At 59.2% G+C, this 56203-nt stretch carries 53 protein-coding genes, 7 tRNA genes and 2 pseudogenes (1 of these 62 cut by a window edge); 30 read left to right on the top strand and 32 right to left on the bottom strand.

Annotated features, from left to right (window positions below; all coding sequences use genetic code 11):
- Positions 1-443: 443 nt before the first annotated feature.
- The 5 genes from ACTG19_RS08500 to ACTG19_RS08520 all read left to right on the top strand — a co-directional run bounded on the left by ACTG19_RS08500 (position 444) and on the right by ACTG19_RS08520 (position 6722).
- On the top strand, positions 444-1469 hold the full coding sequence (locus tag ACTG19_RS08500) for an ABC transporter permease subunit (protein ID WP_439988974.1): 1026 nt from the start codon (positions 444-446) through the stop codon (positions 1467-1469).
- A 109-nt stretch (positions 1470-1578) separates the two neighbouring features.
- Positions 1579-2622: an ABC transporter permease gene (locus ACTG19_RS08505; RefSeq protein ID WP_013724081.1), complete on the top strand. Its 1044-nt coding sequence runs from the start codon at positions 1579-1581 to the stop codon at positions 2620-2622.
- Positions 2623-2771: 149 nt separating this feature from the next.
- Positions 2772-4589 (top strand): extracellular solute-binding protein, encoded by a 1818-nt coding sequence (locus ACTG19_RS08510; RefSeq protein ID WP_113739074.1) that lies wholly within the window; start codon positions 2772-2774, stop codon positions 4587-4589.
- Between the two features lie 31 nt (positions 4590-4620).
- Positions 4621-5679, top strand: coding sequence for an ABC transporter ATP-binding protein (locus ACTG19_RS08515; RefSeq protein ID WP_108542579.1), 1059 nt, complete (start codon positions 4621-4623; stop codon positions 5677-5679).
- Complete coding sequence (locus tag ACTG19_RS08520) at positions 5676-6722, top strand: ABC transporter ATP-binding protein (protein WP_439988975.1); 1047 nt, start codon at positions 5676-5678, stop codon at positions 6720-6722. The genes ACTG19_RS08515 and ACTG19_RS08520 overlap by 4 nt, the downstream gene beginning before the upstream one ends.
- A gap of 101 nt (positions 6723-6823) precedes the next feature.
- Here ACTG19_RS08520 and ACTG19_RS08525 read toward each other — a convergent pair whose 3' ends face one another.
- Complete coding sequence (locus tag ACTG19_RS08525) at positions 6824-7435, bottom strand: YitT family protein (protein ID WP_005349421.1); 612 nt, start codon at positions 7433-7435, stop codon at positions 6824-6826.
- A 243-nt stretch (positions 7436-7678) separates the two neighbouring features.
- On the opposite strand from ACTG19_RS08525, the gene ACTG19_RS08530 reads away from it, so the two are divergent.
- The 5 genes from ACTG19_RS08530 to ACTG19_RS08550 all read left to right on the top strand — a co-directional run bounded on the left by ACTG19_RS08530 (position 7679) and on the right by ACTG19_RS08550 (position 12185).
- Positions 7679-9058: a UDP-glucose dehydrogenase family protein gene (locus ACTG19_RS08530; RefSeq protein WP_113739077.1), complete on the top strand. Its 1380-nt coding sequence runs from the start codon at positions 7679-7681 to the stop codon at positions 9056-9058.
- Positions 9059-9097: 39 nt separating this feature from the next.
- The gene (locus ACTG19_RS08535) at positions 9098-10066 is read left to right on the top strand and encodes an NAD-dependent epimerase/dehydratase family protein (RefSeq protein WP_439988976.1); all 969 of its coding nucleotides are present in this window, start codon (positions 9098-9100) and stop codon (positions 10064-10066) included.
- Between the two features lie 110 nt (positions 10067-10176).
- Entirely contained in the window at positions 10177-10782 is a 606-nt protein-coding gene (locus tag ACTG19_RS08540) for a DUF2076 domain-containing protein (protein WP_113739079.1), read from the top strand.
- Positions 10783-10986: 204 nt separating this feature from the next.
- A complete protein-coding gene (locus tag ACTG19_RS08545) occupies positions 10987-11175 on the top strand; it encodes a hypothetical protein (RefSeq protein ID WP_113739080.1) in 189 nt (62 codons plus the stop codon).
- A gap of 155 nt (positions 11176-11330) precedes the next feature.
- Positions 11331-12185 (top strand): lytic transglycosylase domain-containing protein, encoded by an 855-nt coding sequence (locus ACTG19_RS08550; RefSeq protein ID WP_113739081.1) that lies wholly within the window; start codon positions 11331-11333, stop codon positions 12183-12185.
- 8 nt (positions 12186-12193) lie between these two features.
- Here the strand turns inward: ACTG19_RS08550 and ACTG19_RS08555 are convergent, their stop codons facing one another.
- Together ACTG19_RS08555 and ACTG19_RS08560 are read right to left on the bottom strand one after the other, a co-directional pair.
- Positions 12194-12757, bottom strand: a complete 564-nt coding sequence (locus ACTG19_RS08555) for a YgjV family protein (RefSeq protein WP_421295288.1) — start codon at positions 12755-12757, stop codon at positions 12194-12196.
- 57 nt (positions 12758-12814) lie between these two features.
- Positions 12815-13390, bottom strand: a complete 576-nt coding sequence (locus tag ACTG19_RS08560) for a Crp/Fnr family transcriptional regulator (RefSeq protein ID WP_227095873.1) — start codon at positions 13388-13390, stop codon at positions 12815-12817.
- A 242-nt stretch (positions 13391-13632) separates the two neighbouring features.
- Between ACTG19_RS08560 and ettA the strand changes: the two genes are divergently transcribed.
- The 3 genes from ettA to ACTG19_RS08575 all read left to right on the top strand — a co-directional run bounded on the left by ettA (position 13633) and on the right by ACTG19_RS08575 (position 17331).
- The gene (gene ettA / locus ACTG19_RS08565; protein WP_005358378.1) at positions 13633-15300 is read left to right on the top strand and encodes an energy-dependent translational throttle protein EttA; all 1668 of its coding nucleotides are present in this window, start codon (positions 13633-13635) and stop codon (positions 15298-15300) included.
- Positions 15301-15393: 93 nt separating this feature from the next.
- Positions 15394-15723, top strand: a complete 330-nt coding sequence (locus ACTG19_RS08570; protein ID WP_439988977.1) for a hypothetical protein — start codon at positions 15394-15396, stop codon at positions 15721-15723.
- Between the two features lie 264 nt (positions 15724-15987).
- Entirely contained in the window at positions 15988-17331 is a 1344-nt protein-coding gene (locus ACTG19_RS08575; protein ID WP_113739084.1) for an NCS2 family permease, read from the top strand.
- Positions 17332-17503: 172 nt separating this feature from the next.
- Here ACTG19_RS08575 and gltX read toward each other — a convergent pair whose 3' ends face one another.
- The gene (gltX, locus tag ACTG19_RS08580) at positions 17504-18919 is read right to left on the bottom strand and encodes a glutamate--tRNA ligase (RefSeq protein WP_439988978.1); all 1416 of its coding nucleotides are present in this window, start codon (positions 18917-18919) and stop codon (positions 17504-17506) included.
- Positions 18920-19170: 251 nt separating this feature from the next.
- Between gltX and ACTG19_RS08585 the strand changes: the two genes are divergently transcribed.
- From ACTG19_RS08585 to ACTG19_RS08595, 3 genes are all read left to right on the top strand, one after another.
- A complete protein-coding gene (locus tag ACTG19_RS08585) occupies positions 19171-21273 on the top strand; it encodes a methyl-accepting chemotaxis protein (protein WP_439988979.1) in 2103 nt (700 codons plus the stop codon).
- A 99-nt stretch (positions 21274-21372) separates the two neighbouring features.
- Entirely contained in the window at positions 21373-22041 is a 669-nt protein-coding gene (locus ACTG19_RS08590) for a LysM-like peptidoglycan-binding domain-containing protein (protein ID WP_005338970.1), read from the top strand.
- 274 nt (positions 22042-22315) lie between these two features.
- On the top strand, positions 22316-22525 hold the full coding sequence (locus tag ACTG19_RS08595; protein ID WP_005338972.1) for a cold-shock protein: 210 nt from the start codon (positions 22316-22318) through the stop codon (positions 22523-22525).
- 228 nt (positions 22526-22753) lie between these two features.
- Here ACTG19_RS08595 and ACTG19_RS08600 read toward each other — a convergent pair.
- The 8 genes from ACTG19_RS08600 to orn all read right to left on the bottom strand — a co-directional run bounded on the left by ACTG19_RS08600 (position 22754) and on the right by orn (position 24176).
- A tRNA-Gly gene (locus ACTG19_RS08600) sits at positions 22754-22829 on the bottom strand.
- Between the two features lie 24 nt (positions 22830-22853).
- Positions 22854-22929, bottom strand: a tRNA-Gly gene (locus ACTG19_RS08605).
- A 24-nt stretch (positions 22930-22953) separates the two neighbouring features.
- A tRNA-Gly gene (locus ACTG19_RS08610) sits at positions 22954-23029 on the bottom strand.
- Between the two features lie 24 nt (positions 23030-23053).
- A tRNA-Gly gene (locus ACTG19_RS08615) sits at positions 23054-23129 on the bottom strand.
- Between the two features lie 25 nt (positions 23130-23154).
- Positions 23155-23230: transfer RNA gene (locus tag ACTG19_RS08620), tRNA-Gly, on the bottom strand.
- A gap of 33 nt (positions 23231-23263) precedes the next feature.
- A tRNA-Gly gene (locus tag ACTG19_RS08625) sits at positions 23264-23339 on the bottom strand.
- 37 nt (positions 23340-23376) lie between these two features.
- Positions 23377-23452 (bottom strand) — tRNA-Gly (locus ACTG19_RS08630).
- A 178-nt stretch (positions 23453-23630) separates the two neighbouring features.
- Entirely contained in the window at positions 23631-24176 is a 546-nt protein-coding gene (orn, locus tag ACTG19_RS08635; RefSeq protein WP_064341069.1) for an oligoribonuclease, read from the bottom strand.
- Between the two features lie 91 nt (positions 24177-24267).
- On the opposite strand from orn, the gene rsgA reads away from it, so the two are divergent.
- Genes rsgA through ACTG19_RS08660 form a run of 5 tightly spaced genes read left to right on the top strand, consistent with a single transcriptional unit; the run spans position 24268 to position 27102 of the window.
- Positions 24268-25302 carry a small ribosomal subunit biogenesis GTPase RsgA gene (rsgA, locus tag ACTG19_RS08640; RefSeq protein WP_041202348.1) on the top strand — a complete coding sequence of 345 codons (1035 nt, stop codon included), beginning with the start codon at positions 24268-24270 and terminating at the stop codon, positions 25300-25302.
- Positions 25303-25330: 28 nt separating this feature from the next.
- The gene (gene asd / locus ACTG19_RS08645) at positions 25331-26203 is read left to right on the top strand and encodes an archaetidylserine decarboxylase (protein ID WP_201989641.1); all 873 of its coding nucleotides are present in this window, start codon (positions 25331-25333) and stop codon (positions 26201-26203) included.
- The gene (locus ACTG19_RS08650; protein WP_005349372.1) at positions 26200-26469 is read left to right on the top strand and encodes a VF530 family DNA-binding protein; all 270 of its coding nucleotides are present in this window, start codon (positions 26200-26202) and stop codon (positions 26467-26469) included. The genes asd and ACTG19_RS08650 overlap by 4 nt, the downstream gene beginning before the upstream one ends.
- The gene (locus tag ACTG19_RS08655; protein ID WP_005338984.1) at positions 26459-26710 is read left to right on the top strand and encodes a DUF2960 domain-containing protein; all 252 of its coding nucleotides are present in this window, start codon (positions 26459-26461) and stop codon (positions 26708-26710) included. The genes ACTG19_RS08650 and ACTG19_RS08655 overlap by 11 nt, the downstream gene beginning before the upstream one ends.
- A 2-nt stretch (positions 26711-26712) precedes the next feature.
- Entirely contained in the window at positions 26713-27102 is a 390-nt protein-coding gene (locus ACTG19_RS08660) for a hypothetical protein (protein ID WP_421293435.1), read from the top strand.
- Between the two features lie 96 nt (positions 27103-27198).
- Here the strand turns inward: ACTG19_RS08660 and ACTG19_RS08665 are convergent, their stop codons facing one another.
- From ACTG19_RS08665 to gpt, 5 genes and pseudogenes are all read right to left on the bottom strand, one after another.
- On the bottom strand, positions 27199-28488 hold the full coding sequence (locus tag ACTG19_RS08665) for a glutamate-5-semialdehyde dehydrogenase (protein ID WP_439989596.1): 1290 nt from the start codon (positions 28486-28488) through the stop codon (positions 27199-27201).
- A pseudogene (proB, locus tag ACTG19_RS08670) lies at positions 28488-29590 on the bottom strand (glutamate 5-kinase). Before proB ends, ACTG19_RS08665 begins: the two are co-directional and overlap by 1 nt.
- Positions 29591-29770: 180 nt before the next feature.
- Complete coding sequence (gene crl, locus ACTG19_RS08675) at positions 29771-30163, bottom strand: sigma factor-binding protein Crl (RefSeq protein ID WP_005339003.1); 393 nt, start codon at positions 30161-30163, stop codon at positions 29771-29773.
- A gap of 62 nt (positions 30164-30225) precedes the next feature.
- Complete coding sequence (gene frsA / locus ACTG19_RS08680; protein ID WP_064338704.1) at positions 30226-31494, bottom strand: esterase FrsA; 1269 nt, start codon at positions 31492-31494, stop codon at positions 30226-30228.
- Between the two features lie 172 nt (positions 31495-31666).
- Positions 31667-32134: a xanthine phosphoribosyltransferase gene (gpt, locus tag ACTG19_RS08685; protein ID WP_005339007.1), complete on the bottom strand. Its 468-nt coding sequence runs from the start codon at positions 32132-32134 to the stop codon at positions 31667-31669.
- Positions 32135-33080: 946 nt separating this feature from the next.
- Here gpt and ACTG19_RS08690 point away from each other — a divergent pair.
- On the top strand, positions 33081-34532 hold the full coding sequence (locus ACTG19_RS08690) for an aminoacyl-histidine dipeptidase (protein ID WP_201908601.1): 1452 nt from the start codon (positions 33081-33083) through the stop codon (positions 34530-34532).
- A gap of 57 nt (positions 34533-34589) precedes the next feature.
- Here ACTG19_RS08690 and ACTG19_RS08695 read toward each other — a convergent pair.
- The 4 genes and pseudogenes from ACTG19_RS08695 to ACTG19_RS08710 all read right to left on the bottom strand — a co-directional run bounded on the left by ACTG19_RS08695 (position 34590) and on the right by ACTG19_RS08710 (position 38579).
- Positions 34590-35918, bottom strand: a pseudogene (locus tag ACTG19_RS08695) (IS4 family transposase).
- Positions 35919-36050: 132 nt separating this feature from the next.
- Positions 36051-36884, bottom strand: coding sequence for a co-chaperone DjlA (gene djlA, locus ACTG19_RS08700; RefSeq protein WP_439988980.1), 834 nt, complete (start codon positions 36882-36884; stop codon positions 36051-36053).
- Between the two features lie 19 nt (positions 36885-36903).
- The gene (gene murU, locus ACTG19_RS08705; protein ID WP_113740479.1) at positions 36904-37572 is read right to left on the bottom strand and encodes an N-acetylmuramate alpha-1-phosphate uridylyltransferase MurU; all 669 of its coding nucleotides are present in this window, start codon (positions 37570-37572) and stop codon (positions 36904-36906) included.
- Positions 37569-38579: an aminoglycoside phosphotransferase family protein gene (locus ACTG19_RS08710; protein ID WP_439988981.1), complete on the bottom strand. Its 1011-nt coding sequence runs from the start codon at positions 38577-38579 to the stop codon at positions 37569-37571. The genes murU and ACTG19_RS08710 overlap by 4 nt, the downstream gene beginning before the upstream one ends.
- A 174-nt stretch (positions 38580-38753) precedes the next feature.
- Here ACTG19_RS08710 and lptD point away from each other — a divergent pair, with 174 nt between their 5' ends.
- The 6 genes from lptD to ACTG19_RS08740 are packed head-to-tail and all read left to right on the top strand — an operon-like array spanning position 38754 to position 45515.
- Positions 38754-41198 (top strand): LPS assembly protein LptD, encoded by a 2445-nt coding sequence (gene lptD / locus ACTG19_RS08715; RefSeq protein WP_439988982.1) that lies wholly within the window; start codon positions 38754-38756, stop codon positions 41196-41198.
- A 26-nt stretch (positions 41199-41224) separates the two neighbouring features.
- Complete coding sequence (surA, locus tag ACTG19_RS08720; RefSeq protein WP_439988983.1) at positions 41225-42523, top strand: peptidylprolyl isomerase SurA; 1299 nt, start codon at positions 41225-41227, stop codon at positions 42521-42523.
- Positions 42523-43518 (top strand): 4-hydroxythreonine-4-phosphate dehydrogenase PdxA, encoded by a 996-nt coding sequence (pdxA, locus tag ACTG19_RS08725; protein WP_439988984.1) that lies wholly within the window; start codon positions 42523-42525, stop codon positions 43516-43518. Before surA ends, pdxA begins: the two co-directional genes overlap by 1 nt.
- The gene (rsmA, locus tag ACTG19_RS08730; RefSeq protein WP_005339016.1) at positions 43508-44320 is read left to right on the top strand and encodes a 16S rRNA (adenine(1518)-N(6)/adenine(1519)-N(6))-dimethyltransferase RsmA; all 813 of its coding nucleotides are present in this window, start codon (positions 43508-43510) and stop codon (positions 44318-44320) included. Before pdxA ends, rsmA begins: the two co-directional genes overlap by 11 nt.
- Positions 44321-44324: 4 nt before the next feature.
- On the top strand, positions 44325-44687 hold the full coding sequence (apaG, locus tag ACTG19_RS08735) for a Co2+/Mg2+ efflux protein ApaG (RefSeq protein WP_042080575.1): 363 nt from the start codon (positions 44325-44327) through the stop codon (positions 44685-44687).
- 6 nt (positions 44688-44693) lie between these two features.
- Positions 44694-45515 carry a symmetrical bis(5'-nucleosyl)-tetraphosphatase gene (locus ACTG19_RS08740; protein ID WP_069555848.1) on the top strand — a complete coding sequence of 274 codons (822 nt, stop codon included), beginning with the start codon at positions 44694-44696 and terminating at the stop codon, positions 45513-45515.
- A 125-nt stretch (positions 45516-45640) separates the two neighbouring features.
- Here ACTG19_RS08740 and ACTG19_RS08745 read toward each other — a convergent pair whose 3' ends face one another.
- The 3 genes from ACTG19_RS08745 to ACTG19_RS08755 form a co-directional block, all read right to left on the bottom strand.
- Entirely contained in the window at positions 45641-46141 is a 501-nt protein-coding gene (locus ACTG19_RS08745) for a 2TM domain-containing protein (protein ID WP_159158270.1), read from the bottom strand.
- A 123-nt stretch (positions 46142-46264) separates the two neighbouring features.
- Positions 46265-46711, bottom strand: a complete 447-nt coding sequence (locus ACTG19_RS08750; RefSeq protein WP_179214473.1) for a bleomycin resistance protein — start codon at positions 46709-46711, stop codon at positions 46265-46267.
- A gap of 3 nt (positions 46712-46714) precedes the next feature.
- Positions 46715-47704, bottom strand: a complete 990-nt coding sequence (locus ACTG19_RS08755) for a luciferase-like monooxygenase (RefSeq protein ID WP_376898984.1) — start codon at positions 47702-47704, stop codon at positions 46715-46717.
- A 305-nt stretch (positions 47705-48009) separates the two neighbouring features.
- Between ACTG19_RS08755 and ACTG19_RS08760 the strand changes: the two genes are divergently transcribed.
- Complete coding sequence (locus ACTG19_RS08760) at positions 48010-48348, top strand: hypothetical protein (RefSeq protein WP_113740485.1); 339 nt, start codon at positions 48010-48012, stop codon at positions 48346-48348.
- Between the two features lie 84 nt (positions 48349-48432).
- Here the strand turns inward: ACTG19_RS08760 and ACTG19_RS08765 are convergent, their stop codons facing one another.
- From ACTG19_RS08765 to rplU, 4 genes are all read right to left on the bottom strand, one after another.
- Complete coding sequence (locus tag ACTG19_RS08765; RefSeq protein ID WP_113740486.1) at positions 48433-49803, bottom strand: YjiH family protein; 1371 nt, start codon at positions 49801-49803, stop codon at positions 48433-48435.
- Between the two features lie 366 nt (positions 49804-50169).
- Positions 50170-51372: an Obg family GTPase CgtA gene (gene cgtA, locus ACTG19_RS08770; protein WP_005339026.1), complete on the bottom strand. Its 1203-nt coding sequence runs from the start codon at positions 51370-51372 to the stop codon at positions 50170-50172.
- 200 nt (positions 51373-51572) lie between these two features.
- A complete protein-coding gene (rpmA, locus tag ACTG19_RS08775) occupies positions 51573-51830 on the bottom strand; it encodes a 50S ribosomal protein L27 (RefSeq protein WP_005339028.1) in 258 nt (85 codons plus the stop codon).
- Positions 51831-51847: 17 nt separating this feature from the next.
- Complete coding sequence (gene rplU / locus ACTG19_RS08780; RefSeq protein WP_005304210.1) at positions 51848-52159, bottom strand: 50S ribosomal protein L21; 312 nt, start codon at positions 52157-52159, stop codon at positions 51848-51850.
- 242 nt (positions 52160-52401) lie between these two features.
- On the opposite strand from rplU, the gene ispB reads away from it, so the two are divergent.
- Entirely contained in the window at positions 52402-53373 is a 972-nt protein-coding gene (gene ispB, locus ACTG19_RS08785) for an octaprenyl diphosphate synthase (protein ID WP_113740487.1), read from the top strand.
- 58 nt (positions 53374-53431) lie between these two features.
- Here ispB and ACTG19_RS08790 read toward each other — a convergent pair whose 3' ends face one another.
- The 4 genes from ACTG19_RS08790 to hflX all read right to left on the bottom strand — a co-directional run.
- Positions 53432-53635 carry a DUF2065 domain-containing protein gene (locus ACTG19_RS08790; RefSeq protein ID WP_113740488.1) on the bottom strand — a complete coding sequence of 68 codons (204 nt, stop codon included), beginning with the start codon at positions 53633-53635 and terminating at the stop codon, positions 53432-53434.
- A 106-nt stretch (positions 53636-53741) separates the two neighbouring features.
- Positions 53742-54626 carry a protease modulator HflC gene (gene hflC, locus ACTG19_RS08795; RefSeq protein ID WP_005339038.1) on the bottom strand — a complete coding sequence of 295 codons (885 nt, stop codon included), beginning with the start codon at positions 54624-54626 and terminating at the stop codon, positions 53742-53744.
- Positions 54627-54629: 3 nt separating this feature from the next.
- The gene (hflK, locus tag ACTG19_RS08800) at positions 54630-55781 is read right to left on the bottom strand and encodes an FtsH protease activity modulator HflK (protein WP_005339041.1); all 1152 of its coding nucleotides are present in this window, start codon (positions 55779-55781) and stop codon (positions 54630-54632) included.
- Positions 55782-55872: 91 nt separating this feature from the next.
- Positions 55873-56203: the 3' portion of a ribosome rescue GTPase HflX gene (gene hflX, locus ACTG19_RS08805; protein ID WP_439988985.1), read on the bottom strand. It continues 956 nt past the right edge of the window; only the last 331 of its 1287 coding nucleotides appear in the window; the start codon falls outside the window, past its right edge — the gene reads right to left on this strand; its stop codon occupies positions 55873-55875.

Raw genomic sequence — 56203 nt, forward strand, 5'->3', positions numbered from 1 at the left:
GACGCCAATAACCGAGCGCGCATTCTTTCCTGAGTCGGCCAAAATTTCAACTTCCATATGTTGCTTTTCTTGTTAAAAGTAGCCGTTTTCGATGTGACGCTTATCAACAGGGCAAAAGCCACACTGGCAAGTCGCAGCTGAGTGAAAGATGAATGGCACTGCCCGCCAGTCAGCGAGCCACCCAAGCCCCCGTCAACCACAGCGCAGCGCCACCTTGTGTCACGGTTGCAGCCCTAGCTAAAACGTTTGTCGCATCCGGGGAAACAAGCCAATGCTGACGGTGGCAGCTTAATTGGCGTGAAAGATGGCACGTTACCCTTCCAACCATGATTATTTGATTGATCTAGTTTGGGCTTATGTTTACCAATAATCAGCAGCACGATGCGTGCCATACACCGGATGTGACTAGCTGCAACAGAACAACACAAGGACGAGGTTCCACCATGCTGTCGTATTTCCTACGCCGGATGCTTTTGATCATCCCGACGTTTCTCGGTATCACCCTGCTCGTCTTCAGCATCACCCGTTTCGTGCCGGGTGGACCGGTCGAACGCATGCTGCTGCAAGCCCAGGTTTCCCAGAATGAATCCGGCCGCTCCAGTGGCAGCAAGGGGGCACAGGCCCTCTCCGATGAACAGATCGAGGAGCTCAAGGCCTTCTATGGCCTCGACAAGCCCATGCTGGTCGCCTACTGGGAGTGGCTGCAGAAGCTGGCGGTGATGGATCTGGGCGAATCGACCCGCTACTACGAGCCGGTGTGGGATCTCATCAAGGAGCGACTCCCCGTCACCGCCTTCTTCGGGCTGGCGACCTTTCTGCTGAGCTATGCGGTCTCCATTCCGCTAGGTGTGGCGAAGGCGCTCAGGCACAACAGCCGCTTCGACTCGTTAAGCTCCATGCTTATCTACATGGCCTATGCCCTGCCAGCCTACGTGGTGGGGATCTTCCTCATCACCGTCTTCGCCTTCCATCTGGAGTGGCTGCCGATGGGTGGTTTTCCGGGGGACGACTTTGAATACATGGAGAGCAGCTGGGATCAGATCCGCACCGTCTTTGCCCACGCCCTGCTGCCGCTTATCGCCTACGCCATCGGCGATTTCGCCATCCTCACCATGACCATGAAAAACAGCCTGATGGAGAACCTGTCGGCCGATTATGTGCGTACTGCGGTGGCCAAGGGGTTGCCGTTTCGCAAGGCGGTCACCGACCATGCCATGCGCAACAGCCTGATCCCCATCGCCAGTCACCTGGGGTCTGTGCTCACCGTTTTCTTTGGCGGCTCCTTCCTCATCGAGACCATCTTCAACATCGACGGCATCGGCCTGCTCGGTTACGAGGCGATCGTCGAGCGGGATTACCCCACCGTCATGGGCATTCTGGCCATCACCTCCATGCTGATGCTGATTGGCAATATCGTCTCCGATATCTGCGTGGCCCTGGTTGATCCGCGCGTACGGTTTGGAGATTGACCATGAACCAGACCTCTATTGCCATGCCGATGCTGATATCACGCCATATCGTCTCCGATATCTGTGTTGCACCCTCTGTTGACCCCCGCGTGCGGTTTGGAGACTGACCATGAAGCTCAATCCGGTTACCTTGAAAAAACTCAAGCGCTTCAAGTCGATCAAGCGCGGTTACTACTCCTTCATCATCTTCACCACCCTGGTGCTGCTCTCCCTGCTGGCGGAGCTGCTGGTCAACAGCCGGGCACTGATGGTGAGCTATCAGGGACAGTTGCACTTCCCCACCTATGGCGATGTGATCCCCGGCCAGCAGTTCGGGCTCGATTACGAGTACGAAACCAACTACCGCCAGCTCAAGGCCAAGTTTGCCGCAGAGGGCCAGGGCGACTGGGTGCTGCTGCCGCCGGTACCCTGGAACCCCTACGAGCAGGATTTCAAGGAGGATGCCTACCCGCCCTACGCCCCCAGCGCGGCCGAGCGCCACTTCCTCGGCACCGACACCAGCGGCCGCGACGTGCTGGCTCGGCTGGTTTACGGCTTTCGCATCGCCATCGGCTTTGCCTTTATCGCGCTGGCGGCCAGTTATGCAATCGGGGTCACCATCGGCTGCCTGATGGGCTTTCTCGGCGGCCGCTTTGACCTCATTCTGCAACGCTTTATCGAGATCTGGTCCCAGGTGCCGTTTCTCTACGTCATCATGATCCTGGTGTCGCTGGCCAAGCCCAACTTTGGCCTGTTTGTCGCCATCAACGTGCTGTTCGGCTGGATGGGGATCACCTGGTATATGCGCACCCTCACCTACAAGGAGCGGGCACGGGACTATGTGATGGCGGCGCGGGCACAAGGGGCGACCACCGGGCGGATCATCTTCAACCACATCCTGCCCAACACCCTGATGATGATCGTCACTCTGGCGCCGTTCGCCGTGGTGGGCAATATCTCCACCCTGACAGCACTCGACTATCTGGGCTTCGGGCTGGCACCGCCGACCCCGAGCTGGGGGGAGCTGCTCTCCCAGGGCATCAACAATCTGGATGCCATCTGGATCGTCAGCTCAGTGGTGGCAGCGGTGAGTCTGGTGCTGATCATGGTCTCCTTTATCGGTGAGGCGATCCGCGAGGCGTTCGATCCGCGCAAATTTACCCGTTACCAATAAGCCAGACGATGCCAGCGCATCGGCAGGCGCCGGATAACGAACAGTGATTAATGAAGGACGGGCCGCCGCCATCGGCGGTCCCGGGAGCAAGGGATAATCCCGTTATCAATCAAGACCCCCAGTGCAGGGGCCAGACCTGGAAGTCAAACATGAAAAATAAAATCAAATGGATAGGTGCTCTCTTTGTGCTGGTAAACGGATCCTGGGTCTGGGCGGCCAGCCTGCCCGCGGATCTCAAATGGGAGACCAACGACACGGATCCGGTGTTCGCCTCCCCCAAGGCGCTGCCGGGCGGCAGCCTCAATATGTTTGTGGACAGCTTTCCGCTGACGTTTCGCACCGTGGGGCCGGACTCCAACGGTTCGTTCCGCTCCTTTATTCTCGATAACCAGCTGCGGCTCATCAGCTTCCACCCCAATACCGGCAACCCCATTCCCTCGCTGGCGACCCACTGGGCCATCGCGCCAGACAGCCAGACCGTCTACTTCAAGCTGGATCCCCGCGCCAAATGGTCGGATGGCAAGCCGGTCAATGCAGACGACTACACCTTCGGCTACGAGATGATGCGCTCCAAGCACATCAAGGGGCCCTGGTTCAACAACTACTACACCACTGAAGTGGTCGCGGTAGAGAAGATCGATGATCACACCATTATGGTCAAAGCGGGCAACCGCAAGGCCAAGATGGACCTGCTCAACACCACCGAGCTGTGGCCCCAGCCCAAGCACTACTACAAGCTGACCCCCAACTGGGTGAAGCAGTACAACTGGGCCGTGGTGCCCACCACAGGCCCCTACGTGATCAGCAACGTCAAGAAGGGCAAGTCGGTCACCTTCAGAAAGCAGAAGGATTGGTGGGCAAAAGACGATCGCTACAACCAGCACAGATTCAACATCGACACCATCAAGGTGCAAGTGATCCGCGACCACAACATCGCCTTCCGCCACTTCCTGAAAGGGGAGATCGATACCTTCGAGATGATCCTGCCCAACTGGTGGCATGAAAAAGCGGTCACCCCGGAGTACAAAAAAGGCTACGTGCAGAAAGTGATGGCCATGACCGATACCAAACAGGGCGGACAGGGGGTTCACCTCAATGTGGCCAACCCCAAGCTGGCGGACGTGAACGTGCGGCTCGGCATCCAGCACGCCTTCAACATCGACAAGATGATTAAAACCGTGCTGCGCGGCGACTATGACAGAGCCACCACCTTTGACTCGGGCTTTGGCGCGTTCACTGACATCACGCTGCCACAGCGGGCTTATGACATTGGCAAGGCGCGGGAGTACTTTGCCAAGGGCGGCTACAACAAGCCGGGGCCGGACGGCATCCTGCAAAATGAGAAGGGGGAGCGGCTGACGCTGGCACTCACCTACACCAGTCAGGAGCACTCCAAGCGCCTGACCGTGCTGAAAGAGGAGGCCAAGAAGGCGGGTCTGGATCTGGAGCTCAATCTGGTGGATGGGGCCACCGGCTTCAAGGTGATGCTGGAGAAGAAACACGAAGCGGCCTGGCTCGGTTGGGGCGGCGGCGGTCTCTATCCGCAATATTGGGAGTTTTTCCACTCCGCCAACGCCAACAAACCGCAGACCAACAACCTGTTCAACGTAGCGGACAAGGAGCTGGACGCGCTGATCGATGCCTACAACGTCGAATTCGACATGGCCAAACGGGCCAAGCTCTCCCAGCAGATCCAGCAGCGCATCTATGACCTCGCCATCTTCGTGCCCGGGGTGCAGCTCAACTATGTGCGGGCCAGCAGCTGGCGTTATGTGATGCTGCCGGAGGTGCCTGCCACCAAGAACACGCCGGATCTGCTCTACTGGCCGATGGACGGTTATCCTCACAGTAGTGGCGGTCTGCTCTGGCTCGATCCCAAGGTGAAGGAAGAGAGCCGCAACGCCAAGGAGGCAGGGGAGGCGCTGGCGCCCATCAACCTGCTCGACAAGACCTATGCACGTCATTGATATTCAGGCCATTGCGAAGGGAGCAGCCGTTATGCCCAACACTCAGGCCCCCATTCTTGACGTACCGGATAACGGGGGGGAGTTCGCCGCTGATAACGGCCAGCACCAGGCCCCAATCCTCGAAGTACGCGATCTCGAGGTGGAGTTCGCCGTCGATGACGGCAAGATCAAGGTGCTCGACGGGGTCAGCTTCAAGGTGGCCCCGGGCCAGACGCTGGGGATCGTCGGCGAGTCCGGCTGTGGCAAGAGTGTCACTTCACTCGCCATCATGGGGCTGCTGCCCAAGCCCCATGGCCAAGTGGTCGCCGGTTCCATCCGCTTTCAGGGGGAGGAGCTGCTGTCACTTGCGCCGGATCAGATGTACAAGGTGCGCGGCAACCGCATCTCGATGATCTTTCAGGAGCCGATGACGGCCCTCAACCCGGTGCAGACGGTGGGGGAGCAACTGATGGAGGTGTTTCGCCTCCATCGCCCCGAGTATGACAAGGCACAGCGTAAAGCCGCGGCCATCGCCATGCTGCAGAAGGTGGGGATCCCGGAACCGGCCCAGCGCTTTGCGGTCTATCCCCACAACCTCTCCGGCGGCATGCGCCAGCGAGTGATGATCGCCATGGCGCTCTCCTGCGAGCCGGACCTGCTTATCTGCGACGAGCCGACCACGGCGCTGGATGTCACCATTCAGGCCCAGATCCTCGAACTGATGAAAGAGCTTCAGGCCCAGACCGGGATGGCCATCATCTTTATCACCCACGATCTGGGGGTAGTAGCTGAGCTGTGCGACGAAGTGGTGGTGATGTACGCCGGCCGCGCGGTAGAGCAGGCCGATGTGTTCGAGCTGTTTGACCACCCCCGTCACCCCTATACCCACGGCTTGATGAGCTCGATCCCGCGGCTCGAGGATGAGCCCAAGAGCCTGCTCAAGACCATCAAGGGACAGGTACCGGCCCTGCACGAAATGCCCGCTGGCTGCCGCTTCTCCAACCGCTGCCCCCATGCGACCGATCTCTGCATCAGCGCCATTCCGGCGGTGGAGCAGTTAAATCTGCGCCACCATGTCGCCTGTCACTACTGGAAGGAGTTGACCGTATGAGCACTCTGTTATCGGTCAGGGATCTGAAACAGCACTTCCGGCTGGGGGGCGGCTTCCTGCGCAAGCAATATACGGTTCATGCGGTGGATGGCATCAGCTTCGATCTCAAGCAGGGGGAGACGCTGGGGCTGGTGGGTGAGTCGGGCTGCGGCAAGTCCACACTCGGGCGCAGCCTGCTCAAGCTGTTCGAGCCGACCGCAGGCACCATCACCTTCGAGGGGCGCGACATCACCGCCCTCAGTCCGAAGGAGATGCGCTCCCTGCGCCAGGAGATGCAGATGGTATTTCAGGATCCTGCAGAATCCCTCAACAGCCGCCACACCGTGGGCCAAATTTTGGAGGAGCCCTTTATCATCCACGGTAAAGGCAACACTGAGCAGCGCCGCGGCTGGGTGCAAGAGCTGCTGGCAAAAGTGGGCCTGCCGGGCAGCGCAGTGGATCGCTACCCCCACGAGTTTTCCGGCGGTCAGCGCCAGCGGATCGGCATCGCCCGCGCCATCGCCCTCAAGCCCAAGCTGCTGGTGTGCGACGAGGCGGTCTCGGCCCTCGATGTCTCGGTGCAGTCCCAGATCGTCAACCTGCTGCTCAGCCTGCAGCGGGAGATGAACCTCTCCATCATCTTCATCGCCCACGATCTGTCGGTGGTCAAACACATCTCGGATCGCATCGCGGTGATGTATCTGGGACGGATCGTCGAACTGGCGGATGCCCAGTCGCTCTATCTGGCGCCGCGCCACCCTTACACCCAGGCGCTGATCTCTGCCATTCCGGTACCGGACCCGCGCAGGCGCAGCCAGCGCATTCTGCTGACCGGCGATGTGCCCTCCCCCATCTCGCCGCCGAGCGGCTGCCACTTCCACCAGCGCTGCCCCCATGCGACCGAGTTGTGCAAAAGCAAGGCGCCCAAGCTTGAGGCGTGTGATGAGGCCCATCATCAGGTGGCCTGCCACACCCCGCTCGCCGTCGGTGGTCACGCTATCAGCGGCAGCGCCATCAGTAGCAACGCCATGAGCGGCGACAGCAGGCTGGAGCAGGCGAGCTAGGCGCAGCGAACAAACCCCAGGGTAGAAACAGACGAGGCGGCCATCAGGCCGCCTCGTGCTATCGGGTCACTCTTGCAATATCGAGCCACGGCTGCCGCTTGTCAGGCAATCTGGTAACGGCCCGGCTTGTGGTTGAGTGTCAACACCAGATTACAGATAACTGCCGCCACGATGGAGAGCGCCAGGATCCAGGGCTGCACCACGAAAAACGAGGCGACAACAATGGCACAATCGAGCCCCATCTGCAGCTTGCCCGCCCGAATGCCAAAGCGATCCTGAATAAAGAGCGCCAGAATGTTGAAGCCCCCCAGACTCGACTTGTGACGGAACATGATGAGCAGCCCCATGCCAATCAGGGTACCGCCGATCAGCGCCGCATAGAGGGGCTCTATCTTTCCGATCTGCAACACCCCGTTGAGGTGATCGGTCATGTAGGAGACCGCCGCCACCGAGACGAAGGTGTTGAAGGTAAAACGTGGCCCCATCCGCAGCCATGCCAGCGCATAGAAGGGCAGGTTGATGCCGAAAAACAGCAGGCCGAAGCTGATGCCGGTCACCTTTTGCAACAACAGCGCCAGCCCGGCAGTCCCGCCGGTGAGCAGGCCAACCTGATGAAACAGAAAGATGCCGAGGGAAACAAAGCCGGCCGCCGTCAGCAGGGCCAGCACATCCTCATAAATAGGATGAGCAGTGCGAATCGAGGTGTTGTCCATAACCTGTATCCAAGCGAAGTAAAGAGAGAGTGTCTGTCGCCTGCCGTTGCGGGCGGGCTGCGAGCCCTGTCCACAGGGCTTCGTTATGGGGTCCAGTCTATTTTTTGTGAAAAGGATCACAACAGTCAGGCTGAACGCCCCATTCTGGTGCCTGTCATCTGGCATTGACACCCGCTGCACCAAGATGCAGCATGCCGCGGTTTAAGCACGCCATCCCCCCATTCACAGCACGAGGCACTTTTCATGAAGGTCACCATTTTTGGCACAGGCTATGTCGGGCTGGTGCAGGCCGCCGTTCTGGCCGAGGTGGGCCATCAGGTCTGCTGCGTGGATGTGGATGACGAGCGGATCGCCGCCCTCAGGCTGGGGCAGATCCCCTTCTATGAGCCGGGGCTGGCCCCGCTGGTCGAGAGCCATCTGGCCAGCGGCCGCCTGAATTTTACGGCCAATCCCGCCATTGCCGTGGCACACGCCGACCTGCTGCTGATCGCCGTGGGCACCCCGGCTGACGAGGATGGCTCGGCCGATCTGCAACATGTGCTGGCGGTGGCCGACACCATAGGCCGACTGATGAACAGCCCCAAGCTGGTGGTGACCAAAAGCACTGTGCCGGTCGGCACGGCGCAGCAAGTAAGAGAACACATTGAGCAGCAGTTGGCCGTGCGTGGGCTGCCCCTCGCCTGCGAGGTGGCGGCCAATCCCGAGTTTCTCAAGGAGGGAGCTGCGGTCAACGACTGCATGCGGCCGGACCGCATCATCATCGGCTGTGACAGCGAGCGGGCGCTTGAGCAGTTGCGCACCCTCTACGCCCCCTTCAACCGTAATCACGACCGGATCGTGGTGATGGATCTGCGCAGCGCAGAGCTCACCAAATACGCCGCCAACGCCATGCTGGCCACCAAGATCTCCTTTATGAACGAGATGGCTGCCCTCGCCGAGCAGCTGGGTGCCGATATCGAGGCAGTACGCCAGGGGATGGGGGCAGATCCCCGCATCGGTTACCACTTTATCTACCCGGGCTGCGGCTACGGCGGCTCCTGCTTCCCCAAAGATATCAAGTCGTTGCGTCATACCGCGGCGAGTGTCGGCTGCGATGCCCCGCTTTTAGCGGCGGTAGAGCAGGTCAACCAGCGCCAGCAACAGAAGATGGCGCAAACCCTGCTGACCCGCTTCGGGCCGGATCTGCGCGGCCGCACCTTCGCCCTGTGGGGGCTGGCGTTCAAACCCGGCACCGACGATATGCGCGATGCGCCGAGCCGCCCGCTGCTGGCCGCCATCTGGGCAGCCGGTGGCCGGGTGCAGGCCTTTGATCCCAAGGCGATGGAGCGCGCCCACCAGCTCTACGGCCAGCGGCCGGATCTGCTGCTCTGCCCGACTCAGGAGGCGGCACTGGAAGGGGCCGATGCCCTGCTCATCTGCACCGAGTGGCAGGCGTTTCGCGCCCCCGATTTCCAGCAGCTAAAGGCCCTGCTCAACCAGCCCGTCATCATCGATGGTCGCAACCTCTATGACCCCCGCCAGCTCTGCGAGCTCGGGCTTGACTATCACGCCATCGGGCGGCCACATCTTCCCGCCAAAAAGCAGCCTGCCAACACCAGCTGCAACCCGGAGATTCAACCATGATATCTGGTCACCGGCGTCGCCGGTTTTATCGGCTTTCATGTGGCCAGCCAGCTCTGTGCGGCAGGCCATCAGGTGGTGGGGATCGACAACCTCAACGACTACTACGAGGTGAGTCTGAAAGAGGCACGGCTGGCCCAACTGGCCAGTTTCCCCCATTTTCGCTTCGAGCGGCTGGATCTGGCGGATCGCGAGGCGATGGCGGCTCTCTTTGCCCACCATCGCTTCGAGCGGGTGATCCATCTGGGGGCGCAGGCGGGGGTGCGCTACTCCATCGACAATCCGTTCGCCTATGCCGACAGCAACCTCACCGGTATGCTGACGGTGCTGGAGGGGTGTCGTCACCACGGGATCGAACACCTCATCTACGCCTCCTCCAGCTCGGTCTATGGCATGGGGGATCAGATGCCCTACTCCACCGCGCAGCAGGTGGATCACCCGGTCTCCCTCTACGCCGCCACCAAGAAGAGTGGCGAGCTGATGGCCCACGCCTACTCGGCGCTCTATGGCCTGCCCACCACAGGGCTGCGCTTCTTTACCGTCTACGGCCCCTGGGGCCGCCCCGACATGGCCATCATCAAGTTCACCCGCGCCATCCTCGCGGGAGAGCCTATCGACGTCTATAACCACGGCGATCTCAGCCGCGACTTCACCTACATAGATGACATCGTCACGGGGATCCTCGCCGTGGCCGACCAGCCGCCCCGCCCCAATTCCGATTGGCACGCCAGCGAGCAGAGCGCGACCGAGAGTGCCGCCCCCTACCGCATCCTCAATATTGGCAACGGCCAGCCAGTACGGCTGCTCGATTTTATCGAGGCGCTGGAGGAGGCCATCGACAAACCCGCCATCAAGCGGATGCTGCCGATGCAGGCAGGTGACATGCACGCCACCTGGGCCGATAGTGAGCCGCTACACACCCTCACCGGCCTGCGCCCCGCTACGCCCCTCAAGCAGGGGGTTGCCGAGTTTGTCCGCTGGTATCTCGACTACTATCGGCCCGGCCGCTGACGAGCGCGGGTAGCCCCTCGGTCATTGATGAGTTAATCAGATACCACTGATGCCCCGCGGGTTTTAGGATGGCTGAACGCACTGTCTGCGCACCATAGCGAGGATTTGAGATGCAACAACAGGAACAGGGTCTGATCGATGGACTGTTCGACCGCCTCAAGCAAGCGCAAGCCAGGGATTGCAAGCGAGACCCACAAGCGGATCAGCTGATCCGCCAGCATCTGGCAGAACTGCCCGATGCCCCCTACTACATGACCCAGGCGCTGCTAATTCAGCAGGCAGCCCTTACTCGCCTCAACGAGCGAGTCAAGGAGCTGGAGGCAAACCAACGCAGTTCGAGCGGCGGTAGTTTTCTCTCCGGCCTGTTTGTTAGCGAAAGCAGCCCGCCCCCGCGCTTTACGCCACCACCGGCAACCGCTCCTGCCCAGCCAGCATCCCGTGCCAGCTCCTTTTTGGGCGGCGCCCTGCAAACCGCCGCCGGTGTGGCCGGTGGCGTGATGCTGGCCGATATGATCGGCGGACTGTTTCACAACAACCGCCCCGAGGAGATCATCGACATCATAGAGCCAGCGCCCATCGCCAATCCGGTCGATGCGGAACCGGTACGCTGGGACGGCTGGGATTCACCTCCCGATGCTGGCAGTAATTTTCTCGACGACGATAGCCAGAGTAGCGGCTGGGCCGACAGTGACGATAACAACGGCGGTTTCTTCTGACCGTCAAACCATTACTGGCCCCGCATCTGGCGGGGCTCAACTCGATACGAACCCCATGACTATGGAAAGTGTGATGACACCACGGATCGGCAGCGGCATGACGCGATATACTCAGCGCGCTTCGTGCCACCCGGGAGACACTCCCGACCCCAGGCGCTCTGTCCGTGGCCACGCAACACCCCCATGACGACAAGGAGCCACCTCATGATCCGAACCCTTCTCCTGATTGGCGCCGCCATCGCGGCCTATGCCCTGACCCAGAACCACACCCTGCTTCCCCTTATCTGCATGTTGATCCTGCTTTCGCTCTGGGTTGTCAGCGAAATTGGCAGCTTCTATCGCGCGCTTCCTCCCGCCGACCTGGATGAGCATGAGTATCACCACGACTTCTAACCCGATGAAAAATGGTATGAAACTCTCGCAATGCCGTTAGTTCCATACCATTTTGCTCTCTGAAATCCCCCCGCTATAACAACAGGATCCACTGCTTTCATGGCGATGGCAGCCATGTTCCTCTATATCTTCTCTACTCAAGCAGGAGATAAACGATGGGGAAGATCAGCGAAAACGGACTGTTTTTGCTGCTTTTTTTGTCGTCGCTACTGGCGGGCATTCCGCAGACGGCACAGGGCAGGGATTTCAGACAAGCCCCCAGGGCAATGACGGCACTCAGGCAGGGGCAGGCAGCCCAGCACAGCGGCAATCTGCAAAAGGCGATAGCCCTCTACTGCGTAGCCGCCAGCACCGGCAATCCCGAAGGTTACTTCCGGATCGGGCGTCTGCTCGCCACCGGCCCTGCCTCGGTACGCAGCGCAAAGCTGGCCAACAGCTACCTCGCCATGGCAATGCGCCTTGGTAACCGACAGGCAGCCCGCTACTACAACGCCCGCATCGGCAATGCTCCCATGGGTGATCAGTGCGGCATCGGGATCCGTGGCGGTCAGGGTGGCTATCTGGCCGGGCTCCCCTCCACCCCCTTCAATGTCGACTCCTGGGTTGCCCGCCAACCCCCCGCCAAGCAAAAGTTGGTCACCATGCTCCGTCACGCCGCCAAACACCATAAGGTGGATGCCCGGCTGGTACTGGCGATTGCCATCGCCGAATCCAATCTCAACAGCCGCGCCGTTTCACCCAAGAATGCTCAGGGGCTGATGCAGCTGATCCCCGAAACCCAGCAACGGTTCGGGGTAACCCGACCATTCGATCCGGCCCAGAACATCAAGGGCGGCGTCAGTTATCTCAAATGGCTGGATCGCCGCTTCGATGGCGACTGGGTACTGATCTCGGCAGCCTACAATGCCGGGGAAAAAGCGGTGGAACGCTATGGCGGGATCCCACCCTATGACGAGACGCAGGAGTATGTGAAACGGGTGCTCTACTTCGCTGGCCACAAACAGCCCTGAGCGGAAAATCAGAAGCTCGCCCGATCGGAAGGCGGCACACGCCTCTTTCTGCGGCCACTGTGGCGGCCACGCCCCCAATAGTCGAAGCCATAGTGACGGTAGTAACCCACCAGATTGCTGACCAGAAACATCCCCTCCATCAGCGCGGCGACCGGAGAGCCCACCAGCAGGTTGTTGACCAGCCAGCAGAGGGTGCCAAGCAACATCCAGCGCCGCAGTTGGCGATCATCCGGGCAAAACGCAGCCCGGGTTTGCAGCAGGCTGGCCAGCAGCCCGATCAATGAGAGCAGGCCCTGATAGGTTGCCAGCGCTGCCGCACAGGCCAACCCCATGAAAAACCACATCAAGATGTGGTGAACCAGCCAGATACTCACCAGAAAGCGCACGCAGGCCAGCAGCAACAGGCAGGCGGCCGACCACTGCCCGAGCAGGGCAAAGTGACCGGCATTGAGGGCGCAGGAGAGGGCCAGACAGGCCAGGATCCTGCGGCGATCCCGCAACTGAAACGACAACAGATCGAGCAGCAAAGCCAGGCTCACCACCAGCTGCGACCACAGAAACAGCGACATCATCCACACCTCGTCCGTCATTTGGATGGCGCAGCATGAGGGGATGGTCGGAGAGCGGCATTAACCCGTGTTAATGCGCCTACGGATCCGTGACAGGGTGACCGGGCTGATGCCGATGTAGTTGGCGAGCTGCACCTGAGTGAGCCGCGCAGGCCAGTGAGGGAAGGTGTGGCAGAGCTCCCGATAACGCTCCTCGGGAGAGTGAAGCAGCAAAAACGCCTCCTTGCGCTCCTTGTAACCGAGCTGCTGGCGCAACAGGGCCATGCAGACCGGCTGCCAGGCGGGCTCATCCAGCAGGGTGAGCGGCATCCGCACCACCTGCAACTCCGTCAGCGCCTCCAGCTGGTAGCGGGCAGGCGACCCCGTGAGCCAGCTGTCATAGAGCAGGCAGAGTTCCCCCTCGAAGTAGAACTCCTTGCAGCGCTCCTGTCCGTCCCGGGTGTAGTGGCAGGCGCGAGCGATGCCCGCTTCGATATAGAAGGCAGCTTCCTGCTCTGCCCCTTGCGCCAACAGTGCCTGACCGGCGCGCAGCGTCTGCCGTGGCAAGCGCAGGCTGATAGCTTCGCTCTGCGCGGCGTCCAATCCCATTGTGCAGAGAAAGGCGGTCAGCGAAGGGGCTTGAGGAGATGGGTTCATGAGGGCTCCGGGACAAAACGGCAGCCCACATCATGCCCAAATTGCACGACTGATGCAGCAAGGCGTGACCGCTGCGGCAAAGGGGGGACATAGCCGGGTGCCACCTTTGCCCCCCCTCGTCCGTTGGTTTACAATCGACGGGTTTTTTGGAACCCGGTTGACCTGTGTCGACCTGGCCCCACCACGACATCAGTCTGTTAATGCCAAGACATTAACCTGCTGAAAAGGAAGAGAATTAGCCAATGGCTCAATTTATTTACACCATGAACCGGGTCGGCAAGGTAGTGCCGCCCAAGCGTCATATTCTCAAGAACATCTCCTTGAGCTTCTTCCCGGGCGCCAAGATCGGCGTGCTGGGTCTGAACGGCGCCGGTAAATCGACCCTGCTGCGCATCATGGCAGGCATCGACACCGAGATCGAAGGGGAAGCCCGTCCGCAGCCCGGCATCAAGATCGGCTACCTGCCGCAGGAGCCTAAGCTGGATCCGGAGCAGACCGTACGCGAAGCCGTCGAAGAGGCCGTTGGCGAAGTGAAGCGCGCCATGGCCCGTCTGGACGAGGTCTATGCGGCCTACGCCGACCCGGATGCCGACTTTGACAAGCTGGCCCGCGAACAGGGCGAGCTGGAAGCCATCATCCAGGCTCAGGGTGGCCACAACATGGAAAACCAGCTGGAGCGTGCGGCCGATGCCCTGCGCTTGCCGGCCTGGGATGCCAAGATCAAGCACCTCTCCGGTGGTGAGCGCCGCCGTGTGGCACTGTGCCGTCTGCTGCTGGAAAAGCCTGACATGCTGCTGCTGGACGAACCGACCAACCACCTGGATGCGGAATCCGTGGCCTGGCTGGAGCGCTTCCTGCACGACTACGAAGGCACTGTAGTGGCGATCACCCACGACCGTTACTTCCTCGACAACGTGGCAGGCTGGATCCTGGAGCTGGACCGCGGCGAAGGTATCCCGTGGGAAGGCAACTACTCTTCTTGGCTGGAGCAGAAGGACGCCCGTCTGGCGCAGGAAGCCAGTTCCGAAGCGGCCCGTCGCAAGTCCATCGAGAAAGAGCTGGAGTGGGTTCGTCAAAACCCGAAAGGCCGTCAGGCCAAGTCCAAGGCCCGTATGGCTCGCTTCGAAGAACTCAACACTAACGACTACCAGAAGCGCAACGAGACCAACGAGCTGTTCATTCCGCCCGGACCGCGCCTCGGCGACAAGGTGGTGGAAGTGGCCAACCTGCGCAAATCCTACGGTGATCGGGTGCTGATCGACGATCTGTCGTTTGCCATTCCGAAGGGTGCCATCGTCGGCATCATCGGCCCGAACGGTGCCGGTAAGTCGACCCTGTTCCGCATGATGTCGGGTCAGGAGCAGCCGGATTCCGGCGCCATCACCCTGGGTGAAACCGTGGTGCTGGCCTCTGTCGATCAGTTCCGCGACAGCATGGATGACAAGAAGACGGTATTCGAAGAGGTCGCTGATGGTCAGGATATTCTGCGCATCGGCAACTACGAGTTCCCGAGCCGCGCCTACATCGGCCGCTTCAACTTCAAGGGTTCCGACCAGCAGAAGCGGGTTGGCGAACTCTCCGGTGGTGAACGTGGTCGTCTGCATCTGGCCAAGCTGCTGCAGACCGGCGGCAACGTGCTGCTGCTGGATGAACCGACCAACGATCTGGATATCGAAACCCTGCGCGCCCTCGAGAACGCCCTGCTGGAGTTCCCGGGTTGTGCCATGGTCATCTCCCACGACCGCTGGTTCCTCGACCGTATCGCCACTCACATCCTGGACTATCAGGATGAGGGCAAGATCGAGTTCTTCGAAGGTAACTTTACCGAATACGAAGAGTGGAAGAAGAAGACCTACGGCGCCGAGGCTATCCAACCGCACCGCGCTAAATATAAGCGTATCGCCAAATAAGGCTGACTGCGTGTTGAGGGGAGCTTCGGCTCCCCTTTCTCTTGCCTTTTGACTTACAATCCTAGACGGATGCCTTTGCATGGATGTAGCACGATGACGACCCCCATAGAGAAAAAACTCACCATCCAGATCCGGGTTGAACCGGGTTGCCTCGGGCCGGATGGCAAGGAGCACATAGAGACCTTCTGTGCCGCTGCCGCCAAGATTTTTGCCGCCGTGGAGCCCGAGCTGGTGAGCTGGGTGCTGATCCCCCGCTACGACAAACAGTTGCCGGAGCAGGAGTTCTTTATCGAGGGGCGCAAGCTAACCGAAGAGCAAGCAAGCCTCTTTCTGCGCCGCTTCGGCCGCGAGCTGGGTGAGTTACAAGACCGGCTCGACTCGGTGCTGGCCCAGCTGGTGGAGCGCTACTTCAAAACCCTGTAAGCCCCCAATTTTCGATAAAAGGTTCTCTGCTGAGAACCTTTTTTCATGCTCAAAAAGCAAACGTTTGAATTTTTACTCTATTCATTGATCTGCTTCGCAGATCCGGGGTTTGTAAACGGCGCCGCCTGTGTAAAAATGTGCGCGCTGTCACGGTATCAGGACGAGTCTGGTTACTTAACCGCCAGAAACAGGGCAATTTACCCCGCATGGATGGGATAGCCCGTTCCCCTGCTGCTTATTTCACGTCACCTATTGGAATCCAACATGAATCAACAACACCAAGCTGCCAATCAGGCCGCCGGGCAAGGATTGCTTGAGCGTCTGTTTGCCCTGCAAGGCCATGGCACTACCGCCCGCACCGAACTGATCGCCGGCATCACCACCTTCCTGACCATGGTCTACATCGTGTTCGTCAACCCGCAGATCCTCTCTGCAGCGGGCATGGACACCCAGGCCGTGTTCGTCACCACCTGCCTCATCGCCGGTATCGGCAGCATCCTGATGGGCCTCTTGGCCAACCTGCCGATCGCGCTGGCCCCCGCCATGGGCCTCAACGCCTTCTTCGCCTTTGTGGTCGTCGCGGGCATGGGTTACTCCTGGCAAGTGGGCATGGGCACCATCTTCTGGGGCGCCATGGGTCTGTTGATCCTCACCCTGCTGCGGGTGCGCTACTGGCTGATTGGCAACATTCCGCTCACCCTGCGGGTCGGCATCACCGCCGGTATCGGTCTGCTTATCGCCCTGCTCGGCCTGCACAACGCCGGTATCGTGGTGGCCAGCCCCGCGACTATGGTGACCGTGGGCAATCTCACCTCCCTGCCCTGCCTGCTGGGTCTGCTCGGTTTCTTCCTGATCTGCATCTTCTCCGCCCGCGGCGTCCACTCCGCCGTGCTGATCGCCATCGTGGTCACTACCGGTCTGGGCTGGCTGTTTGGCGATGTCACCTTCAAGGGCTTTGTCTCCATGCCCCCCAGCATCGAACCGGTGTTCGGCCAACTGGATCTGATGGGATCGCTCGATATCAGCCTCGCCGGGATCATCTTCTCCTTTATGCTGGTCAACCTGTTCGACTCCTCCGGCACCCTGATCGGTGTCACCAACCGCGCCAAGCTGGCCGATGACAAGGGCCACTTCCCGCGCATGAAACAAGCGCTGATGGTGGATAGCGTCAGCTCCGTCGGCGGCGCTTTCATGGGCACCTCCTCGGTCACCGCCTTTATCGAGAGCAGCTCCGGCGTCGCCGTCGGCGGCCGTACCGGTCTGACTGCCATCGTGGTTGGCCTGCTGTTCCTGCTGGCTATCTTCTTCTCTCCGGTCGCCGCCATGGTGCCGGCCTATGCCGCCGCTGGCGCCCTTATCTATGTGGGTGTGCTGATGTGCTCCGAGCTGACCCGGGTGAAGTGGGAAGATCTGACCGAAGCGGTACCGGCCTTTATGACCGCCGTCATGATGCCGTTCAGCTTCTCCATCACCGAGGGGATCGCCGTCGGCTTTATCTCCTACTGCGTGATGAAGGCGGGCACCGGCCGCTGGCGCGAAATCAACCCCTGCGTGCTAGTGGTCGCCCTGCTGTTCGTGCTCAAGTTCGTCTGGGTCGACAGCCACTAAGCGGCACTCTGTCCCAATAAAAATGCCAGTCAGCTGACTGGCATTTTTTTATCCAAAGTATTTTCGACCTGTGCGCTGGCCATAAAAAAATCCGAAACCAGTGGTTTCGGATTTTTGCTATTCAGTATGTGGCAGAGCGGGGTAATCCCCTCGTCTGCCACATCGGCAGAGCTTACTCGGCAGCCATGCGGGCTTCGATATACGCCAGCGCGCGGTCGATACGGGCAAGTACACGCTCTTTGCCGACCAGCGCCATCACGGCGTCGATGCCGGGGGACTGGCCCAGACCGGTGACAGCAACGCGCAGCGGCATGCCGACCTTGCCCATGCCCTGACCCAGCTCGGCGGCAGTGGCTTCAATCAGCTCGTGCAGCGCTTCGGTGGTCCAGCTATCCAGTGCAGCCAGCTTGGTTTTGGCCAGAGCCAGCGGCTCGGCAGCCACGCCACGCAGGTGCTTCTTGGCAGCCGCTTCGTCGATCGCCTCAAAATCTTCGAACAGGTAGCGGCTCTGGGCGGCCATCTCGACCAGAGTGTTGCAGCGCTCGGCCAGCAGAGTAACAACCTCTGGCAGTGACGGACCCTTGCTGGTGTCGATCTTCTGGTCGGCCATGTGCCAGGCCAGATGCTTGGCAACATAGGTCGGATCCAGGCTGCGCATGTAGTGGTTGTTCAGCCACAGCAGCTTGTCGGTGTTGAACGCGGAGGCGGATTTGGAGATGGCATCCAGGCTGAACAGCTTGATCATCTCGTCGAGGGTGAAGATCTCCTGATCGCCGTGGGACCAACCCAGACGCACCAGATAGTTCAGCAGCGCTTCCGGCAGGTAGCCGTCGTCGCGGTACTGCATCACAGAAACCGCACCGTGGCGCTTGGAGAGCTTGGCGCCGTCGTCACCCAGGATCATGGAGACGTGGGCAAATTCCGGTACCGGCGCGTTCAGCGCCTTGTAGATGTTGATCTGGCGCGGGGTGTTGTTGATGTGGTCTTCGCCACGCACCACGTGGGTGATCTCCATATCCCAGTCATCGACTACAACACAGAAGTTGTAGGTCGGCGCGCCGTCGGTACGGCGAATGATCAGATCGTCTAGCTCGGTGTTGGCGAACTCGATGCGGCCACGGACGTGGTCATCGAACACCACGGAACCTTCGGTCGGGTTGCGGAAGCGGATCACGTGCGGCGCATCGGCCGGGTGGTCATGGGCGTGGTCGCGGCACTTGCCGTCGTAGCGGGGCTTCTCGCCGTTGGCCATCTGGCCTTCACGCAGCGCTTCCAGACGCTCTTTGGAGCAGTAGCACTTGTAGGCGCGGCCATCAGCCAGCATCTCATCGATCAGACCGTTGTAGCGATCGAAGCGCTTGGTCTGGTAGTAGGGGCCCTCATCCCAGTTCAGCTCCAGCCATTCCATGCCCTCAATGATGGCGTCGATCGCCTCCTGAGTGGAACGTTCCAGGTCGGTATCCTCAATACGCAGCACGAACTCACCGCCTTGGTTCTTTGCAAACAACCAGGAATAGAGTGCGGTACGGGCACCGCCGACATGCAAAAAGCCGGTCGGGCTGGGAGCAAAACGGGTTTTGACTTTCATCTTTAAGCCTTGTGTAGAGGGCCTTGGGCCAATTCGTTAAAAAAACCGTCGCATTTTAGCACCGACAATCACGGATGGGAAAACCATGACGCCATTGCGGGCTAAAGTAGGGGATTAAATTTACTGGCGGGGCGCTTGCCGCCTGATATTTGAAGGGGATCGCAAAACAGAAGTTCTATTTCCTATTTGCTACAACCACTGTCGGCTTCGGTCGATATCCAAATAACACCGCTACTAAAAAGGAAGAGACGATGCAGTTCCGTTCTATCCAGAATCGCATTCTAGTGATGGCCGGGATCGCCATGACCACCGCCTTGGTCATCCTGATCCTGCTCAACCAATACTCGGGTCAGCAGACTCAACAACTCACCATCAGCTCCAGCCGTGAAGCGCTGCAGCAGGAGGCCTGGCAGAAGGTCAGCGCCAATGCTCGCGCCGAGGCGGCCACCATCACCCAACTGCTGCAAAAGGGGCTCTCCTACACCCAGCAGATGGCCAGCGCCCTCGCCCTGCAACAGCAAAGCAAACTGTCGCTGGATCGCCAGCAGGCCACTGACTTGCTCAAGGCACAACTGGCGCTGGAGCCCCAGCTCTATGGCGCCTTCGCCGGCTTCGAGCCCAACGGTTTCGACGGTCAGGATGCCAGCTTTGCTGGCCAGAGTGCGCTGGGCAGTGACGACAAGGGGCGCTTCGTGCCCTACTTCTATCGCGACAAGGATCAAATCGGCACCGATCTGCTGCTCTCCATCGAAAAAACCGACCCGGACGAATTCGGCAATCCCGCCAACGACTACTACGCCTGCCCGAAGCGGGAAGGACGCTCTTGCCTCATCGATCCCTTCAAGGTGGATATCAACGGTCAGCAGGTGCTGGTGAGCACTATCACCACCCCCATCATGGTGAATGGCCAGTTCCGCGGCATCGCAGCCCTCGATCTGGCGGTGGACTCCATCAGCCGTCAGGCCAAGAGCCTCAACAGCAATATCTATGACGGCAAGGGCGAAACCCTGATCGTCAGCACCGCCGGTGTCATCACAGGCACCAGCGGTGATGCCAGCCTGCTCGGCAGCAGCGCAAGTAAGGTGCTGGGCAACCAGTGGCAACAGTACCTGAAACCGGAAGTTCAGCGTCAGGAGCTGGACGAGTCATTCCGTATTTCCGTCCCCATCATGGTGCCGGGAATGAGCCGCAACTGGGCCATCATCGTCACCCTGCCCTACAAGGTGGTACTGGCGGGCGCCGATCAACTGGAAAGCCAGCTGAGCGACATGAACCAGGCAGCCATGACCCAGCAATTGGTGGGCGCAGTTATCGTACTGGTGCTGGCGCTGGCCACCATGCTGGTGATTGCCCGCAGCATCACAGGCCCCATCCGTCAGATGGTCAGCCTGGTGGATGACATCGCCGATGGTGAAGGGGATCTCACCAAACGTCTCGCAACCCGATCTGTCGACGAGCTGGGGGATCTCGCCAAGGGGATCAACCGCTTTATCGACAAGCTGCAAGGGCTGCTAGGGGATGTGCTCAAGACTGCCAGCGAGGTGAACCGTTATGCCGGTGACACCGATCGCATTGCCGGTCAGACCGACAACAACCTGCAGCATCATCAGGCCGAGATGGAGCAGATGCTGACCGCGGTACAGGAGATGTCCTACGTCAGTCAGGAGGTCGCCACCCACGCCAACAACACCGCCGACTCGGCCAAACAGGCGCAAGGCGCAGCCGATCAGGGCAAGGAGCGCTTCCAGCAGGTGATCCAGTCGATGCACAAAGTCGCGGCAGAAGCCGGGAAAGGGGCTGAAGTGGTTGAAGGGCTGGCTCACGACAGCGCCCAGATCACCAGCATCCTCACCGTCATTCAGGGGATTGCCGATCAGACCAACCTGCTGGCTCTCAACGCCGCCATCGAGGCTGCACGGGCTGGCGAACAGGGCCGCGGCTTTGCGGTGGTGGCCGACGAGGTGCGCAAACTGGCGGGCAATACCCAGCAGGCGGTGCAGAATACCCAGGAGTTGATCGAGAAGATCCGCCTCAGCTCCACCAATGCAGTCAACGCCATCACCCAGAGCCAGCAGCTGACCCATCAGGCGGTGTGCGAGGCGGATCTGGCGGAAGAGGCGCTCGGCAGCATCTACCAGGCCATCTCCACCATCAACGACATGACCTATCAGATCGCCTCCGCCGCCGAAGAGCAGAGCTCGGTCTCAGAAACCGTCTCCGGCAACCTGTCAAAAACCAACGCACTGGCCAACGACATTGCTCAGGATGCGACCGAAACGGCCAAAGCCAGCCAGGCTTTGCGTCAGGCGGCAGATAAATTGCAGCAATTATTGGGTCAATTTCGTCTCAGCTGATAATTTTCCGCCTCAGGACTCTCCCCCTCGGGGGCGAGTCCGTTTACCATAGGCGACGAATTTGCCTGATGGCAGGCAATGTAGTGAGAGGTAAATGCCGTGCCCACCCCGGACCGTCGCCCACGAGGCCATAACAGACGAGCCCAGCAGCGTCGCCAAGACGAATCACAAGGATCCCTGCTCCATCGCATCAATGCCGCGACCCTGTCCCTGCGCCAACGTTTTGGCCAAGGGATGAGCAACCTCGGCCAACGCCGCCAGGATGCCAAAGCAGGCAAATTCAAGCTGTCCAGCCCGCTGCCCCGCAAAAACACCATAGGTCTGCTGATCCTGATCCCGCTCTGGTTGCTGGTACTGGCCTGGGAGCCGGCACCATCCGCCCCCAAAGCCGCCCCTTCCGGCTCGCTGGAAGTGCCGCTGGCCGTACCTGCTCAAGCTCTAACTGTCGGTAATGGCGCGGCAGGCGGTGCCCCCGCGGCAGCCAAGCCGGTCGAAGAGAAGGTCAACGGTACCTGGCTGCAACACGATGTGCAGGCGGGTGAGACCCTCTACTCCATCTGGCGTAAATTCGAGTTGCCGGGTGCCGAGTTGAGCCGCCTGATCGCCATCGAGGGGCCGGATCGCCCCCTGACCCGCCTGCAATCGGGCCGCTCTATCTTCATCCTGGTGGACGACACCCGCCGCATCCAGCGGGTGGAGATCCGCTCCTACGGTCAGGCGGTTTACCGCTACGACCGGCAGGGCGAAGGGTTCGCCCTCAAGGAATAACAAAAACGGGAGGCGCTGGCCTCCCGTTTTTTTCAGTCAAATATCTTCAAATAAGCTACTGACTTCACAATATTTTTAGCTTGTTCAAAAAACGAAAGGGGTCAAATTGACAAGGATCGGCGCTAACGTACAATCGTTTGTGCTTTAGACAGGGATTGTTCTACGTGCTACTGGGACAAAGAGACGTGGTCAGTCATGAGCCAACCCCTGCTTGCAAGGCAAATGCAGCCCAGCACGGGCTTAGTTTCATTTTGTTATTGATAGGATTTAGCACATGTCTGACATTCGCACCGGCCAGGTAAAATGGTTCAACGAAACCAAGGGTTTTGGCTTTATTGAACAATCCCAGGGTCCGGACGTATTCGTTCACTTCTCCTCCATCCAGAGCACCGGTTTCAAAACCCTGGCTGAAGGTCAAAAAGTCCAGTTCACTGTGACCCAGGGCAAAAAAGGCCCTCAGGCTGAGAACGTTACTCTGGTCTAAGCCCGCGCCAGTGAATCATGCAGGAGGAGCCAAGGCCCCTCCTCTTTTTTGCCCGCAATTCTCGCCTCCCACCACCTGTTACAACCGCTTGCCTCGATCAGCCCACAGAGTCCCCCCCCTGTTTGCAGAAGGCGGCGGAGACACGCTGAGTAAACGTCAGATACGACAAAGCATCGCAGCGCGATGTGAGGGGCAATCAAAGGGATTATGAAAACTTCGAAGAGAGATTGGAGCGGGAAACGAGACTCGAACTCGCGACCCCGACCTTGGCAAGGTCGTGCTCTACCAACTGAGCTATTCCCGCAACAGAATGTCATTTACAAGTGATTGGAGCGGGAAACGAGACTCGAACTCGCGACCCCGACCTTGGCAAGGTCGTGCTCTACCAACTGAGCTATTCCCGCAACGGAATGTCACTTACAAATGTTTGGAGCGGGAAACGAGACTCGAACTCGCGACCCCGACCTTGGCAAGGTCGTGCTCTACCAACTGAGCTATTCCCGCAACAGAATGTCATCTGCAAGTGATTGGAGCGGGAAACGAGACTCGAACTCGCGACCCCGACCTTGGCAAGGTCGTGCTCTACCAACTGAGCTATTCCCGCATCGGAATATCACTTACAAATTTTTTGGAGCGGGAAACGAGACTCGAACTCGCGACCCCGACCTTGGCAAGGTCGTGCTCTACCAACTGAGCTATTCCCGCAACAATTTGGTTGTCTTGAGGCTGGCTGATGATTGGAGCGGGAAACGAGACTCGAACTCGCGACCCCGACCTTGGCAAGGTCGTGCTCTACCAACTGAGCTATTCCCGCATCGGGCTGGTTTGCACCAGTGTCATCATCAGATTTTTGGAGCGGGAAACGAGACTCGAACTCGCGACCCCGACCTTGGCAAGGTCGTGCTCTACCAACTGAGCTATTCCCGCAACTACCTTAAAACAGGCCGTACAGCATTTGGTTGCTTGCGCTACTGTACGGGAGCCGAATTATAAGAGCAGTCATTCCAATTGCAAGGGCTTTTTTGTCTGGTTGCGCGCGTTCGCTCAAAAGCTGGCCGAACTGTCGATTTTAGCAGCCAGAGTATGACAACCCCTTGCCGGGGAATCAGATCTTGAAGACGTGGCTGCGATAGAACTGCAGCTCGGCGATGGATTCGCGGATGTCGTCCAGCGCCTGGTGGGTGCCGCTCTTCTTGAACTGATCCAGCAGTTCCGGCTGCCAGCGGCGTACCAGCTCCTTGATGGTGCTGACGTCGACGTTGCGGTAGTGGAAGAAGGCTTCCAGCTCGGCCATGTGCTTGACCATGAAGCGGCGATCCTGACCGATGCTGTTGCCGCACAGCGGGCTGGTGCGCTCCGGCACCCACTGGCGAATGAAGTCGAGGGTCTCGGCAATGGCTTTCGCCTCATCGTGCTGACTCGCCTTGACCCGGGCCACCAGACCGCTCTTGGTATGAGTGTTGACGTTCCAGTCGTCCATCTTGGCCAGCTCTTCATCACTCTGATGAATGGCGATAACCGGCCCTTCGGCCAGTACATTCAGATCCTTGTCGGTGACTATGGTGGCAATCTCCAGTACCACGTTCTCTTCGGGGTCGAGACCCGTCATCTCCATGTCGATCCATACCAGGTTCTGCGCGCTGACTGTCATGATTGCTCTCTCTATTGGGAGGAATGGCGGAATTTTGCCAATTTGCATGTATCATACTGGCTTTGGATCTGTTCATAAACTGGCGAATCGAGTGGCAAAGAAAGCAAAACTCAATCTGGGTCAACAAAGGCGCGTCCAGGCCAACCGCGAACGGCGGCTGCAAAAAGATCACACCACAGTGGTGGATGACACCCTGTTTGGCCCCGCCATCGAAGGGGTGGTGATCAGCCGTTTTGGTCAGCACGCAGACGTGGAAGCGGTCGATGGCACCATCCACCGCAGCAACCTGCGGCGCAGCAGCATCAGCAGTCTGGTCTGTGGCGACAAGGTAGTGTGGCGTCCCGGCCTCAATGCCGCGACAGCGGGCGTCATCGAGGCGGTGCATCCGCGCCACTCGGTACTAACCCGGCCGGACTTCTACGACGGGGTCAAACCCATCGCAGCCAACATCGACCAGATCATCATCGTCTCGGCGGTGATGCCCGAGTTCTCCACCAACATCGTCGACCGCTATCTGGTAGCTGCCGAGGATGTGGAGATCCGCCCCCTCATCGTGCTGAACAAGGTCGACATGCTCGATGATGCCGCCAGAGCGCGCATCGAAAGCCAGCTCGAAACCTACCGCAAGCTCAATTACGAGGTGCTGCTGGTGAGCTGCGAGAGCGGCGAAGGGCTGGATGAACTCAAGGCAGCCCTGACCGACAAGATCAGCATCTTCGTCGGCCAGTCCGGGGTGGGCAAGTCGTCGCTCACCAACGCCCTGATGCCGGGGCTGGATGTACTGACCGGCGAGATCTCCGAAAACTCGGGGCTCGGCCAGCACACCACCACCACGGCGCGACTCTACCACTTCCCAAGCGGTGGCGATCTCATCGACTCCCCCGGGATCCGCGAGTTCGCCCTCTGGCATCTGGAGGCCGACCGCATCACCTGGTGCTTCGTCGAGTTTCGCGACTACCTGGGTGGCTGCAAGTTCCGCGACTGTACCCACAAGGACGATCCCGGCTGTGCCCTGCGCGCCGCAGTCGACGCGGGCGCCATCAGCGCCGATCGCTTCCACAACTATCACCGCATCCTGGAAACCATGCAGGAAGCCCGTCACGGTCGCCAGCAAGCGCGCCTGTGACCCTAATAAACCTACGTTGATGATGAACATGAGCATTACTGACAACCTGAAAATTGCCGGTCAATACTGTCTGCCCAAGCACGCCCTCTCCCGTCTGATCGGCAAGTTTGCCGCCGCCGAAGCGGGCAACATCACCACCAAAGTGATCGAGGCCTTTATCAAGCAGTATCAGGTCGACATGAGCGAGGCGCTGCACGAGAGCCCGGCCCACTACAAGAGCTTCAACGAGTTCTTCACTCGCGAGCTCAAGCCCGGTATCCGTCCCGTGGTAGAAGATGCCATGACTCTGGCGCTGCCGGTGGATGGCACCGTCAGCCAGCTTGGCCCGATCCTGCAGGGTCGCATCATCCAGGCCAAGGGCCACGACTACAGCGCCCGCGAACTGCTGGGCGGCTATGAGGATCTGGTGGCGCCGTTCAAGGATGGCGACTTTGCCACCATCTATCTGGCGCCCAAGGATTATCACCGCATCCACATGCCGCTGGACGGTGTGCTGGAGAGCATGGTGTTCGTGCCGGGGGATCTCTTCTCCGTCAACCCGCTCACCGCCGAGAACGTGCCCAACCTGTTTGCCCGCAACGAGCGGGTGGTCGCCACCTTCCGCACTCCGCACGGCCCGATGGCGCTGGTGCTGGTCGGTGCCACTATCGTGGCCAGCATCGAGACCATCTGGGCCGGCAACATTGCGCCGACCAAAGAGAAGAAGGTGGTGCGCTGGGACTATACCGGCGACGAGGCCATTACCCTGCAGAAAGGCGCCGAAATGGGCCTGTTCAAGCTGGGCAGCACCGTGGTCTGCCTGTTTGGCCCGGGCATGCTGGCCGGTTTCGAACCCCATCTGGCTAATGGCGTCACCACCCGCATGGGTCAGCCCTTTGCCAAGCTGGCGGAGCAGGCATGAGCGAGCAACCGAACGCCTCGCAGAAGAACAACCCGCTGCACGGGCTGACGCTGGAAGCCATCGTCACCGCGCTGGTCGAACACTACGGCTGGGAAGAGCTGGGGCAGCAGATCAATATCCGCTGCTTCACCGATAATCCCAGCATCAAGTCCAGCCTGAAGTTCTTGCGCAAGACCCCCTGGGCTAGGGAGAAGGTCGAAAGCCTCTATCTCTACGTCCAGCGCAAGCAAGCCAAATCGAAGAAGGAAGGGCAAGATGGCCTTTAAGATTACGTACACCTATAAAAAACAGGCCAAAGAGATCGGCTACGCGAACGACAAGTTCCGCAGCATCTACGACGCCATCGCGGCAGCCGAAGGGCTGGATCTCACCAGTTTTCACGCCATGGAGGCCCAGCTGGCTCAGGTTTGTCGCCGTGACAAGAAAAGCGTGAAGGATTACCAGGAGAACTACTTCAAAGAGTTGGGATTCTCCAACATCGTCATCGAACGAGATCTGCAGGAGTAACCATGCGCACCTTGACTCTGATGGCCGCCTCTCTGCTGCTGGCGGCATGCAGTACACCGGAACAACATCTGGTTGGCAGCGATCGCGACAGCCACGGCTGTATCGGCAGCGCGGGCTATCAGTGGTCAGCGCTGACAGGCAAATGTGTGCGCCTGTTTGAAGAGGGTATCCGGCTCAATCCAACCGATGCCAGCCAGACCAGCAGCGCCTTCGTGCTGTTCAATGCCGATCAGACGCAGGCCGAACTGCATCTGCCAAGCGGCGAGCTGCTTGCGCTGACCCGTCAGGGTGCGGAGGGCAACTGGTCGTGGCAGGGCAGCGGCTACACCCTCTTTATCTGGAAGGGTTATGTGCTCAAGCAAGGTGACAAGGCGCTCTATCACGGGGAATAACCCCGAGGGATAGTGCACTGCGTGGTATCGGCGCGATGCCAGCGAAAAAATGCCGACCCAAGGGGTCGGCATTTTTGTATGTGAAACAGACTGTTATCAGGCGCGGCTGAGGTAATCGGCCTGCCCTACCCACTTGTAGCTGGTGAGCTCGGTCAACCCCATGGGGCCACGGGCATGCAGCATCTGGGTCGACACCGCCACCTCGGCCCCCAGACCAAATTGGCCACCATCAGTGAAACGGGTGGAGGCGTTGACATAGACAGCCGCCGAACCGGCTCCATTGACGAAACGCTCGGCGTTGGCCAGATCGTTGGTCAGGATGGCATCGGAGTGGCCGGCGTTATGCTCGCGCATATGGGCTAGCGCTTCGTTCACATCCGCCACCAGCTTGACCCCCAGGGTCAGCCCGAGCCACTCGGTATCGAAATCCTCCGGCCCTGCCTCGCACAGGTTGTCGGCACCCGCCAACTGCCTCATGGCGTTGGGCGCGGCCACCAGCGTCACCTTGCGCTCGTTCATCAGCGTCACCAGCTGCGGCAGGAAAGCCGAAGCGACTTTCTCGTGTACCAGCAGGGTATCGAGGGCATTGCAGGCGGAGGGGCGCTGCACCTTGGCGTTGTCGATGACCGCCAGAGAGCGCACCAGATCAGCACTCTCGTCGACGAAAATATGGCTGATACCGAACCCGCCGATGATGACCGGGATGGAGCTGTTCTCCTTGCACATCTTGTGCAGGCCGGCGCCACCACGGGGGATGATCATGTCCACATAGCGGTCTAGGCGCAGCAACTCGCCGACCAGCGCCCGATCCGGGTTGTCGATGTACTGCACCGCCGCCTCGGGCAGACCGGAGGCCGCCAGCGCATGCTGGATCACCCGCACCAGCTCCAGATTGGAGTGGAAGGTCTCGCGCCCACCACGCAGGATGCTGGCGTTGCCGGTCTTGAGGCAGAGGCTGGCGATGTCGATGGTGACGTTGGGGCGCGCCTCGTAGATGACGCCGATAACCCCGATGGGCACCCGACGACGGGAGAGCCGCAGGCCATTCTCCAGCACCCGACTATCCATTTCGGCACCGACCGGATCGTCCAGCGTGATCACCTTGCGCACATCTGCCACGATACCGGCCAGCCGGGCCGGATTGAGCAGCAGGCGATCCAGCATGGCTTCTGACAAGCCTGCCTCACGGCCAGCCGCAATATCCTTGTCGTTGGCAGCAAGGATCTGCTCACTGCGCGCCTCAAGCTCATCGGCGATGGCGGCCAGCGCCCGATTCTTCTGCGCCGTGCTGATGGTAGCCAGCTGATAGGCGGCTTCACGGGCCGCCTGCCCCATTTTCTCCAGACTCATCTCGGTTCCCTTTTGTTCATGCCGTGCCGCCCTGATTAGAGCAGCACCATATCGTCTCGATGGATGGCTACTGAACCATATCCATAGCCCAGTACCTGCTCAATCTGATCCGAGTGAACGCCGCGCAGCTTCTCCAGCTCCAGATGGTCGTAACGGCAGATACCGCGCGCCAGCTCAGCGCCTTTGGGATCAGGATCCGCACCACATCGCCCCGAATAAAGTCACCCTTGACCGCGACGATCCCCTTGGGCAGCAGGCTGGAGCCTTTATCCTTCATGGCGGCCACTGCGCCCTGATCCACATGCACTTCACCGTGAGGAGGTGGGCCTGCCAGGATCCAGCTCTTGCGCCCTTCCAGCGGGGAGGCCAGCGCCGGGAAGAGGGTTCCGATACGCTCGCCCTTGGCGAGACGGCCGATCACCTCCGGCATCTGGCCGGTCGCGATCACCACGTTGACGCCGGCGCGACGCGCCACATCGGCGGCCTGCAGCTTGGTAGCCATGCCACCGGTGCCGAGGCCGCTGACACTGTCACCCGCCAGCGAGCGCAGGGTATCGTCGATGGTCTGCACCTCTTCAATGAGCTGGGCATCGGGATTGGTACGCGGATCGGCGGTAAACAGCCCCTTCTGGTCTGTCAGCAGGATCAGCAGATCCGCATCCGCCAGAATGGCGGCCCGTGCGGAGAGGTTGTCGTTGTCGCCGACCTTGATCTCGGCGGTCGCCACCGCGTCGTTTTCGTTGATCACCGGAATAATGCGGTGATCGAGCAGTGTGCGCATGGTGTCGCGGGCGTTGAGGTAGCGTTCCCGATCTTCCAGATCGGCGCGGGTCAGCAGCATCTGGCCGATATGCAGACCGTAGAGGTTGAACAGATCCTGCCATACCCGAATAAGCTGGGTCTGACCAACCGCCGCCAGCATCTGCTTGTTGGGCAGGGTTGGCGCCAGTGGCGGGTGACCCAGATGTTCACGCCCGGCGGCGATAGCTCCTGATGTGACGACCACGACCCGATGGCCGTGACGGTGCAAGGCCGCACACTGTCTGACCAGCTCGACCATATGGGCACGATTGAGCTGGGAAGACCCCCCTGTGAGCACGCTGGTGCCCAACTTGACGACTATGGTTCTGTTTTCCATGGGAGCATAAAGGCTAAAAAAGTAAGGAATATCTTTATACCCACGGCCATGGTGCCCTGCAAGGCAATTAACGCCGGGGTGAGGAGATGAAGCAAAGGCCCGGATGATTGCGGGCGGAAGGGGAGATGGCTGACTGATGGCCCGGCAAACAGCGGGATGCTGCTCGCCGGGCATCAGGGATCAAGCAGCGGTCACGGTCAACTCATTGGTGACCTGATCCGCTGGCGCTAACTGACACTCCAGAGCCGTCAGTTTGTCGCTGATGAGCTTGTAGAAACGGTTGAGGGTCCGCTCCACTTCTACCTGGTGCTTCTTGGGGATCGGCTTGTCCAGCCACTCACCATCAGCATTGTAGAAACCGAGCTGATAGTGGTAACGGAAATGGTGATCGTCCTGCTCCAGCACCAGCCACCAGCCCCAGAACTCCCGTTTATCCGGCGCCGGCTTGGCGCTGACACAGACCGACAGGCAGTCGAAACGATAACGCCCCTCTTCGCAGAGATCCTCACGCAAATAGGGGCCAATGGCAGCAAACTGCCTCAACAGTCGCTTGTAGGTCACTCTTTCAGACATGTTAACCTCCCTGTTAAACAAGCCGCGCCACCTCGGGATGGCGTCAGTTCTTTAGCGCAATGTCAGGTACACAAATGCTGTTTCAGCCACTCGACGATTTCGTCCAGCGCCTTGTCATACACCTCCAGCAAAGGCTGTTTGTCGAATACGATGGCCTTGCCGTTACGACTGGCCGCCGCCAATGCCCGTACATCCTGCTCGGGACAAATAAAATCTCGCTTGTGCCCAATACTCAATATCGGCACTGAGGTGCGAGTCCCCAGTAATCCTTGTGTTTTAAGTGAAAATACCTGGCACTTGGTACGCATGCCGTCCCACTGCGCCGCATCAGCCCCCAACCGGTTGGCCAGACTGTCCCGCATCATGCGCGGGCATTTGGCAAACAGCTCCTGATTGGTAAACACCTGATTGACCCCGGCGCCGACACAGACCACGGTCCGCAGCTTGAACGGTTCGATAAAGGCCAGTCTGGCTGCGATATTACCCGCCAGACGCATCCCCACCATGGCGATACGCTGATGATCGACCCAGGCCACTTCGGAGAGGTAATGGAGCACCGCCTGATGGAGACGGCTGGTATCCTGCACCAGCGGCCAATGCTCGGCATAGCCAACCCCGGGCATATCGAGGGAGAGCATGCCGATACCGTTGGGCTCGAGCCGTTTGAGATAGAAGTTGAGGAAATCGAGCTGCAGGGAGTCGATCCCGCCGCTGATGATCACCAGCGGCACCGGTTTTTCGGTCGTCGGCAGGTGGAGATAACCCTGAATATGCTTGCCGCGAAAAGGCACCTGGATCTCTTTGAGCGGCACCTTGAACAGGCGACCGGCCTCGCGATAGGCCATGTTACCGAGCAGCTGGGCTTGATCCGCCAGCTCGTCATCCTTGAGATGGGGATAGCTGGCGATGGAGTAGTAGCGCACCGCCTTGAGCAGCTGTTTCAAGGCGCCAGAAGTATCCCCCTTCTCGCGCAGTTCGCGGCCCTGCTTGAAATAGTTGCCAGCCACCTGGCTCCATTCGTAGATCCAGTTGCCGGGCACATAGCCCTTGATGGTATCGAGATAGCAATCGTGGGTACGCTCGCCGGTCGCCATGGCGATACGGGCCAGGGTCTGCTCCACTTCGATGGGATCTGCCCCCTGCCAGGTCCAGGAGGGGCGGCGCAGCAGGCGATACCAGCTCTTTGACATGGATCCGTCGATAAACATCTCGTCTGACTCGGCTTGCGCCAGATCAGCCGCACTGGAGTTGGAGATCTCGGATGTTTCCAATACCTTCTTGACGCGGGTAAAGAGCTGTTCGGTCAGGTTTAGGTCTTCGTTCAAGTCCAAGATAGTGTCCCATTCATATCAGGCAATAGCTCATCTTAACCACTTTTACTGCCCATCAGCCACCCTGCAACAGATTGATACACAAAAAAACAGGGCTCCAAATTGGAGCCCTGTGAAACCATTATTGCCGGTTGCGACCAATGGACGCAGCGAGCGTCACATCCCGATCCTGTTACTTTTCGTCGCAGATCGGTGTGGCGAACTCCAGTGCCATATCCCACGGCTGTTCGATCCAGGTATCCTGCGGGATCGCCACTTCGAAATCGTCCAGCAGCGCTTCGCCCATCGGCTTGGCGAAAATCGCGATGAACTTGGCTTTCGGGTAGAGCTCGCGGATCGCCTTGGCGGTAGTGCCGGTGTCCACCAGATCTTCCACCACCAGCCAGCCTTCGCCGTCACCGGCGGTGGTGGCAGCCTTCACGACCACCAACTCGCGCTGGCTGTCATGGTCATAGCTGGAGATGCAGAGGGTTTCCACATTACGAATGCCAAGTTCACGGGCCATCAGGGCTGCGGGCACCAGGCCACCACGGCTGACCGCGATGATACCTTTCCACTGGCTGACAGGCAGCTGACGACGGGCCAGACGGCGAGCTTCACGTTGCAGGTTGTCCCACGACACATAGAACTTTTTCGGCATGTTATCGATCTCGAATAGTTATTTAAAAACAATTACTTAAAATCACAACATCCGCAATTATCCCTGCGGATGCCACTAAATGGCGGCCCTTGCCCGACTGAATTCAGATTGCACTTCGGCTGCCTCAGGGCTAAGCCTCGGCAGCAAATCTGATAACAATGGAAGCAAGATGGGCTTATCCGGCGATCGGTTAGATGAAGTGTCCAAACCGCGGACAGGCTGTTGGGCCGATATGATAGCACCGTTTGCAGAGAAAATGCCTGGCAAACGTATGCCAAAAACAGGAAAAATCGGCATCACCCTCTCCATTCGGCACATCTCGAGCGCCAAACGACTAACCTGTCATCCCTGCTGCCGAGTCCTAATGGGCTATGCGGCAAATCGCAGATAAAAAAATAGCAGGGGGAGGATTTACCTCACGCACCTGCTGCTTTCTCGCCTCTGCCTGGTTGGGCAGCTCGTCTTAGCGACGAGTGACGAAGGGGTTAGGGTAGCTGAAACCCTGGGTATACAAAGAGGGGGCAAACCAATAGGTTGAGTTGCTGCCTGGCATATTGAAACTCCTGATTGCTTAACAAGTTACGTACCTTTATGCGGGCTCAAATCCTTGAACGAACACTCGGTTCCATGGAGGCGCACTTGCTTTGCTTCGGTTCCCTGGAGGCTTTCATCGTCATCCTGACGGGTGGCGAACCACGGGAGCTAATTTACCAGTCGGTGCATTAAATTCAATATTTTTGTGAGGTCGGTCACACATTTTCTTTTCTATCGGTCAGCGTCGTCCGAACCTGACGATCGTACTGCCTGGTTGCCATTAGCCAGCACAAGCTGCCTGCGATTTGCGCTGATTGCTCACATTTTTGTGTGATTGACTGTATTATCGTTATCCTCTTCCCCGGCCCGCTGATGGGGCCCTGTTAATTCCGTGCTGGTAAGGAGTCCCGACGTGGCACAGCTTAGCTCTCTCTCTCCCAAACTGATTTGGCATTTCTTCGAACAGATCTGCTCCATCCCCCACCCTTCCAAACATGAAGCCAAACTGAGCGCCTGGATCATCCAATGGGCTCAGGGAGAAGGTCTGGCGGTCAAGCAGGACAAGGTCGGCAACATCATCATCAAGAAACCGGCCACCCCGGGGATGGAAAACCGCAAAGCCGTGGTACTGCAGGCCCACATCGACATGGTGCCGCAGGCCAACGCCGACACCAAACACGACTTCGCCAACGATCCCATCGATGCCTATGTCGATGGCGAGTGGGTCACGGCCCGTGGCACCACCCTGGGTGCCGACAACGGCATCGGCATGGCCGGTTGTCTGGCTGTGCTGGCTGACAAGACCATCAAGCACGGCCCGCTGGAAGTGCTGCTGACCACCGACGAAGAGACCGGCATGACCGGCGCATTCGGTCTGGAAGCGGGCTGGCTGGAGGGCGAAATTCTGCTCAACACCGACTCCGAAGAGGATGGCGAAGTCTATATGGGCTGCGCTGGCGGTGTAGATGCCAATATCCGCTTCCCGCTCGAGCTGGTTGACGCCAGCGAAGGCGAAGCGTTCGAGCTGGCCGTGAAAGGGCTGCGTGGCGGCCACTCCGGTTGCGATATCCATCGCGGCCGTGGCAACGCTAACAAGCTGCTGGTACGTCTGCTCAAAGCAGCCGAGCCGCTGGGTGTTCGTCTGGCCGAGATCCACGGCGGCACTCTGCGCAACGCCATCCCGCGCGAAGCCCGTGCCACCCTGCTGGTGCCCGCTGCCAGCGTGAACGAGTTCAAGGCGCTGGTTGACCGCTACACCGGGATCTACCAGACCGAACTGGCCGCCACCGAGCCGAACCTGACCGTGCTGGTCAACAGCGCCGCCAAACCGGCCAAGCTGATGAGCGTCTCCCTGCAGCAGCGCCTGCTGGATGCCCTGATGGCCTGCCCGAACGGCGTGATGCGCATGAGCGATGCCATGCCCGGCGTGACCGAAACCTCGACCAATCTGGGGGTCATCAAGACTCAGGATGGCGAAGTGTACGTCCAGTGCCTGATCCGTTCCCTGATTGACTCCGGCCGCGAGAGCATCGAGCAGATGACCCGCTCCCTGTTCACCCTGGCAGGCGCCAGCTGCGAATTCACCGGTGCCTACCCGGGTTGGGCACCGAACGTGGACTCCCCCGTCATGGCGCTGGTACGTAATAGCTACCAGACCCTGTTCGGCACCATGCCCAACGTCATGGTGATCCACGCCGGCCTCGAGTGCGGTCTGTTCAAGAGCGCCTATCCGGAGTGGGACATGGTCTCCTTCGGCCCGACCATCCGCGGGGCCCACTCCCCTGACGAGAAGGTACATATCCCGGCGGTCGAGCGTTTCTGGCAACTGCTGGTGCACGTGCTGGAAGCGATTCCGGCCAAGTAAGCCAGCCCGGATAAAACAACAAAACAAAGCCCCGCACTGCTGCGTAATGCCAGTCAGTTAAGCCTGACTGGCATTGTTTTTATTGGCTTTTTGCACCGCATACTTTTGCGGTCTTGCCTTCACACTGCGGGGATAACTCCGCTCCCTTCGCTCCGGTAATACAAACTGCCCCGCCTGCTTATCCAGCTCCGCCACCCGCTTCGGGATACTCCCCGGTGACAGGTACGGCATGCAGCTCAGTTCATGGATGAGGTACACCGACGCCATGTGAAAACTCAGCTGGCTCGCCGTGTATCCCTTCAGACTCGCTGCCATCTTTACCATCTGGCTGCGCAGCAGATTGTACGCCAGCAGCACACCCCACAGCTCTTGCCGTATCCCCGCAGCCTTCTTGCTGCGCAGGGTCAGCCGGTGCTGTTGCAGGCTGTGCTTCATCTCCCGATAGCCCAGCTCGATTTCTCAACGATGACTATACAAGTCGACGATATCGGCGCCCACAAAGCGCATCGGGTCGACCATCGAGGTCAATACTTGGCGCTCCTTGCCGTTGATAGTGCGAGTCAGCAAGCGGGCTTCCACTGTGTCCGGCAGGTGCGGCCACTTCTTCCTCGCCTGTGGGCTGGTTTTCAGCAAGACCAGTGCATCCTGACGCCCCAGCTTGCGCACCACCTCGTATTGCGTGCCCTTTTTGAGTGGCAGCAGCCAGTGCCGCTCGCTGCCAGTGGTTTGCCAGGCGTGGAGCAGACCGAGAGAGTAAAATCCCTTGTCGAACAGAGTTAGCGAGTGGTCTGGTGTGTGCGCGACAAGCTGCTCGGCCAACACCATCTCGTTGACGGCGCAACTCTCCATGACCGCCTGAACAAGCAGGTGACTGGTCAGCGCCATCTGGCAGAGCATGCGTGCCTGCGGATAAGCGGTCTCCCCATGCTGAGTACCGGGCTTGGCAAAGGCAGCGGCATTGTCCTGGGTATCGGGGGTGCGCCACATCACGCCATCGACGGCGAGCAGTTGCAGCCCGGCCCAGCCGGGGTGGTTGGCCTGCTGGTGCCAGCGTGAGGCGGTCTCGTGAAACAGCCGCTCGATGCTCTTGTCCCCCAGTTTTTGGCGAGCTTGCAGAAAGGCGCTGGGAGCAACAAAGGGACGGTCGCCGGGCAACAGGATATCGAGCTGATTGACCAGCTGGGTCATGGGGACGTGGCGGAAGATAGCCATGCCGATGATGGCCCAGACTAGTCGCTCCATGGGCATACGGCGACGGCGCAGGGTAGCGACATCCTCTTCGGCGAGCAGAGTGGTGATGAGCTCAGGAGCAATGAGGTCTGAGAGTGACTCAAACTGGGCAGCATTGCTGGCGTGGAGGAAGTCGAGAGCGTGAGCGATACGCATAAAAAATCCGAAACCAATCAACAGGCTTCGGATTTTCACACAACAGAAGGATCGGTCAATGGATCCTTAACTGATCAGCATTACGCACTGCTGCGGGGCTTTTTATTGTCTGTTCCAACCTGACGTTGGCGCTTACCGGATGCCGCGGGCCTCGCGGATCCACTCCCAGGCTTGCTGGATCTCCTGGGTCTTCTCCTTGGCCATCTCCATCATCTCCGGCGGCAACCCCTTGGCAGCCAGCTTGTCCGGGTGATGTTTGCTCATCTCCTTGCGGTAGGCGCGCTTGATATCCTGATCGCTGTCGCTCTCGCTCACTCCCAGCAACTGGTAGGCATTCTTGAGGCGATCCGCAGAGGGTGCCGCCTGCCGATACTGCTGGCCACCGGAATGGCCCCCCTGATACTGGCCATGAGCCTGATTGAAGAAGTTCATCTGCGCTTCGGCCATCGCCAGAATGCGGGCCAGCTCGATGCGGCTGAAGCCCAGTTCGTCGGCAATGGTGTGCAGAATGGCGCGCTCGCCCTCCTCTACCCGCCCGTCGGCAAAGGCCGCCTGCAGTTGTACCTCGAGGAAGAAGCGCAGAATGTCGCGCTGCCCGAGGCTGGCACGGCGGAACTCGGCCAGGGTCTCGCGCAGCGGGAAGTCGGCCTCTTTACCGAGACGAAATGACTCCTGTGCCCGGGTACGCTGTTCACCCGCCAGCCGCATCCGATCCATCAGGTTGGAGGCAACCCGGATCTCCTGCTCGGTCACCTGGCCGCTGGACTTGGCGATGTGACCCATCACCGAGAAGGTGGCGTGGAAGAAGACGGCTTGCTGCTCCTGACTCGGACCGCGACGAAACGCCCCCTGCAGCCCCATGCCACGGTCGAAACGGTGGCCAATCCAGAGGCCAATCAGGGCGCCGATGATATTGCCGAGCAGAAAACCGAAGAAGGCGCCCAGCACCTTACCCCAAATACGCATGGTTCAAGACCTCTTGAAGTTAATGAGTGCGGGCCTGGAGCTGGTCGTCCAGCTCGCGCAGACGGTCGACCGTGCCGATATCGCGCCACTCGCCAGCGAGCAGGCTGCCGCCCACCCGCCCTTGCGCCATCCAGTCACGGAGCAGGGGCGCCAGTTTGCGGGCGCCGCCCGCGAGACCGGCAAAGGCCGCCGGATCATATAGTCCGACCCCGCTGAAGGTAAACGCTGGCGTATCCATGACTCGCCCCCCTTGCAGGGCGAAGTCCCCGCTCGGGTGCTGGGGCGGATTGGGTACCAGCCAAAGGTGGGCCAGATCATCGCCAAGGGGCTGGCTGACCAGTGTGTGATAATCGAGATCGAGCCAGGTATCGCCGTTGATCACCAGAAAAGGGTCTGCGCCCAGCAGTGGCAGCGCCTGCACGATTCCGCCCGCGGTCTCCAGCGCGCTCTCCTCGGCTGACCAGTGGATGGTCACACCAAGCGCACTGCCATCACCCAGGCTCTCGACCAGCTTGTGGCCAAGCCAGGCGTGGTTGATGACCAACTCGGTCACGCCAGCGGCTTTGAGTTTTTCGATGTGATGAACGATGAGCGGCTTGCCCCCCACCGCCAGCAGCGGCTTGGGCAGCAGGTCAGTCAGCGGGCGCATCCGCTCGCCACGGCCAGCGGCCAGGATCATCGCCTTCATGGTTTTACCCCTGCATTGGCGATCCCCGGCAACACCACCTGCTCCAGCCACTGACCAAAACGGGCCAATACCGGATAGGCGCTACCGTGAGTGCGACAGACATCCACCACGTAGCCAAGGGTACGGGGAATATCCTTGAGATAGCCGGACTTGCCGTCGCGATGATAGAGCCGGGTGAAGATCCCCGCCGCTTTGAGGTGGCGCTGCATGCCGGTCAGGTCGGCATCACGACGGAAACTGGCATAATCGAGCTCGCCAAGCAGACCCGCCTGTTGCAGGGTGGCAAAGCCGTGGCACATCCCTTCATCGATCACCTCGTCCGGCCAGCGCACGTAGCAATCTTTCAGCAGAGAGACCAGGTCATAGGTAAGCGGCCCGATGACCATGTCCTGAAAATCGATGATGGCCAGCCGGCTGCTCTCGGGGGTATCACCGCCACACACCATCAGGTTGCGACTGTGGAAGTCACGGTGCATGACCCCTTGCGGCTGAGCCAGATTGCAGGCGGTGAGGCAGGCGAAGGTCTCGTCCAGCAGTTGCTGCTCTTCATGGCTCAGGCTCAGTTGCAGATGATGGCCCAGCAGCCACTCGGGGAAAATGCTGTTTTCCCGCGCCATAAAAGCCGCATCGAAGGGTTCAAGCGCCAGTTCAACCGCCCCCAGGCGGGGCAGCAAATCAATCGCCTTGCCATACCAGGCCAGCACGTTGTGCTCGTTCAGGCAGCTGATCAGCTGGGTATCGCCCAGGTCACTGACCGCCAGCAGACCCTGTTCGTAGTCCACAGCCTTCACCTCTGGCGCCAACAGCTGACGCGCCTGCAAGGCGGCCGCGTTACGAACAAACTCATGATTTTTTTCGGTTTTCGGATTGGCATCCACCCACACAAGACCACCACCACGAGAGTAGCGGCGGAAGCTGGCATCACCGGAAATGAGGGTAAGCGTGAGAGTGGCATCACCGGAAATACGGCGTGCCCACTGCAGTAGCAGGGAATCGCGATCGTGCATAAGTAGAGGACCAAGGTGGAAAGCAGCACTTGGCTGTTAGCCCTGGCCGCAATAATGCTTTATCATTGCCGGCTAACATAAAGCAATGACATGCAATGTCAACTCGATGAAACCTGTCGTAAAATGCATGCCTTGGATCAACCGTATCTATCACGGATTGCACGAGTCTTTCACATGACAAAATGGACACTGGGGTACCGCTATCCCATCGCCCTGACTATCAGCCTGGCCCCCGCACTCACCCCTATGATGGTGCAGGCGGCCCCGTTCGAAGCGCCGCCAGCCACCGGCATTCTCGATAGTCTCTGCTATGACTATGTTCCCAAGATAGAGAAGCCTGCATCGGATCAGGATGCCAACGCACAGCCGGTCGAGGTTGATGCTGACCGTCTCGAGGCCAAACAGGGCGGCACCGCCGTCTATGAAGGCGACGTCAAGGTTCGTCAGGGTGTTCGCAAGTTTGACTCCGACTATGCCCAGCTCGATCAGAAGAGCCGGGATGTCATCGCCATCGGCAACATCTATTACAACGACGGTCAGGTGACCGTCACCAGCGACAAGACCCTCAAATCCAACCTGGATACCAAGAACTCCGAGCTGGAAGAGGGCAAGTATCAGGTGCATGGCTCACCGGTGCGCGGCTTTGCCAAGCGCGTGGTGATGACCAACAACAACCAGAACATCACCATGGAGGGGGCCCAGTACACCACCTGCCCCCCCGGTCAGGAAGTGTGGACCCTCAAGGCGGGCAGCATCGACATCGACCAGAAAGAGGTGTTCGGCGAAGCCTGGAATGCCAGCCTCTGGCTCTATGACTACCCGGTGTTCTACTTCCCCTATATCAACTTCCCCATCAAGGATGAGCGGAAGACCGGTCTGCTCTACCCAGGTTACAAGCAAAGCTCCAGCAACGGCATGGATATCACCCAGCCCTTCTACTGGAACATTGCCCCCAACTACGATGCCACCATCACCTCCCGTTTTATGGATAAACGCGGCCTGATGGAACAGGTGGAGTTCCGCTACATGCCGGACCCCGCCCACACCGGCACCCTCTATTTTGAAAATCTGGCAGATGACAAGCAGTACAGCCCGAGCAATCTGAGTCTAGCTGGCTTGTCCGATGGCCATCGCTACCTGATGAACGTACGTCACGGCTCCGCCCTGATGGATGGCAGTCTGCGTTTTGGCATCGACTACACCCAGGTGCGCGACAAGGACTACAACTATTTCAACGACTTCAGCCCGCAAGTGGGCACCCAGGTCGACAGCCAGTTGCAGCAATCCTTTACCGCTGGCTATTACCAGCCTAACTGGAACCTCACCTCCGAGGTGCGCCGCTACCAGATCCTGAGCCCATATGCACTGCTGCCCCACGAGATGCTGCCGCGTATCGACTACAACTACTATCAGCAAGGCAAGTGGTTCGATCTGGCCTGGAACAGTGAACTGACCAAGTTTGGCTATGACAGTGGCAGTGCCGCCACTCTGCAAGCAGGTGAGCGCTATACCGCTACCCGCCTGCATCTGGCGCCAACCCTGACCGTGCCCCTGGTGGATGCACCGGGTTACTACCTGACCAGTCAGTACAAGCTGATGTTTACCTCCTACAACCAGGAGGTACCCGATAATCTGGTTAGCCAGGACCGCAGCCGCTTCACCGATGCAGACAGCAAACAGCTGACCCTGAAAGAGGGCACCATTACCCGTACTCTGCCCTCCTTCCGCCTCAAGGGGGGCGTCAACTTCGATCGGCCACTCGACTGGTATGATGGCAAGGGTACCCAGACCCTGGAACCCGAGTTCCAGTACCTCTATATCCCTTACAAAAATCAGGATGAGATCGGGATCTACGACTCCACCACCACCCGTCAGGACTACTACAGCCTGTTCAGTGACCGCCGCTTTGCCGGTCTCGACCGCATCAGCGATGCCAATCGGGTCACCGTTGGCCTGACCAGCCGGGTCTATGACAATGTGGGTGATGAACGGTTGCGTCTGGCGGTGGCCCAGGCCTTCGAAATGACACCACCCAAGGTGCGCCTCTACCCTTCAAATCCGGAAAGTACCAACGCACGCTCCCTGCTCTCGTTTGAGGGGGATGCCCGGATCACCGATGAGTGGTTTGCCCATGCGGGGACCCAGTACGATACCTCCGAGGGTGAATTTACGGCTGGCAACGGTGCAGTCGAGTACCGAACCGGCAAGCTGACCACTCAGGTCAACTACCGCTACATCAAGGATGGCAACCTGGACTATCGCTATCCGACCAACACGGCACTAGCAGAAGATCTGAGCCAGGCGGGCCTGGTGATGATGGCACCGATCGCCGATCAGTGGCAGATGTATGGCGGTTACTACCGTGACATCAAGCAGGATGTGAACATTGACCGCAAAATCGGTGTCAAATACGACTCCTGCTGCTGGAGCATCAACATGAGCCTGGAGTGGCACAATCAGCCGGACAACGTAACCCTGAAGCCCACTTCGGAAAAAGTCATTGGTCTGCAGTTTGAAATGAAGGGACTTGGCAGCGTGGGTACCGGTGGCCGCAGCGTCACACTGGATACCGAGCTGTTGCCCTATGTTCGCCCGTTTAATCTGAAAGGCCAGCAATGATGCTGGTCCAGCCTTGAGAGATGGATATGAAAAAGACCCTGATTGCCCTGCTGACCGCGGGAATGTTCGGTGCCATGAGCCAGGCCGCACTGGCTGCGCCCGAGCTGATGGACAAGGTGCTGGCCGTGGTCAACAAGGACGTGGTGCTGTCCAGCCAACAGGACGCACTGGTCAACAAGGTAAAACTCTCCGCTCAGGAGAGCGGCCAGTCCCTGCCTGACGATGCCACCCTGCGCAAACAGGCGCTGGATCGCCTGATCCAGGAGAGCCTGCAGTTGCAACTGGCGGAGCGCCAGGGGCTGAAGATCAGCGACACCCAGCTGGAACAGGCTATTCAGGGCATCGCTGCCGACAACAAGATGACCCTGGATCAGCTGCGCGCCCAGCTCGCCCGTGAAGGGATGACCTATGCCCAGTATCGGGAAGAGGTTCGCCGCGAGATCCTGATGAACGAGGTGCGCCGCAACCAGGTGCGTCGCCGTATCAACATCTCCGAGCAGGAGGTGAAGCAGGTGGTGGAGATCCTGAAGAAACAGGGTCAACAGCAGAACGAGTACCACGTCGGCCATATCCAGATTGCCCTGCCGGACAACCCCACCGCCGCCCAGCTGGATGCCGCCAAGAGCAAGATCGAGCGCATTCTGACCGCCCTCAAGCAAGGGGCCGACTTCCGCAAACTGGCCATTGCCGAGAGTAATGGTCCCAAGGCGCTGGAAGGGGGGGATTGGGGCTGGATGAGCCCGCAAGAGATGCCGACCCTGATGGCGGAAGCGGTACAGGGTGCCAAGAAGGGCGACATCGTCGGCCCGCTGCGCTCCGGTGCCGGCCTGCACATCGTCAAGGTGTTCGACACCAAGGGTCAGCAGCAAGTGATGCAGACCGAGGTGAAAGCCCGCCACATCCTGATCAAGCCGTCCATTATCCTGAGCGAAGAGAAAGCCAAGGGGATGCTGGACGGCATTCTGCACGACATCAAGAGCGGCAAGGCCAGCTTCGCCAGCATGGCGGAGAAGTACTCCGAAGATCCGGGCTCTGCGGTGCAGGGTGGCGAACTGGGCTGGTCTGATCCCAACGTCTATGTCCCCGAGTTCCGCGACATGGTCAACCGCCTGCAACCGGGCCAGATCAGTGCCCCGTTCCGTACCAGCCACGGTTGGCACATAGTGCAGGTGGAAGATCGCCGCAGCCAGGATGCCACCGACAAGGCTCAGGAGCAGCGCGCCTACCAGCTGATCTACAACCGTCGCTTCGTGGAAGAGTCCCAGGCATGGCTGGATGAGCTGCGTGATGAGGCTTACATCCGTGTCGAAGGATCTGCGAGCTGATGAGCTGCCGTCGCCTTGCTGTTACCCCGGGCGAACCGGCCGGGATCGGCCCGGATCTGGTGCTGCAGATTGCCCAGCAGGATTGGCCCCACCAGTTGGTGGTGATCGCCGATCCGGCGCTGCTGCGCGAGCGGGCAACCCTGCTTGGGCTGCCCATCGAGCTTGAGCCCTACGATGCCGCCGCCCCTGCCCGCCCCCAGCGGGCGGGCACCCTGACCGTCTGTCCGGTCTCCCTCGGCGCCCCCGTGGTGCCGGGCGAGCTGAACGAAGGCAATGGTGCCTATGTGCTGGCGACCCTGCAGCGCGCCTGTGATGGCAACATGAGCGGCGAATTTGCCGCCGTGGTGACCGGGCCAGTGCACAAGGGGATCATCAACCAGGCCGGGGTCTCGTTCAGCGGCCACACCGAGTTCTTTGCACAGCAATCCAACACCGCCGATGTGGTAATGATGCTGGCAACCGAGGGGCTGCGGGTCGCACTGGCGACTACCCATATTCCGCTGGCCTATGTAGCGATGGCCATCACCGAGGATCGCCTCGGCAAGGTGATCCGGATCCTCAACGAGGATCTCGCCACCAAGTTTGGCATCGCCAAACCCCGTATTTACGTCTGCGGCCTCAACCCCCATGCCGGGGAAGGTGGCCATCTTGGACGTGAAGAGATTGACGTGATCGAACCCGCCCTGGCCACGCTGCGCCAGGAAGGGATAGATCTGGTCGGCCCGTTGCCGGCCGACACCCTGTTCCAGGAGAAATACCTCAAGGATGCGGATGCGGTACTCGCCATGTACCACGACCAGGGGCTGCCCGTGCTCAAGTACAAGGGCTTCGGCAGTTCGGTCAATATCACCCTGGGGCTTCCCTTCATCCGCACTTCGGTGGATCACGGCACCGCGCTGGATCTGGCAGGCAAGAGCCTGGCCGATCCGGGCAGCCTTGTCACCGCGATTAACCACGCCATCAAGATGGTAGAGAAAAAAAGATATGAGCAGTAAGGTGCACATGGGCCACACGGCCCGTAAGCGTTTCGGTCAGAACTTCTTGCACGACCGGTATGTGATCGATCAGATCGTCGCCGCCATCAACCCGCAGCCGGGTCAGAATCTGGTGGAGATCGGTCCGGGTCTGGCCGCGCTGACCGAGCCGGTTGCCGCCCAGATGGACAAAATGACCGTGGTCGAGCTTGACCGGGACCTGGCAGCTCGCCTGCGCGAGCACCCGACCCTCAAAGACAAGCTGACCGTCATCGAAGCGGATGCCATGCGTTTCGACTTCGGCACCCTGATGGGTGAAGGCAAGGGGCCGCTGCGCATCTTCGGCAACCTGCCCTACAACATCTCCACCCCGCTCATCTTCCACCTGTGCGAATTTGCCGACCGGGTTGAAGACATGCACTTCATGCTGCAAAAGGAAGTGGTGTTGCGTCTGGCCGCAGGCCCGGGCAGCAAGGCTTATGGCCGTCTGAGCGTGATGACCCAGTACTACTGCCAGGTGGTGCCGGTGCTGGAAGTGGGCCCGGGCGCCTTCAAACCGGCGCCGAAAGTGGACTCTGCCGTGGTTCGCCTGATCCCGCACAAGAATCCGACCATAGTCGCAAAAGACATTCGTTGTCTGAATCGCGTCTGTACCGAAGGCTTTGGCCAGCGTCGCAAGACCATCCGCAACAGCTTCTCCAACTTCATCACCGACGCCCAGCTGACCGAGCTTGGTATCGATGGCAACCTGCGCCCGGAGAATCTCTCCCTCGAGCAGTTTGTCATGATCGCCAACTGGCTGGCGGATCAGCAACAGGCCTGATCCTGTGGCACCCCCGCACATCGAGATCCGCCCATACCCCGTGTATGTGGCGGGCTCCAAAGACCCTTACCAGTTTCACTATCTGATCGAGATTGAGAATCTGGGGCCCGGCCCGGTGCAACTGCTGCATCGGCGCTGGCTCATCACCGATGCCAATGGCAAGATGCTGGAAGTGGCAGGCCCGGGCGTGGTCGGGGAACAACCCGTCATTGCCGAAGGTGAGACCTACCGCTACCAGAGCGGCGTGCCGCTGGCGACCCCGCTTGGGGTGATGGAAGGGAGCTATACCCTGCAAGATGGCTCTGGTCAGCAGTTCGAGGCGCACATCGCCCCCTTCACGCTGGCCATCCCCAATATTATCAACTGAGGTTTCATGGCGAACTGTTTTGTCGGTGACATCCAGGGCTGTTACGACGACTTGCGCCGTCTGCTGGATCTTGCCGCGTTCGATCCCGACCAAGACGTGCTCTGGCTCTGCGGCGATCTGGTCGCCCGCGGCCCGGACTCCCTCAATACCCTGCGTTTTGTCAAAGGGCTGGGCAACCGCGCCGTCACCGTGCTCGGCAACCACGACCTGCACCTGCTGGCGGTCGCCGATGGCGTTGCACCGCTCAAGAAGAAAGACAAGCTGCAAAGCCTGATGGATGCCCCGGATCGGGATGAACTGCTGGAGTGGCTGCGCCACCGCCCGCTACTGGCCGAACATCCGGATCTGCCCATCATGATGGTGCATGCCGGGATCTCCCCCGCATGGGATGTCCGCACCGCGCGTAACTGCGCCCGCGAGGTAGAGAGCCTGCTGCGCGGAGACCAGTACAGCTGGCTGTTGCACAACATGTACGGCGACCAGCCCGATGGCTGGAAAGATGATCTGGTCGGGATCGACCGCTACCGCTACATCATCAACACCTTTACCCGGATGCGCTTCTGCTATTTCGACGGTCGTCTCGACTTCAAATGCAAGAAGGGGCCCAAGGAGTCGACCCCGGGGCTGCGTCCCTGGTTCGAACAGCGCGAACACCACGTGGATGACCCCATTCTGGTGTTCGGCCACTGGGCAGCCCTGATGGGCAACACCGGCAAGAGCGATATCAAGGCACTCGATACCGGCTGTGTCTGGGGCAACAGCCTGACCCTGTGGCGTTATGAAGATGATGCCCTGATCACCACCCCCTGCCCGGTTCACGCCAGCTAGGGGGAGCACTGCAATCAGGCGGTCGCGATCGCTGCCGAACGGATGGCCACAACTCGTTCCAATAACAAAGCCCGGCAATCTGCCGGGCTTGCTGTTTTAGGCTCCCTGTTTTCCGGCGAATGAAGTTACAACTTGCGCCCCAGCCGCTTCTCGATCTGGCGCCTCTCCCATTCGGGGCCAAACAGCTTGAAGGGCTGAAACACCCGAACAGCATGGGAGGCAAGTCCCAGTCCCCAACCCAGGGTTGGCCACCAGGCCCAGATGTACTCCGGATTGCTCAGGTAGTTGATGACAAACAGCCCGCAGATCACCACCACGTAGCTGGCGACATGGTGATAGAAGCCCTTGAGCTCCTCCACATAGCGCATTGCCGCCCGCTCCTCTGCCGATACCTGCACCGCATCCTGACCCATAGTGTCACTTCCTCTCATCTCGCGCTCCTGTTGCTCTGATCCATCCAGTTGAGCCACATCGAGTTCAAAGACGGCGGCCAGGGCCTTGAGAGATTCCAGTCCGGGTTGCTGCCCCTGCTCGATCCGCTGGATAGTGCGGACACTCAAACCAGTCAACGTTGCCAACTGCTCCTGAGACCAACCCCGTTGCAATCTCAACTTCCTGACGATCATCTCGAACTCCTTGTGGTAATTGACAGGGCCAGCATAGGGCTTGCGCCGCGAAAGGTGACACGACAGATAGCCGACATACATCTGACAGTCCTTTAAAATCAGATGGTTAAGATTTTTATCTTGTCAGTCAGCCGCTCGCTCCCCCAGATATTGCACAAACCGTAACAGATAACCATCGGGATCCTGCAGCAAAAATTCGCGCTGCCCGGCCAGCATCTCGCCCACTGGATACCAGACCTCAGTGGGCTGCCGGAAAAGTGCAATCCCGGCGGCCTGCAAGCGATCGAGTAGCGGCTGGATCTCGGTCAGCTCCATCTGCAGATTGATCCCCCGACCGAACGGTGGCTCCAGCGCCCCGACCTGCCAACCCGCCGGATGTACCTGCTCCAGCATCAGTTGTACCTGTTGCTGCTCAAGATAAGCAAAAGGAGGGTCATCGCGCCGATAGCGGACCGAGAAGCCCAACAAACCGGTATAGAAAACCAGAGCTCGAGCCAGATCGGTAACTGACAGCTCCGGTACCATGGGATTCCAATACACCTCATCCACCGCGACAGTAGGGTTCGTCATGGCTTACAGGCTCTGCATCAGCTCGGCGGCGATTTCAAAGGAGCGCAGTCGGGCCTGATGATCGACGATGGGGCCATTGAACATCAGCTCATCGGCACGGGTTTCCGCCAGCAGCGCCTTGAGTCCATGACGAACCTGCTCAGGGTCGCCCACCAGAGATCGGGCCAGGGTCTGCTCCATCGCCATCAGCTCACGGGGCGCCCACTCGTCACCAAGCTGGACGACCGGCGCGGGCAGCTTGCCCGCATCACCGCGATGAAGGCGCAAGAACTGCTGCTGCACGGTAGTGAACTGGAAGCGGGCCTCCCGCTCGCTGTCGGCGGCGATCATGTTGATGCAGACCACCGCATGGGGCTTGGGCCAGCGAGCAGAGGGGCGATACTGGCTGCGGTAGATCTCCAGCGCCTGCAGCAACATGGCGGGAGCAAAATGGGAGGCAAACCCGAACGGCAAGCCCATCGCCGCTGCAAGTTGCGCGCTGTAGAGGCTGGAGCCCAGCAGCCAGATGGGTAGATGCAGCCCCTTGCCGGGCACCGCCTGCACTGCGCTAACATCGTCGCCAAAGTAGCTCATCAGCTCGCGCACATCGGCCGGAAAATCATCCACCTCGCTGCTGCGCATTCGCCGCAGCGCCCGCATGGTGCGCTGATCGGTCCCGGGGGCGCGACCAAGGCCGAGATCGATGCGATCCGGATAGAGCGAAGCCAAGGTGCCAAACTGTTCGGCAATAACCAGCGGCGAGTGGTTCGGCAGCATGATGCCACCCGCGCCGATCCGCAGAGTGGTGGTGGCCTCGGCCAGATGGCCGATCAGCACCGAGGTGGCGGCACTGGCAATGCCCGGCATGTTGTGATGTTCGGCCAGCCAGTAGCGCTGGTAACCCCAATCCTCGGCATGGCGGGCAAGATCCCGTGAACGGCGAAACGACTGGGCAGGCTCGGAACCCTCGGCAACAGGCACCAGATCGAGCACGGAATAGGGGATGACAGACATTGGTCACTCCATTGATTTACACACCAGTAACAAGTGGGGCAATGTAGCACGGGATACCTGAATGAATCACTATCTCCTGCCACACTCTGCCTGCCAAGCGGCAGCAATCGAACGGAACAAATCTCAGGCAAGTATTGTTTGAACGCTCATCCTGCTGGCCGCGCATGCACGGGGGTGGATCATATTTTCTTACATTTGCGGGCTGGCCTGAGCGCCCCCGGCTGGTTATAACGGTGCCCCTATAGCGAAGGGGGAGCAACAGACTCCCCCTCACTCTTTGTCACACCACACTGTTCAGGTTATCTATGTCAAAACATCTCGTTCTGCTGGGCGCACTGACGCTCTCCGGTTGCGCCCTGTTGTCTCCCCCCGCCCCTACCGTCACCCCGGTGCACCTTGCCGATCCCAGCCAGCGCGGCTTCTACATCGAGTGCAGCAGCATGAAAGCCTGCTTCCAGCAGGCCAACCAGACCTGCCCGCAAGGTTACAAGGAGACCGATCGTCGCCAGCAGACGCTCTACAGCACCCAGTATCTGGGGGGAAGCTATGACGACGAAAAGAAGGTCTACAAGGCAGCCAAGCCCTATCGTATCGCCAACACGGTCCACTCCCTGACTATCCAGTGTTCCGTCACTACAGGCTGAGCCAACCGAAGGGGGACTTTCTCCCGTTACTGCGAAAAAGAAAACGGTCAACCGAGGTTGACCGTTTTTCACTGCGCTGCGCCCTTAGAACAGCAGGTGTGCCACCCCGGCAATAACCGGCAAGGTAACCAGAGTGCGCAGCAGGAAGATAACGAACAGTTCCCACAGCTTGACCGGGATCTTGCTGCCCAGCAGCAGGGCGCCCACTTCCGACATATAGATCAGCTGGGTTACCGACATCGCGGCAATCACGAAGCGGGTCATGTCGCTCTCGATGGTCGAGGCCAGCACCGCCGGAATGAACATGTCGGCAAAACCGACCATGATGGTCTTGGAGGCCGCTTCCGCCTCCGGCAGTTGCAGCAGCTCCAGCAAGGGGACGAACGGGGCGCCAAGCCAGTTGAAGATAGGGGTATGTTCGGCCAGCATCAGGGCACAGGTACCGATCGCCATCACAACCGGCAGCACGCCAAACACCATATCCAGTGCATTCTTCACCCCTTCCCGCGCGACTGCGCCGAGATCAGTCATGCTGTCAGCCTTGGTCAGGGCACGCTCGAAACCATAGCTCATTACGCTGTGCTGGTGCGGCACTGCTTCCTGCTTGCGGCACAGGGGAGTGCCATCGGCATAGATGTCCTTCTTCCAACAGAGCGGTGGCAGACGCGGCACCACGATGGCGGCAACCACACCCGCCAGACAGACGGTCAGATAAAAGGGGACAAACATGTGCTCCAGCTTCACCTGGGAGATCACCACCAGACAGAAGGTGATGGAGACCGCAGAGAAAGTGGTGCCAATCACCGCGGCTTCACGCTGGGTATAGAACTTCCCTTCGTACTGCTTGCTGGTCAGCAGGATGCCGACGCTGCCATCGCCGAGCCAAGAGGCAAAGCAGTCCACTGCGGAGCGACCCGGCAACCGGAACACCGGACGCATGATGCGGGTCATCATGGTGCCGACAAATTCCAGCAACCCAAAATCGAGCAGCAACGGCAGCAGCAGGCCGGCAAAAATGAAGACCGAAAACAGCACCGGCAGCAGATCGTTGAGCACCAGTCCACCGGTTGCGCCGGAGTAAAGCACCTCTGGCCCCACCTGGAAGAAGGTCAGCAGCACGAAGATACCGCCCAATACCCGCACGCAGGCCCAGAAAGGGGAGACACTGAACAAACTGTTGAGGAAAGGACGACGCACCAGAATCGCCGGCTTGAACAACCAGGCAATCAGCGTCATCAGCATGGTGGTGGTGATCACCGCACTGACCATGGCGACCAGATAATCGGCCAAAACACGCTGTACCAGCTTGGCCAGCACGGCCACCGGGATGGTGACGTTACCGTCATAGACGACCGGCGTCATGAACAGTAGGATCCCGATGAGTGACGGAACCAGAAACATCAACAAATTACGGCGAGTATTGACCGCAGGTGCTTCGAGACTCTTTTCCAACATGATATGACTGCCCTAATGTTACTTTTCCCTAGCCCGGCCAACCTGCGTATTCATGCATTAATCGGCAAAACGGGCGCAAGAATACTCTAAAAAAATGCACAAACAAGCCCTTAAGGCAGAAATCTGCGCATAAATATTTTCACAGGTAAACCTTCCATTAAAACAATAAGATAGAGCGGCGCATATCGATTCAATCGACATCGCCAGATTATTGTTTCGTTATTGTTAATTTTGGTGGGCAGTATAATCGGTTATCAGTGGCAGGCAATAAGTGACATCACAAATATACCTAATGAGTTGCTGCTCGATAGATATAAAAAAACCGGAGCCTGTTCAGGCTCCGGTTTTCAATGAGAGTGACGGGGATCAGTCACGGACGTAGATGACTTCAACGCCATCATCTTCGTCGTCATCCCAATCGTCATCATCAAGTCCTTCATCGAAGGCAAGAGAGGCAGCCAGTGCTTCCGCTTCAGCCTTGGCCAACTGGTTCTTGTGGTAGTCGTCCCACTTGAACTCCACCTTCTCGATGGCGTCTTTGGCATCTTCCGCCAGCTGACGGGGCATGGTATCCAGCAGATCCAGAATATCGTAGCAGACCTTCTTGGTGCCTTCCTTGCTGATGGCAGTGATGGCATAGACCGGACCTTCGTGGTTCAGGGCCGCCTTGACGCGATCCATCACCTCCTGGGCTTCCTCTTCCAGGATCAGATCCATCTTGTTAAACACCAACCAGCGCGGCTTGCCAGCCAGTTCCGGGCTGTACTTCTCCAGCTCCTTGACGATGGTCACGGCATTTTCAGCAGGATCGGAGCCATCAACCGGGCAGATATCCACCAGGTGGATCAGCACGCGGCAACGCTCGAGGTGTTTCAGGAAGCGGATACCCAAACCTGCACCTTCGGCAGCGCCTTCGATCAGACCCGGGATATCGGCGATCACGAAGGAGCGGGAGTTTTCACCACGCACCACACCCAGGTTCGGTACCAGGGTAGTGAAGGGGTAATCAGCCACTTTCGGGCGAGCCGCAGAAACGGCGCGAATAAAGGTAGACTTGCCTGCGTTGGGCAGACCCAGCATGCCGACATCGGCCAGCAGCAGCAGCTCCAGCTTCAGGGTACGCACTTCACCCGGAGTACCATTACTCTTCTGGCGGGGAGCACGGTTGACGGAGCTCTTGAAGCGGGTGTTGCCCAGACCATGGAAACCACCTTTGGCAACCAGCAGCTTCTGCTCGTGGTGGGTCAGGTCCCCCAGCAGTTCACCGGTATCTTCATCGGTCGCCCGGGTACCGACAGGCACACGCAGGATCTTGTCCTTGCCGCGGCGACCGGTACAGTTGGCGCTCTGGCCATTCTCACCGCGCTCGGCAGCATGGAAACGCTCGAAACGGTAGTCGATCAGGGTATTGAGGTTCTCGTCGGCGATCAGATATACGTCGCCACCATCACCGCCGTCACCGCCGTCCGGACCACCGTTGGGAATATATTTTTCACGGCGAAAGCTTACACAACCGTTACCACCGTCACCGGCATCGACTCGAATCTGGACTTCATCAACAAACTTCATAGGTAACCGTCACCTTAATTCGAAAAACCGATACGCAATTATAGTGGTACAGACCCCTGCGGGCGATACGCATCTTGCCAATCATGCCCGTCAGAGCCAAAGTCAGCTGCGTTCCGTTTTTTCGTCAACGACATCAGAAAGACGTCAGAAAAACAAAAGCCCCGCCTGTTGGCGGGGCTTCGGATCCTTGCGGTCCGTAATTACTCAGCAACAATGCTAACGTACTTACGATTCAGCGGACCTTTAACTTCGAACAGGATTTTACCAGTCGCGGTAGCGAACAGGGTGTGATCCTTGCCCAGACCAACGTTGGTGCCAGCGTGGAACTTGGTACCACGTTGACGAACGATGATGCTGCCAGCCAGAACTGTTTCGCCGCCGAAACGCTTCACGCCCAGGCGTTTAGCTTCAGAATCGCGACCGTTGCGGGATGAACCGCCAGCTTTTTTGTGTGCCATTTATCGGACTCCTCTAATTAAGCGCTGATGCCAGTGATTTTGACTTCAGTGAACCACTGACGGTGGCCCGCTTGCTTACGATGGTGCTTACGACGACGGAACTTGACGATAGTCACTTTCTCGCCACGGCCGTGAGCCACAACTTCAGCTACAACCTTGCCACCTTCAACGAAAGGAGCACCTACTTTAAAAGTGTCGCCTGCAGCAACCATCAGAACTTCGTTGAAGTCGATGGTAGCGCCAGTCTCAACGTTCAGCTTTTCCAGACGAACGATTTGACCTTCGGCCACACGGTGTTGTTTTCCGCCGCTTTGGAATACCGCGTACATTTGATTAACTCCGTAAAGGCATGTCTTTTGCTCAAGGCTAGACATGCGCAAAAACCTATAACAATGGGCGGGTATTCTACGCAAATCGATCTGCTCAGGCAAGGCCAATTTAGCAAAAAGTTTATTTTGTGCGCATATCTGCCGCCGTGGATAAACGCCTAACTGTAACCCATTGTGAAATCGTGTAGAATCCCTGCCATTACTAAAATCGCAGTTATTGCTGCTGTCACGTTACGAGACTTATGGACCAACAGACTATCCGTGCGCTCTGTGCCGCCGACATGACGGCGGTCAATGAACTGATCCTGGCCCGACTCCAGTCCGACGTTAGTCTGATTAATCAGCTGGGTTTCTACATTGTCAGCGCCGGCGGGAAACGGATGCGCCCCATGCTGACCGTGATGGCTGCGCGTGCGCTGGGCTATGAGGGTGAGGATCACCTGAAACTGGCCGCCATCATCGAATTCATTCACACCTCTACCCTGCTGCATGACGACGTGGTCGACGAATCCGACCTGCGCCGCGGCCGGGAGACCGCCAACGCCATGTTTGGCAATGCCGCCAGCGTGCTGGTCGGTGACTACCTCTATAGCCGCTCCTTCCAGATGATGGCCGAACTCTCCAACCTGCGGGTGATGGAGATCCTCTCGGATGCCACCAACACCATCGCCGAAGGAGAAGTGTTGCAGCTGATGAACTGCAACGACCCGGATACCACCGAAGAGAGCTACATGACGGTCATCTACTGCAAGACCGCCAAGCTGTTCGAGGCCGCCACTCGCCTTGCCGCCGTGCTGACTCATCAGCCCGAGCCCGTCGAACAGGCCATGACCGATTACGGCAAGTATCTGGGCACCGCGTTCCAGATCATCGATGACGTGATGGACTACTGCTCCCAGAGCGAAGAGATGGGCAAGAACGTCGGCGACGATCTGGCCGAAGGCAAACCGACCCTGCCGCTGCTGCGCGCCATGGAAGTGGGTACGCCGGAAGAGCGCCAGCTGGTGCGCGATGCCATCGAGCACCGCAACGGTATGGAACATCTTGAGCAGATCCTCGGCATTCTCGACCGTACCGGCGCGCTGGAGTACTCCCGCATGCGTGCCAGGGAAGAGGCCGACAAGGCCATTGCCGCTCTCGCCATCCTGCCTGACTCCCCGCACAAGCTCGCGCTGGAAACACTGGCCCACATGGCCGTGCAGCGCAGTGCCTGAGTAAACGACATGCATGAAAAAAGAGGCCTTCGGCCTCTTTTTTATTGTCTGCTATCTGCTAGACAGTGCATTGCGCCAGACTCAGCATCCAGAGGATCACGCTACCCGCAACCACTAACGAGCCGCCGATACGGCGCAACTGCTCCGGTGGCTGCTCGCTCAGCAGCCGCAACATCTGCTGCCATGCCCTGGGCATCAACAACGGGCCGAGCCCCTCGAACAATAACAGCAATCCCGACCCCATCAGCATGGATGTCAGCATCCGACCTCCTTCAATGCAACCAGCCCCCTGGGTCGACGGCTGGCATTGGCACCAAAAACAAAAGGGTCTGACAATGCAGACCCTTTTGAATGTGACCTCGTGGCGATTACTGCTTGGTGCCGTGAGGAGACTTGAGGTAACGGAAGAACTCGCTGTCCGGCTTCAACACCATCAGGTCGTTGCCACCGGCGAAGCTCTTGCGATAGGCCTCCATGCTACGCACGAAGCTGAAAAACTCAGGGTCTTTCTTGTAGCTGTCGGCATAGATCTTGGCGGCTTCCGCATCCCCTTCACCGCGCAGCTGGCGAGCGTTACTCTCGGCGTCGGCGATCATGACGGTCACCTTGCGGTCGATATCGGCACGCAGGATTTCAGCCTTCTCGCGACCCTGAGAGCGGTGCTCACGGGCGACTGCGGTACGTTCGGCACGCATCCGTTGGTAGATGGAGTTGGAGACTTCCACCGGCAGGTTGATCTGCTTGATCCGCACATCCACCACCTTGATGCCGAGCTCGGAGGAGCGCGCCATCTTCTTCAGGGCATCTTCCATCACGGTACTGCGCTCACCGGAGACGATATCCTTGATGGTGCGGTTACCGATCTCGGAACGCAGACCGTTGTTGATCTTGCGCTTTAGCAGATCTTCAGCCTGCAGCTTGTTGCCACCACCGGTTGCCAGGTAGTACTTGGAGAAGTCCTCGATCTTCCACTTCACGTAGGAGTCGATGATCAGGTCTTTCTTCTCGGAGGTGACAAAACGGTCGGCCTGGCTGTCAATGGTCTGGATGCGGGCATCCATCTTGCGAACCTGGTCGATGAGCGGCACCTTGAAGTGCAGGCCCGGCTCATAGAGGCGGGGTTCACCGGAGTCAACCCGTTTCACCTTGCCAAACTGCACCACAATCCCCTTCTGACCTTCATCAACGATAAAGACAGAGGAGAAGCAGACCATGGCCGCGACAGCGATTGCACCAATAGCTAGCTTTTTCATCTATCAGTTTCTCCCTGAGCTGAAGCGGTCACCGCTACGCAGCGGCATTGTCGGGGTAGAGTTGGCACCCTCGTTGGAAACGGGGACCTGCTCTGTGACCGGGGCGACAGTGGCACGATCAGACTGGGCTGCCTTCGGCTTGCCAGACAGCTTGTCGAGCGGCAGGTAGATCATGCTGTTGTTGCCAGCCGGCATGTCGACCACCACCTTGTTGGCCTGCTGATAGAGCTCTTCCATGGTTTCCAGATAGATACGCTCACGGGTCAGCTCGGGAGCAGCCAGATACTGGGGCAGCAGCTCGTTGAAGCGAGCGACTTCACCCTGGGCTTTCAACACGATCTGGGATTTGTAAGCTTCCGCTTCCTGCTCCAGACGCTTCACCTGGCCACGGGCCTTGGGCTCCACTTCACGGGCATAGGCTTCTGCTTCACGAATGAAGCGCTGTTCATCTTCCTGAGCGGAGATGGCGTCATCAAAGGCGTCTTTCACCTCTTCCGGCGGACGCGCCGGCAGGAAGTTGACGTCGACGATCTGCAGACCCATCTGGTAAGGCTCGATGATGCCATCGATCACCTGCCAGGTCTCCTGACGCACCTTCTCACGACCGGTGGTCAGCACGTCATCCATCCGGGTATGGCCCACTACATAGCGCAAGGCGCTATCGGTAGCCTGACCCAGACTCTCGTCGGCATTGGTCACGCTGAACAGATACTGCTCGGGATTGACCACACGGTACTGCACGTCCATCTCGACCCGTACCACGTTTTCATCCTGAGTCAGCATGAAACCGGAGGCAGGCAGGGAGCGCACGGACTCGACGTCCACCGGGATCACCTGATCGATAAAGGTCGGCTTCCAGCGCAGGCCCGGCTCGACAATATGGGAAAACTTGCCAAACCGCAGCACGGCACCACGCTCCGCTTCGCGAATGGTGTAGAAGCCGCTGACGACCCACACCACCACAGCCACAACCAGCGCGATGGAGATACCAAAGCGACCTACATCGCCGCCAGATTTGCCGCCACCAAACAAGCCACCGAAACGGCGACTCACTTTGCGCAGCATTTCATCCAGATCAGGGGGTCCCTGATTCTTGCCGTTATTCCCCCAAGGGTCACGGTCTTTGCCGTTGTTACCAGGCTCATTCCAAGCCATCAGCGTCTCCATTAATACATGCGGATGGATATCATCTCTATCGGGCCATCATACGTTGCGAAGCCCCTAAGGGTTCATCTTCATCAACGAATCAATGCCTGATAAAGCGTTGTAAACTCTCACCTTCCTGTTTCACGAGGCGGTTCCAGTCGGCCACTTGCAAGCGGACTTCCAGCACGAAATCACCCTCCTCGCTAAAACCTTCCTGCTCAATCCCTTTCAGCTGATAGAGCGCACTGCGCAATCTCGAGGCAGAAGGAGGCAACTGCAGGGTGTGATGCACCATGGAGCCAGCCAGCAATTCGGTCAGCGCCGTAAACAGATGCTCACAACCTTCACCAGTCTGGGCCGACAACCAGACGCGCAACGGGCGCCCCTCGTCATCTCGCTCCAGACCTGCCGGACGATCCGCCAGCTTGTCG

It is taken from the genome of Aeromonas sp. 3P (assembly GCF_051919745.1).
Classification (GTDB): Bacteria; Pseudomonadota; Gammaproteobacteria; order Enterobacterales; family Aeromonadaceae; genus Aeromonas; species Aeromonas veronii.

Excerpts from the sequence above, each read along its gene's own strand:
- ACTG19_RS08500 (WP_439988974.1), top strand. The coding sequence starts at position 444 with ATGCTGTCGTATTTCCTACGCCGGATGCTTTTGATCATCCCGACGTTT.
- ACTG19_RS08505 (WP_013724081.1), top strand. The coding sequence starts at position 1,579 with ATGAAGCTCAATCCGGTTACCTTGAAAAAACTCAAGCGCTTCAAGTCG.
- ACTG19_RS08510 (WP_113739074.1), top strand. The coding sequence starts at position 2,772 with ATGAAAAATAAAATCAAATGGATAGGTGCTCTCTTTGTGCTGGTAAAC.
- ACTG19_RS08515 (WP_108542579.1), top strand. The coding sequence starts at position 4,621 with ATGCCCAACACTCAGGCCCCCATTCTTGACGTACCGGATAACGGGGGG.
- ACTG19_RS08520 (WP_439988975.1), top strand. The coding sequence starts at position 5,676 with ATGAGCACTCTGTTATCGGTCAGGGATCTGAAACAGCACTTCCGGCTG.
- ACTG19_RS08525 (WP_005349421.1), bottom strand. The coding sequence starts at position 7,435 with ATGGACAACACCTCGATTCGCACTGCTCATCCTATTTATGAGGATGTG.
- ACTG19_RS08530 (WP_113739077.1), top strand. The coding sequence starts at position 7,679 with ATGAAGGTCACCATTTTTGGCACAGGCTATGTCGGGCTGGTGCAGGCC.
- ACTG19_RS08540 (WP_113739079.1), top strand. The coding sequence starts at position 10,177 with ATGCAACAACAGGAACAGGGTCTGATCGATGGACTGTTCGACCGCCTC.
- ACTG19_RS08545 (WP_113739080.1), top strand. The coding sequence starts at position 10,987 with ATGATCCGAACCCTTCTCCTGATTGGCGCCGCCATCGCGGCCTATGCC.
- ACTG19_RS08550 (WP_113739081.1), top strand. The coding sequence starts at position 11,331 with ATGGGGAAGATCAGCGAAAACGGACTGTTTTTGCTGCTTTTTTTGTCG.
- ACTG19_RS08555 (WP_421295288.1), bottom strand. The coding sequence starts at position 12,757 with ATGATGTCGCTGTTTCTGTGGTCGCAGCTGGTGGTGAGCCTGGCTTTG.
- ACTG19_RS08560 (WP_227095873.1), bottom strand. The coding sequence starts at position 13,390 with ATGAACCCATCTCCTCAAGCCCCTTCGCTGACCGCCTTTCTCTGCACA.
- ettA (WP_005358378.1), top strand. The coding sequence starts at position 13,633 with ATGGCTCAATTTATTTACACCATGAACCGGGTCGGCAAGGTAGTGCCG.
- ACTG19_RS08570 (WP_439988977.1), top strand. The coding sequence starts at position 15,394 with ATGACGACCCCCATAGAGAAAAAACTCACCATCCAGATCCGGGTTGAA.
- ACTG19_RS08575 (WP_113739084.1), top strand. The coding sequence starts at position 15,988 with ATGAATCAACAACACCAAGCTGCCAATCAGGCCGCCGGGCAAGGATTG.
- gltX (WP_439988978.1), bottom strand. The coding sequence starts at position 18,919 with ATGAAAGTCAAAACCCGTTTTGCTCCCAGCCCGACCGGCTTTTTGCAT.
- ACTG19_RS08585 (WP_439988979.1), top strand. The coding sequence starts at position 19,171 with ATGCAGTTCCGTTCTATCCAGAATCGCATTCTAGTGATGGCCGGGATC.
- ACTG19_RS08595 (WP_005338972.1), top strand. The coding sequence starts at position 22,316 with ATGTCTGACATTCGCACCGGCCAGGTAAAATGGTTCAACGAAACCAAG.
- orn (WP_064341069.1), bottom strand. The coding sequence starts at position 24,176 with ATGACAGTCAGCGCGCAGAACCTGGTATGGATCGACATGGAGATGACG.
- asd (WP_201989641.1), top strand. The coding sequence starts at position 25,331 with ATGAGCATTACTGACAACCTGAAAATTGCCGGTCAATACTGTCTGCCC.
- ACTG19_RS08650 (WP_005349372.1), top strand. The coding sequence starts at position 26,200 with ATGAGCGAGCAACCGAACGCCTCGCAGAAGAACAACCCGCTGCACGGG.
- ACTG19_RS08655 (WP_005338984.1), top strand. The coding sequence starts at position 26,459 with ATGGCCTTTAAGATTACGTACACCTATAAAAAACAGGCCAAAGAGATC.
- ACTG19_RS08660 (WP_421293435.1), top strand. The coding sequence starts at position 26,713 with ATGCGCACCTTGACTCTGATGGCCGCCTCTCTGCTGCTGGCGGCATGC.
- crl (WP_005339003.1), bottom strand. The coding sequence starts at position 30,163 with ATGTCTGAAAGAGTGACCTACAAGCGACTGTTGAGGCAGTTTGCTGCC.
- gpt (WP_005339007.1), bottom strand. The coding sequence starts at position 32,134 with ATGCCGAAAAAGTTCTATGTGTCGTGGGACAACCTGCAACGTGAAGCT.
- djlA (WP_439988980.1), bottom strand. The coding sequence starts at position 36,884 with ATGCGTATTTGGGGTAAGGTGCTGGGCGCCTTCTTCGGTTTTCTGCTC.
- murU (WP_113740479.1), bottom strand. The coding sequence starts at position 37,572 with ATGAAGGCGATGATCCTGGCCGCTGGCCGTGGCGAGCGGATGCGCCCG.
- ACTG19_RS08710 (WP_439988981.1), bottom strand. The coding sequence starts at position 38,579 with ATGCACGATCGCGATTCCCTGCTACTGCAGTGGGCACGCCGTATTTCC.
- lptD (WP_439988982.1), top strand. The coding sequence starts at position 38,754 with ATGACAAAATGGACACTGGGGTACCGCTATCCCATCGCCCTGACTATC.
- surA (WP_439988983.1), top strand. The coding sequence starts at position 41,225 with ATGAAAAAGACCCTGATTGCCCTGCTGACCGCGGGAATGTTCGGTGCC.
- pdxA (WP_439988984.1), top strand. The coding sequence starts at position 42,523 with ATGAGCTGCCGTCGCCTTGCTGTTACCCCGGGCGAACCGGCCGGGATC.
- rsmA (WP_005339016.1), top strand. The coding sequence starts at position 43,508 with ATGAGCAGTAAGGTGCACATGGGCCACACGGCCCGTAAGCGTTTCGGT.
- ACTG19_RS08740 (WP_069555848.1), top strand. The coding sequence starts at position 44,694 with ATGGCGAACTGTTTTGTCGGTGACATCCAGGGCTGTTACGACGACTTG.
- ACTG19_RS08745 (WP_159158270.1), bottom strand. The coding sequence starts at position 46,141 with ATGATCGTCAGGAAGTTGAGATTGCAACGGGGTTGGTCTCAGGAGCAG.
- ACTG19_RS08750 (WP_179214473.1), bottom strand. The coding sequence starts at position 46,711 with ATGACGAACCCTACTGTCGCGGTGGATGAGGTGTATTGGAATCCCATG.
- ACTG19_RS08755 (WP_376898984.1), bottom strand. The coding sequence starts at position 47,704 with ATGTCTGTCATCCCCTATTCCGTGCTCGATCTGGTGCCTGTTGCCGAG.
- ACTG19_RS08760 (WP_113740485.1), top strand. The coding sequence starts at position 48,010 with ATGTCAAAACATCTCGTTCTGCTGGGCGCACTGACGCTCTCCGGTTGC.
- ACTG19_RS08765 (WP_113740486.1), bottom strand. The coding sequence starts at position 49,803 with ATGTTGGAAAAGAGTCTCGAAGCACCTGCGGTCAATACTCGCCGTAAT.
- cgtA (WP_005339026.1), bottom strand. The coding sequence starts at position 51,372 with ATGAAGTTTGTTGATGAAGTCCAGATTCGAGTCGATGCCGGTGACGGT.
- rpmA (WP_005339028.1), bottom strand. The coding sequence starts at position 51,830 with ATGGCACACAAAAAAGCTGGCGGTTCATCCCGCAACGGTCGCGATTCT.
- rplU (WP_005304210.1), bottom strand. The coding sequence starts at position 52,159 with ATGTACGCGGTATTCCAAAGCGGCGGAAAACAACACCGTGTGGCCGAA.
- ispB (WP_113740487.1), top strand. The coding sequence starts at position 52,402 with ATGGACCAACAGACTATCCGTGCGCTCTGTGCCGCCGACATGACGGCG.
- ACTG19_RS08790 (WP_113740488.1), bottom strand. The coding sequence starts at position 53,635 with ATGCTGACATCCATGCTGATGGGGTCGGGATTGCTGTTATTGTTCGAG.
- hflC (WP_005339038.1), bottom strand. The coding sequence starts at position 54,626 with ATGAAAAAGCTAGCTATTGGTGCAATCGCTGTCGCGGCCATGGTCTGC.
- hflK (WP_005339041.1), bottom strand. The coding sequence starts at position 55,781 with ATGGCTTGGAATGAGCCTGGTAACAACGGCAAAGACCGTGACCCTTGG.